The sequence below is a fragment of the Jatrophihabitans cynanchi genome (assembly GCF_027247405.1).
Classification (GTDB): domain Bacteria; phylum Actinomycetota; class Actinomycetes; order Mycobacteriales; family Jatrophihabitantaceae; genus Jatrophihabitans_B; species Jatrophihabitans_B cynanchi.
Map to the genome: position 1 here is coordinate 3,798,248 of NZ_CP097463.1, position 56,453 is coordinate 3,854,700.

Below are 56,453 nucleotides of genomic sequence, written 5' to 3' on the forward strand. Positions count from 1 at the left end.
TGGACGCGTCCCGGCTGCGGGTGCGGGCGTGCGCGGCGGCAGCGGCCGAGGCGGCCGGGCTGGACGCCGTCGAGCGCGAGGCACTGATCGTCCTGCCCGACGCCGAGTTACGCACGCGGCTGAGCCGGATCGCCGCCGCGCTGCAGGCCGAGCAGGAGTACAGCGCGGGGCAGCGCGTCGAGCGGGACGCGGCACTCGACGCCGCCCGGCGCGAGCACGCCGAGTCGATCGCGCTGGCCGAGCGGGCCGACCGGTTGGTTGCCGCACGGGCCGCGCTGGCCGAGCACCGGCGCGGCAGGGCCGAGCACGAACGCCGCGTCCAGGCCCTCGCGGCGGCCCGGCGCGCCGAACCGGTGCGCGCGCTGCTCGAGGCGCTCGCCGACGCAGACGCCGACGCCGCGCGGGCGCGCGCCGCCGTCCTCGAGGTCGACCCGCACGTGTCCGGCGAGGTTCTCGCCGGCGCCGGCGGCGCGGCGTACGCACAGCTGGCCGCCGAGGCCGCGCGGGAGGCGGCCGAGCTGCAGCACCTCGTCGCCCGCGAGGCCGACGCGGAGGCAGCCCAGGCGGCGGTGGCCGCCGAGCTGGCCGCGTTCGAGCGGACCGGGCACGAGCTGGAGTCGAGGCAGGCCCGGGTGGCCGAGCTGCCCACTCGGGTAGCCGGCGCGTCACGACAGCTCGCCGCAGCGCGCGCGCGTTCGGACCGGGCCGGCTCGCTGCGGGCGTCGTGCGCCGAGTTGCAGGCGCGCCTGGACGCGACGCGGCAGCTGGCCGAGCTGGCGCCGCGGATCGAGCGTGCCCGGCGGGCCGACGACCGCGCACTCGCCGCCTACCGGACCGGACTGGCCGAGCACGTGCGGCTGCTGGAGGCGCGCGCGGCGGGGATTGCCGCCGAGCTCGCCGCCGGGCTGGTCGCCGGTGAGCCGTGTGCGGTGTGCGGGTCCCGTGAGCACCCGGCCGCTGCCACGGGGACCTCGCAGCCGGTCCGAGCCGAGGACGTCGCGGTAGCCGCCGCGGTGGCCGAGCGGGCCGGGAAGCAGCGGGAGAGCTGCGCCGCGACGCTCGCCCGGCTCGAACGCGACCAGGCCGCGGTCGCCGCGCTGGCCGGCACCGAGACCGCGGCGGAGCTCGCCGACCAGCTCGCGGCCGCGCAGGCGGCGCTGGCCGACGCCGAGTGCGCCGACGCCGAGGTCCAGCCGGGCGCCGAAGCTCTCGCCGCGCTCGAGGCCGAACAGTCCCGCTGCGCCGAGGAGCTCAGCGCGGCCGTGGCCCGGCACAGCGCCGCGGCGAGCCGCCTGCAGGCCGCGCAGAGCCGGCTGGCCGAGCAGACCGAGACCTTGGCCGCCGCCGCCGGGAGTTCGGCCAGCGTCGCCGACAAGCAGCGCGAGCTGGTCGAACTCGGCCGGCGCGGCGCGGCGCTCGCGGCGGCCGCTGACACGCTCGCCGCCGCGCTGGCCACCGCGCGGGCGGCCCGCACGCGCGCGGAGCACGAGTCGGCCGCCGGCGGGTTCGCCACCCTGGAGGCGGCAGCCGCCGCGGTCCGGACCACCACGCAGGCCGAAGAGCTGGCCGAGCACGTCGCGCGGTGGACGGCCGAGCAGGAGCGGCTTCAGGCGCGACTTGCCGAATGCGGCGATCTCGGCGGCGCCGACCCGGCCGAGGTCGCGGCACGTGCCCAGGCCGGTGGCCGGGCGCTCGAGGCCGCCCGGTCGGCGGCCGCGGCCGCAGCCGATCGTGCCGAGGTGGCGCGGCACGCGTGCGAGCGGTTCAGCTCCGCGCTGCGCGACGTCGAGCAGGCGCAGGACGAACTGCTCGCGCGAGATGAGCAGGCGGCGCCGGTGCTGTACCTGGCCAAGCTCACCAAGGGCATGACCGGGCAGCGCCGGGTAGCGCTCACCACCTACGTGCTGCGGCACTGGTTCGAGCGCGTGGTGCAGGCGGCCAACCAGCGGCTGGGCAGCATGTCCAGCGGGCGGTACGAGCTGGTCCGCGTCGACGAGGGCACGTCCAAGGGCGAGCGCACCGGCCTCACCCTGTGCGTGCTCGACCGGCACACCGGGGAGCGGCGCAGCACGCGTTCACTGTCCGGCGGCGAGACGTTCTACGCCTCGCTCGCGCTGGCGCTCGGGCTGGCCGACGTGGTGCGTGCCGAGGCCGGCGGCATCGACCTGGACACGCTGTTCATCGACGAGGGGTTCGGCACGCTCGACGCCGACACCCTGGAGGAGGTGATGTCGGTGATCGACGAGTTGCGTGACCGCGGCCGGGTCGTCGGCATCGTCAGCCACGTCGCCGAGCTGAAGGACCGCATCGCCGAGCGGGTCGAGGTGCGGCGCCGCCCCGACGGCAGCAGCTGGCTACGGGTCGTCGCCTGATTGTCGTCGCCTGATTGTCGTCGGCTGATTGTCGTCGGCTGATTGTCGTCGCGTCGCCGCGCGCCGGGCCGCCGCCCTCCGGGACCGAGCGACCAAGTCTCGACCTCTAGTCCAGGTCGTACCTGTCCTCATCCTCGTCGTCCGGCAGCTCCTGCTTCTGCTCCAGGACGTCGCCGTCCTCGGCCTCGAACGGAGCGGGGCGGTCGAAGTCGTCGACCAGATCGGCCTCGGCCTCGGCCAGGTCGGCGGGCCGGGTGGAAACGGTGTCCTCGGGGTCGGTCATCTCGTGCCTCCTGGCGGCAGTCGGGCTACCGGTTCCCACCGTACGAATCGGAATGCGCCGCGGCAATCGCGGCCAGCAGCGGTGCGGCGAGCTCACGCCTGCAGATGAGCAGATCGGGCAGGTACGGATGCGCGCTGTTGTAGACCAGCGGTGAGCCGTCGACGCGGCTCGCGTGCAGCCCGGCCGCCGCCGCGACGCCGACGGGGGCGGCCGAGTCCCATTCCCACTGGCCCCCCGCGTGCAGGTAGGCGGCCGCCTCGCCGCGCACGACGGCCATCGCCTTGGCGCCGGCCGAACCCATCGGCCGCAGTTCGGCACCGACCGCGGACGCGACGGCCGGTGCGAACTGCGGCGGCCGGCTGTCGCTGACCAGGATCACCGCGCGTTCCGCGGCGGGCCCGGCGTGGACGTCGTCGCTCGCGTAGACGGCCTCGAGCGCGGGCTGCGCGACGGCCGCATCGGTGATCTCGCCGGACCCACCGGAGCCGCGCTGCCAGAGCGCGACGTGCACCGCCCAGTCGGTCCTGCCGGTCAGGCCGTACTCGCGGGTGCCGTCGAGCGGGTCGATGATCCAGACCCGGTCGTGCGAGAGCCGGGCGGGGGAGTCCGCAGACTCCTCGGACAGGACGGCGTCGTCCGGTCGCTGCGCCGCGAGTTCGCGTAGCAGCAGCGCGTTCGACTCGCTGTCGCCGCGCTTGCCGAGTTCCTTACCGGTCAGCCCGCTGTCGGCCTGCAGCCTGAGCAGCAACTGCCCGGCCTGCTCGGCCAGCGTAGCCGCCAGCCGCGCGTCGCTGGTCACTGCCCGAGGCGTTCGACGCGGTCCAGGACGATGCCGGCGAGCGCGGCCGTGTCACCGTCGGCGGGGCGCAGCAGCAGGTCGGGGCTCTGCGGCGCCTCGTACGGGTCGTCGATGCCGGTGAAGCCGGTGATCTCCCCGGCTCGAGCCTTGGCGTACATGCCCTTCGGGTCGCGCTGCTCGCACACCTCCAGCGGGGTGTCCATGAACACCTCGAGGAACGGCAGCCCGGCCTGCTCGTGCGCGGCGCGCGCGGCGTCGCGGTCGGCGCGGTACGGCGAGACGAGTGAGACCAGCGCGACGACACCGGCGTCGGCGAGCAGTTGCGCGACGGCGGCGACGCGGCGCACGTTCTCGGCGCGATCCGCTGCGCTGAAGCCGAGGTCGCTGTTGAGCCCGTGCCGCAGGTTGTCACCGTCGAGCAGGTAGGCCGGCCGCCCGGACGCGACCAGCCGCCGCTCGAGTTCGACCGCGACACTGGACTTGCCGGAGCCGGACAGGCCGGTGATCCAGACGGTCAGGCCCTTGGTCGGGCGCTGCTCGCGGGTGACCGCGCCGCCGTGCCAGACCACGTTCGCCTCGCTCTGGCTCGGCCCGGTGATCATTCCAGCAGCGACGGTGTTGTTGGTCGCCTCGTCGATCAGGATGAAGCTGCCGGTGTCGCGATTGCGCCGGTACGAGTCGAACAGCAGCGGCTGCTGGGTGCGCAGCCGGACGCGCCCGATCTCGTTGAGGCTCAGCTGCTCGGCGTCCTCGTCCCGGTGCAGCGTGTTGACGTCCAGCCGGTAGTCAAGCTGCTTGACGCTCGCCCGGGTGCTGCGGGTGGTGTGCATGATCGTGTACGTGGCGCCCTCGGTGAGCGCGCTCGCCGAGGTGAACCAGCAGACCATCGCGTCGATGTCCTGCCCGACGTGCGGACGGTTCGCCGGCCTGGCGATCAGGTCGCCACGGGTGATGTCGATGTCGTCGGTGAGTTCGATCGTCACCGCCTGGCCGGCGAAGGCCTCGGTCACGGTCGTCCCGCCGGGGCCCCAGACCTTGGCGACCCGGCTGTGGAACCCGGACGGCAGCACCGCGACCTCGTCACCGGCCTTGAACGTGCCGCCGGCGACGGTGCCCGCGTAGCCGCGGAAGTCATGCAGTGTCGCGTGGCTGGACTGGTGCGGCCGGATCACGTACTGCACCGGGAATCGCGCGTCGATCAGGTTGCGGTCGCTCGCGACGTGCAGGTCCTCCAGGTGCCGCAGCAGGCCGGTGCCCTCGTACCACGGCATGTTCTCGCTGCGGGTCACCACGTTGTCACCGACCAGGGCCGACACCGGGATGAAGGTGAGGTCGGAAACCGCGAGCTTGGTGGCGAACGCGCGGAAGTCGGCGCGGATCTCCTCGAAGCGCTCCTGGCTGTAGCCGACCAGGTCCATCTTGTTGATGCAGAGGACGAGGTGCGGGATGCCGAGAAGGGACGCGAGGAAGGCGTGCCGGCGGGACTGCTCCAGCACCCCGTTGCGCGCGTCGATCAGGATCAGCGCGACGTCGGCGGTCGAGGCGCCGGTGACCATGTTGCGCGTGTACTGGATGTGCCCGGGGGTGTCGGCGATGATGAACTTGCGCTTGGGCGTGGCGAAGTAGCGGTAGGCGACGTCGATCGTGATGCCCTGCTCCCGCTCGGCGCGCAGCCCGTCGGTGAGCAGCGCCAGGTCCGGAGCGTCCTGGCCGCGGGCGTGGCTGGTGCGCTCGACCGAGCTGAGCTGGTCCTCGAAGATCGCCTTCGAGTCGTACAGCAGCCTGCCGATCAGGGTCGACTTGCCGTCGTCCACGCTGCCGGCGGTGGCGATGCGCAGCAGTTGCGAGGCCATCTAGAAGTACCCCTCCTTCTTGCGGTCTTCCATCCCGGCCTCGCTGATCCGGTCGTCGGCACGCGTGGCGCCGCGCTCGGTGATGCGCGCCGCGGCGACCTCGGTCACCACCTCGGCGGCCGTCGCGGCGGTCGACTCCACGCAGCCGGTGCAGGTCGCGTCGCCGATGGTGCGGAACCGCACCATCGCCTCGAACGGCGCTTCCCCCTCGATGCGCTGCAGGAACCTGGTGTCGGCCAGCAGCATCCCGTCCCGCTCGATCACCGGGCGCTTGTGCGCGTAGTACAGCGGCGGCAGTGCGATGTTCTCGCGCAGGATGTAGTTCCAGATGTCCAGCTCGGTCCAGTTCGACAGCGGGAACACCCGGATGTTCTCGCCCCTGCGGTGCCGCCCGTTGTACAGGCTCCACAGCTCCGGACGCTGGTTGCGCGGGTCCCAGGCGCCGAACTCGTCGCGGAAGGAGAACACCCGCTCCTTCGCGCGGGCCTTCTCCTCGTCGCGGCGCGCCCCGCCGAACACGGCGCCGAACTGGTTCTCCCGGATGCCGCGCAGCAGCGTGACGGTCTGCAGCCGGTTCCGCGACGCCCGCGGCCCGGTGTCCTCGACCACGCGGCCGGCGTCGATGTCGTCCTGCACGCTGGCCACGACCAGCCGCACGCCGAGCTGGTCGGCCACCCGGTCGCGGAACGCGATCACCTCGTCGAAGTTGTGCCCGGTGTCCACGTGCATCACCGGAAACGGCACCGGAGCCGGCCAGAACGCCTTGGCCGCGACGTGCAGCATCACGACCGAGTCCTTGCCGCCGGAGAACAGCAGGCCGGGGCGCTCGATCGTCGCCGCCACCTCGCGGAAGATGTGCACCGCCTCGGCCTCGAGCTTGTCGAGATCGGTCAACTCATAGGTCGCCGTCATGCTGCCCCCCTTGCGCCGAGAGCATGATTCTCGGCGCTACTTCACCTGATTCGACTATTTCGACAAGTCTGCCTTGTCGAGACATCGGCATCTACGGCGGGTTCTAAAGCCGCCGTTGTGCGGCCGGTGCGGCCAGCTGGATTGACGGCCGTTAGAACAAGTTCTAGTTTGAGGGCCATGCTCACCGGGGTTCTCGCGGACGCGATCGTCGAGGCGGAGAAGCTGATCGAGTCGGCACCGCACGTGCGCACCGAGCAGGATCTGCGCGAGGGCTACGACTACCTGGCCGGGATGGTGCGCCAGGCGATCGCCTCGGCGTGGTCGCGCGATCACGAGTTCCCGCACTTCGTCCGGTCCGCCACGCCGTACACCAAGGTCGGTCTCGACAACCCGGACACGCTGTACTTCAGCGCGCGGATCCGCGACGACGCCGAGTACGTGGTGACCGGGCGGCGCGGGACGACGGCGGACCTGAGCTTTCAGGTGCTCAACGGCGACTACACGCCGGCCGAGGTGCCGCAGAGCCTGTCGGCGTTCGACGACCGCGAGCTCGAGATTGCGGCCGACGGGACCTTCCAGCTGCGCTTCGGGCCGGCCGGTGCGGATGCAGGCGCCAACTACTTCGTGCTGGGGCCGGGCGCGGCGATGCTGCTGGTGCGCGAGGTGTTCAGCGACTGGACGAGCCGCGCCGGGTCGATCCGGATCCAACGCACCGACCGCATCGGGCGCGCGCCGGCGACTCCGCCGGAAGGGCTGTACGACAAGCGGTTCGCCGCAGCCGCGAAGACACTGGTGGCGCAGCTGAAGACCTTCCTGGCCTTCCCCGAGTGGTTCTACCTGAAGCTGCCGGCCAACACGATGACCGAGCCGCGGCTGACGCCGGGCGGACTGGCCACCCAGTACTCGTCGGTCGGTCACTACGAACTGGCCGACGACCGCGCGCTGGTGATCACGGTGCCGGTGTCCGACGCCCCGTACCAGGGCTTCCAACTCGGCTCGATGTGGTACCTGTCGATGGACTTCGCCAACCACCAGACCTCGCTGACCGCGCAGCAGGCGCGGCACGACCCGGACGCGATGATCCGCTTCGTCGTCAGCGAGCGTGACCCGGGACTGGCCAACTGGCTCGAGTGCACCGGCCATCCGCGTGGCTACCTGCAGCTCCGGTGGCAGCGCACGTCGCGCGAGTTCACCGCCGCCGACGGGCCGATCGTGCAGGAGGTCGCGTTCGACGAACTGGCGAGCGTGCTGCCGCACCACCCGCACGGACGGATCTCGCCGGGCGAGTGGCGCGAGCGCATCGCCGCCCGCCAGGCCTCCGTCGCTGACCGGATGCTGGGTTAGCCCACGTGTCGGGGAGCGTGCTCGCGAGCCGGATCGTCGTGATCTCCGGTGTCGGTCCCGGGCTGGGCCGCGCGATCGCCGAGCAGTGCGCGCGGGCCGGTGCCGACCTCGTCCTCGCCTCCCGCACCGAGCCCCGGCTGCAAGAGGTGGCCGCCGGTGTCCGCGCGCTCGGCCGCCGCGCACTCGTGGTGCCCACCGACATCAACGACGACGCCGCGGCGCAGCACCTGCTCGACGCGGCGGTCGGGGAGTACGGACAGGTCGACGCGCTGGTCAGCAACGCGTTCGCGGTGCCGCCGCTCGGGCCGCTGCAGACGGTCGACTTCAACGCCGCGCGCGCCGGGTTCGAGACGAACGTGTTCGCGGCGTTGCGCCTGTCGCGGCTGTTCCTGCCCACCCTGGCCGCGTCGCGCGGCAACATCGTCATGATCAACTCCTCGGTGCTGCGTCACTCCAGCCAGCCCTACGGCGCGTACAAGATGACCAAGGCCGCGCTGCTGGCGCTGGCGCAGTGCCTGGCAAGCGAGTTCGGGCCGCGCGGGGTCCGGGTGAACTCGGTCGCGCCGGGCTGGATCTGGGCCGAGACGCTGCAGAACTACTTCGGCTACCTCGCCGGCAAGCGCGGGGTCGACGCGCAGGTCGTCCACGACGAGATCGCCGCGACGATCGACCTGCGCCGGTTGCCCGTTCCGGACGAGATTGCCGATGCGGTGGTGTTCATGGCCTCCGACCTCGCCCGCGGCATCACCGGGCACTGCCTCGACGTCAACTGCGGCGAGTATCACCACTAGACCCCACGAAAGGCTTGTCGCACAGAACGCTCCGACCTTTCCGCGGGGGCCCCGAATGACCGAAAGAATTTCCGTTGGAACCATTGCGGATCTGCAGGCGTCGGCGGCGCAGCTGACCGGGCTGTCCGACTTCGGCGACGTGAGCTACCGCACCGGCCTGACCACCCTGCTCGACTCGTACGCCGAGGACGAGGAGCTCACCCCGCTCGGCTGCAAGATCAAGCGCGCGGAGTTGCGTGGCGCGCTGGTCGCGCGGCTGCTGAGCGAGGCGGCGTGGACGCAGTATCCGGCGTCGGCCGACGTCCCGATCGAGCGGCCGATCTTCGTCACCGGGCTGCCACGCACCGGCACGACCGCACTGCACCGGCTGCTGTGCGCCGACCCTGCCGCGCAGGGCCTGGAGCAGTGGCTGTGCGAGGTGCCCCAGCCGCGGCCGCCGCGCGATAGCTGGCCGGACAACCCGATCTTCCAGCACATCCAGCACGGGTTCGAGCAGTTCCACGCCGCCAACCCGGAGTTCGCCGGCGTGCACTACATCGCCGCGGACACGGTGGAGGAGTGCTGGCAACTGCTGCGCCAGTCGGCGATGTCGATCTCGTACGAATCGCTCGCGCACGTGCCCGGCTACTCCGCCTGGCTGGCCCGGCAGAACTGGACGCCAGCCTACGCGCGGCACCGGCGAAACCTGCAGCTGATCGGCCTGAACGACGCCGGGAAGCGCTGGGTGCTGAAGAACCCGAGCCACCTGTTCGCGCTGGACGCCTTGCTCGCGGTGTACCCGGACGCGCTGATCGTGCAGACTCATCGCGACCCGCGCGTGGCGGTTGCGTCCAGCTGCAGCCTGTCCGCGCTGGCCACCCGCGGGCACTCGACCCGGTTCGTCGGCGGCACGCTCGGAGCGGACCAGCTGGACCTGCTGGCCCGGGGCGCAGCGCTGTTCGCAGCGAGCCGCGCCCGGCACGACCCGGACCGGTTCGTCGACGTGCAGTACGAGGACCTGGTGGGTGACCCGGTCGGCACGGTCGCGGGCGTGTACGCGGCGTTCGGCCTGCCGTTCGACGAGCAGGTCCGTGCGGCCGTTACCGCCGAGGACGCCGCGTCCCGGGCCGGGGCACGCGCGCCGGCGCATCGGTACACCCTTGCCGACTTCGGGTTGACCGGCGCCGACGTCGACGCCCGGTTCGCCGACTACGTCGCCACCCACCGGCCGGCGCCGGGCACCATGGACGGGTGAGTGTTGCGACCGAGACGCTGACCCCGCTGCGGGAGCTCGTGCAACGGGGGCGCGTGGTGGTGCTCAGCGGCGCGGGGCTGTCGACCGAGTCGGGCATCCCGGACTACCGCGGCCCGAGCGGCGCGCTGCGGCGGCACGCCCCGATGACCTACCAGGCGTTCGTCGGCGACGCGGCGGCGCGGCACCGCTACTGGGCGCGCAGCTACCTCGGTTGGCGGCAGATCAGCGGCGCCGAACCGAACCGCGGGCACCGTGCCGTCGCCGCGCTGCAGCGCAGCGGACGGGTCGAGGCGATCATCACCCAGAACGTGGACGGACTGCACCAGCGGGCCGGAGCGCGGGACGTCGTGGAGCTGCACGGTGGCCTGGACCGCACCGTGTGCCTGGCGTGCCACGACCGCGCGCCGCGCGCCGAGCTCGACGCGCGGCTGCGCGCGGCCAATCCGGAGTTCGACGCCGAGGTCGCCGCGGTCAACCCGGACGGTGACGCCGAGCTCGCCGACGACCAGCTCGCCGGGTTCGTGATGCTCGACTGCGCCGCGTGCGGCGGCGGACCGCTCAAGCCGGACGTCGTGTTCTTCGGTGAGAACGTTCCGCGGCCGCGCGTGGACCGCTGTTTCCAGGCCGTCGAGGAAGCCGCCGCCCTGCTCGTGCTCGGATCGTCACTGACCGTGCTGTCCGGGTTCCGCTTCGTCCGGCACGCCGCCCGGCGCGCGACGCCGATCGCGATCGTGAACCAGGGCGCGACGCGTGGCGACGACTTGGCGACGGTGCGTGTCGACGGCGCGCTCGGCGAGGTGCTCAGCGCGCTGGCCGACTGACCGCCTCACTCGAGCACGTGCCGCACGATCACCAGCCGGTCACCCGGCTGCACGGTGATCGCCTCGCTCTCGCCCTGCGTCCCCAGCCTGCCACCGCGCACCACCCCGAGCAGCGTCTCGTCGGCCGGCGCGAGCACACGGCCGGTGTCGGCCGGCCCGGCATCGCGTTCGATCAACTCGAGGCCGGTGGCCGAGTCGAGCAGATCGGTGATCAGGTCCGCGGTCGCCGGCGAGTTGGCCGACATCCCGAGCAGCCGGCCGGCGGCCTCGGCGGACACCACGACCGCGTCCACGCCTGCCGAACGAAGCAGCGCGGCGTTCTCCGAGTGCCGGACCGCGGCGACCACCGTCGCCGACGCGGTGAGCTGGCGGACGGTGAGTGCGACCAGCACGCTGGTGTCGTCCCGGTCGGTCGCGATGATGACCCGCGCGGCCCGTTCGGCCGCGACCTGGTGCAGCACCGCGGTGCGCGTGGCGTCGCCGCAGATCGCGGTCGCCCCGTCGTCGGCGGCCTGTGCGACGCCGGCCGGGTCGAGGTCGATGACCGCGATCTGCTCGATCGTGCAGCCGGCGTCGACGAGCGCGGTCGCGGCGGCGCGCCCCTTCGTCCCGTATCCCACGATCACTGCGTGGTCCTTCACGGCAGCCCTCCAACGGCGAGCGCGAGCGCGGTGGCTGACGGTCGCGGTCAGCACCTCGATGGTCGTGCCGACCAGCACGATCAGGAACAGCAGCCGCAGCGGGGTGATCACCACGACGTTCACCACGCGTGCGGACGTGGAGATCGGGGTGATGTCGCCGTAGCCGGTCGTCGAGAGCGACACCGTCGCGTAGTAGAGCGAGTCGATGACCCCGAGCGACCTGCCGCGGACGTCGTGATAGCCGCCGCGCTGCAGGAACACCGTGACGGTCGAGATCAGCAGCACCGACAGTGCGATCAGCAGCCGGCGCGCGAGGATCCGCCCGGGCCCGGTGTCGTTCCTCGGCAGGACGAGGTTCAGCGCGGAGACGTTCAGCGCCTCGCGCAGCCGCGATCTCCTGCTCACGCCTACTTTCTACAGGTCGGCGAAGGCCACCGCGGGATCCGACAGGCGCGCCGGGTCGACCGCCCGGCCCTCGGCGATCAGCGGCTTCACCGCGTCCGGCACGTCCCACACGTTGACGTTCATCGCCGCCTTGATCCGGTTCTCGCCGTCGAGCCAGAACGCGACGAACTCGCGGGAGCCGAGGTCGCCGCGCACGACGACCTGCGCGTACGAGCCGCGCGGCGCGTAACCGACGTACTCCATGCCCAGGTCGTACTGGTCGCTGAAGAAGTACGGCAGGTTGGTGTACTGCACGTCCTCGCCGAGCATCGCCCGCGCGGCGGTGGCCGGCTGGTTGAGAGCGGTGGACCAGTGCTCGACACGCACCCGGGTGCCCAGGACGGGGTGGTCGTGGTTCGCGATGTCGCCGACGGCGTAGACGTCCGGGTCGCTGCTGCGCAGGGCGGCGTCGACCTCGACGCCGTTGTTCAGCGTCAGGCCCGCGGCACCGGCGAGGGCCACGTTCGGCAGGATGCCGACGCCGACCACGACCGCGACCGCCGGAACCGTGTCGCCGTCGCCGAGCCGCACGCCGGTCGCCGTGCCGTTGTCGTCGACCGTGATCTCCTCCAAGGTGGCGCCGAGGCGCAGGTCGACACCGTGGTCGCGATGCAGGTCCGCGAACACCTGCGCCACCTCGGGCCCGAGCACGCCGAGCAGCGGCAGGTCCGCCATCTCGACCAGGGTGACCTCCGTTCCGGCATCGCGCGTGGCCGCGGCCACCTCGAGCCCGATCCAGCCGCCACCGACGATCGCGATCCGCCGGCCCGGGCCGAAGATCGAGCGGATCGCGTCGGAGTCCTCGCGGGTGCGCAGGTAGTGCACGTTCGCGGCGGCGGCGCCCGGCAGGTCCAGGCGCCGCGGGAGCGCGCCGGTCGCGAGCAGCAGCTTGTCGTACGGCAGCCTGGCTCCGTCGCCGAGCGTCACCTCGTGGGCAGCGAGGTCGAGCGAGGTCGCGTGGCAGTGCAGGCGCAGGTCGACGTGCTGCTCGTCGTACCACTCGCGCGGGTGGACCACGGCGTCCTCGAACGCGCTCTTGCCCGCCAGATAGCTCTTGGACAGCGGCGGCCGCTCATAGGGCAGGTGCGCCTCGTCGCCCACCAGCGTCAGCGAGCCGGTGAACCCGGCGGCGCGCAGTGCCTCGACGGCCTTGCCGCCCGCCAGCCCTCCGCCGACGACGACGATGTTCTGCGGTGCGCTCATCTGCCTGTCCCTTCCGCGTTCACACTCGGTGCTCGGTCAATGCGAAGAACTCCTGGCGGCTACGTGCATCATCGCGCAGGGTGCCGAGCAGGGTCGAGGTCACCGTGGACGATCCGGCAGCGCGCACGCCGCGCAGTGTCATGCAGGTGTGCTCGGCCTCGATCACGACGCCGACGCCCTTGGGTGCGAGCTCTGCCTGGAGCAGGGCCGCGATCTGCTTGGTGAGCCGTTCCTGCACCTGCGGCCGGGAGGCGAAGTGGGTGACCACGCGGGCCAGCTTGGACAACCCGACGATGCGGGCGCCCGGCAGGTACCCGACGTGGGCGACCCCGACGAACGGCAGCAGGTGGTGTTCGCAGACCGAGCGAAGCGGGATGTCCCGAGCCAACACCAGCTCGTCGTAGCCCTCGTCGTTGTCGAAGGTGGTCAGGTCGAACGCGGGCGGGGTGAACAGTTCGGCGTACGCGCGGGCCATCCGGCCGGGCGTGCCGCGCAGGCTCTCGGTGTCGGTGCTGATCCCGAGCGCGTGCAGCAGGTCGGCGGCGGCGTGCTCGGCGGCCGCCAGGTCGACCTGGCTGGCGGGGGCGGGGACGTGCAGCGGCCGCACGTTCGTCGCGGCGGCCTCCCGGTCGGTCAGTACGGGCTGGCTCGTCATCGTCGCCTCCTTGGCCATCGCGTGCCTATTTAGATAACCAATCTTTCCGTAATTGCCATGCGCCCGTCAAGGGTTTGCTTCGACACTGTTTCACTAGCGGTCGTAGGTCTTATGCTGGCAGCGTGGATGTCCGGTCCGTCGCCGCGATCGCGGCGCTCGACGATCCGGTGCGCGCTGCCTTGTTCACCTTCGTCCGGGACGCGGGCGCGCCGGTCAGCCGGGAGTCCGCCGCCGCCGCGGTGGGCATCAGCCGCAAGCTCGCCGCCTTTCACCTGGACAAGCTCGTCGCCGTCGGGCTGGTCACCTCGCGCATCGGCACCGGATCCGGCCGCGTCGGCCGGGCACCGCGGCTCTACGAGCCGTCCGGGCAGGACGTGCAGGTGTGCGTGCCGGCGCGTGAGCACGGCACGCTCGCCGAGATCCTGCTCGCCGCGGTGCTCGACGAGCAGCCGGACGAGCGGGCCGAGCAGAGCGTGCTGCGGGTGGCGCGGGACTGCGGCACCCGGATGGGCCGTGACGAGCGCGACAGGGTACGTCCCGGCCGGATGGGCGCCGAGCGGGCGCTGGGCCTGGCCGCGGCGCTGCTCGAGCGGCACGGATTCTCGCCCGCCCGTGAGGGGCAGCAGGTGATCTTGCGCAACTGCCCGTTCCACCCGTTCGCGCAGGCGGCGCCGGAGTTGGTGTGCGGGCTGAACCACGCGTTCCTGTCCGGCGTGCTCGAGGGGCTGCAGGCCGACGCCGTCAAGGCCGTGCTCGCCCCGTGCGAGGGGCAGTGCTGCGTCCGCCTGTCGAGCGATCCGGAGCGCCGGATCGCCCCGGCGGCGCGCGCGGCGACGTAATATCGACGCGTGCTCGTCGCCGTCGCCGCCTTCACGCTGGCCGCCGTCCTGATCGTGCTGCTCCCCGGGCCGGACACCCTCGTCGTGGTACGCGGCATCATGCGCGGCGGACGCCGGCAAGGACTGGTCACCGCGCTCGGCAACCTGTGCGGCCTCGCCGTCTGGGTCGCGGCGGCGGCCCTCGGGTTGGCCGCGTTGCTGCGCGCCAGCGAGGTGGGCTACGAGGTGCTGCGCGTCGTGGGCGCCGCCTATCTGGTGTGGCTCGGCGTGCAGGCGTGGCGCACGCGCGGGCGCACCGAGCAGGCGCACGGCCGCGGTGGAGTGCTCGGCACCGGCTACCTGGCCGGGCTGCTGACCAACCTGCTGAACCCGAAGGTCGGCGTCTTCTTCGTGACCTTCCTGCCCGGGTTCGTGCCGCGCGGCTACCCGGTCGGGGCCACGTCACTGCTGTTCGGGGCCATCTTCGTGGTGCTCACCGCGCTGTACTGGGTCGTCCTGCTCGGCGTGGCCGCCAAGGTCACGGCGTGGATGAGCACGCCGCGGGTGCGCCGCCGGCTCGACGCGCTCACCGCGGCCATCCTCGTCGGCTTCGGCGTCCGGCTGGTCACCGAGTCCTGAGCGTTGTCGGTCGTGCCGCGCAGAAGGCATGATCGGGCGATGGCACACGAGGTTCGCGGGGTCGTCAGCATCGCCAAGGGCGAGCCGGTTCGGCTGGAGACGGTGCTGGTGCCCGACCCCGGGCCCGGCGAGGCGCTGGTGCGCGTGCAGGCCTGCGGCGTCTGCCACACCGATCTGCACTACCGCGAGGGCGGCATCTCCGACGACTTCCCGTTCCTGCTCGGCCATGAGGCCTCCGGTGTCGTCGAGTCCGTGGGCGACGGCGTCAGTGCCGTCGCCCCCGGTGACTTCGTGATCCTGAACTGGCGCGCGGTCTGCGGCAACTGCCGGGCCTGCCGGCGCGGCCGCCCTTGGTACTGCTTCAACACGTTCAACGCGAGCCGGCCGATGACGCTCGCGGACGGCACGCCGCTGTCGCCCGCACTCGGCATCGGCGCGTTCGCGGAACTGACCCTCGTGCACGCGGGCCAGTGCACCAAGGTCGACCCGTCGGTGCGTCCCGAGGTCGCCGGGCTGCTGGGCTGCGGCGTGATGGCCGGGCTCGGGGCCGCCATCAACACCGGCGCGGTCGGCCGGGGCGACTCGGTCGCGGTGATCGGCTGCGGCGGCGTGGGCGGCGCTGCCGTAGCCGGTGCGCGACTGGCGGGCGCCTCGCGGATCATCGCTGTCGACGTGGACGAACGAAAGCTCGCCACCGCGCGTGAACTCGGCGCGACCGACACCGTGAACTCCCGTGACGCCGACCCGATCGAGGCGATCCGCGCGCTGACCGGTGGCCACGGTGCCGACGTCGTGATCGACGCGGTCGGCCGTCCAGAGACGTACCGGACCGCGTTCTACGCTCGTGACCTCGCCGGCACGGTTGTGCTCGTCGGCGTCCCCACGCCGGAGCTGCAGTTGGAGCTGCCGCTGCTGGACTTGTTCGCCCGCGGCGGCGCGCTCAAGTCCTCCTGGTACGGCGACTGCCTGCCCTCGCGCGACTTCCCGCTCCTGGTCGACCTGCACCTGCAGGGCCGGCTGCCGCTGGAGCGCTTCGTCAGCGAGACGATCGGCCTGGGCGACGTCGAGGCGGCGTTCGCCGCGATGTCGCGCGGCGACGTGTTGCGCAGCGTTGTCGTGTTCTGATCGGAACGGACGACGCTTCGTCGTAGTTGGTCCCGGTTTTCGCTGCGCTCGTGTGACCGAACTGGTCCGGCCGGTCATGGTCGGCCTACCGTCGGACCCTCACAGGTCGGCACGGTGGGGGGTGTCAGCTATGCGCGGTTCTCGGCTGCTCAGGCTGCTGGTGAGTGTCTCGTTCGCGGCCTCGGCGGGCGTCAGCGTGCAAGCGCTCACCGCCGCGCCGGCCGCAGCGGCCACCGCGGCGGTCCCGCGTCCGGACCACGTGGTGATCGTGGTCGAGGAGAACCGCGGCTTCGGCACCGTTCTCGGCAGCCCGAACGCCCCGTTCATCAACTCACTCGCCGCCGCGGGAGCCGACTTCACCCAGTCGTTCGCCGAGACGCATCCCAGCCAGCCGAACTACCTCGCGCTGTTCTCCGGCTCGACGCAGGGCCTCACCGACGACAGTTGCCCGCACACCTACACCGCCGGCGACCTCGGCTCGCAACTTATCGCGGCCGGATTCGGCTTCGCGGGTTACTCCGAGTCGCTGCCGAGCGTCGGCTACACCGGCTGTGGCTCGGGCAAGTACGCGCGCAAGCACGCGCCGTGGGTGAACTTCAGCAACCTGGCTGCGTCGACCAACCAGCCGTTCACTGCCTTTCCGACCGACTACTCGTTGCTGCCCGAGGTCTCGTTCGTCATCCCGAACCTGGACAACGACATGCACGACGGGACGGTGGCGCAGGGCGATCAATGGCTGCAGAACAACCTCGGCGGGTACATCACATGGGCGCAGACACACAACAGCGTGTTCGTGCTGACCTTCGACGAGGACGAGGGGACGTCGCCGAACCAGATCCCGACGATCATCACCGGCCAGGGCGTCGTGCCCGGCAGTTACGTCGAGACGATCAACCACTACAACCTGCTGCGCACCCTCGAGGACGCGTACGGGCTCGCGCCGCTGGGAGCGGCCGCGAGCGCCGCACCGATCGTGGACATCTGGGCGCCGCCGTCCGGCAATCAGCCGCCGGTTGCCGCGTTCACGTCCTCGTGTGATCAACTCGGGTGCTCGTTCGACGGGTCGGGTTCAGCTGATCCGGACGGCTCGATCTCCTCGTATGCCTGGGATTTCGGTGATGGTGCGACGGGGTCGGGGGTGGCGCCGACGCATTCCTATGCTGCTGGCGGCACGAACCAGGTGACCTTGACGGTGACCGACGGCGGTGGCGCGACGGGCGCGGTGACGCACGCGGTGACCGTTTCGGCGCCGGCTGGTTCGGCGGTTGCGGCGGATGGGTTCGGGCGGTCGGTGTCCGGTGGGTGGGGCACGGCTGATGTGGGTGGCGTGTGGTCGCGGGTCGGGTCCTCGAGTCTGTTCTCGGTGGGGGCCGGGGTGGGGCAGATCCGGGTGCCGTCGGCGGGGTCGGGTCCGACTGTGTTGTTGGGGTCGGTGTCGGCTGCGGATGTGGATCTGTTGGTCGATGTGGGCGTGGACAAGGTGGCGACCGGTAGCGGTGACACGGTGGTGTTGATGGCTCGTCGTTCGGGGTCCTCGGATTACCGGTTGAAGCTGCGGTTGCTGTCCGGTGGGGTGGTGCATCTGGCGTGGTCGCGGGTGGTTGCCGGTGCGGAGCGGACGTTGGGGGAGGTGCTGGTGAAGGGTTTGACGTACTCGCCGGGTCAGCTGTTGCGGGTGCGTTTTGATGTGTCCGGTGCGGGTGTGACGGCGGTGTCCGGGTCGGTGTGGCCGGTGGGTTCGGTGGAGCCGGTGGCGCCGGTGATCTCGGGTACTGATTCCGAGCCGTCGTTGCAGGGTGCTGGTTCGATCGGTATCCAGGCCGGGTTGGCGTCGACGGTGACGAACGCGCCGGTCAGCTTCAGCTTCGACAACCTCGCGGTCACCGACACGTCGGGTCCGGGTCAGCCGCCGGCGAACGAGCCGCCGACCGCCGCCTTCGTCTCGTCCTGCACGGGGTTGGCGTGCACGTTCGACGGATCGGGTTCAGCTGATCCGGACGGCTCGATCTCCTCGTATGCCTGGGACTTCGGTGATGGTGCGACCGGCTCGGGGGCGGCGCCCACGCACGCCTACGCTGCTGGCGGCTCGAACCAGGTGACCTTGACGGTGACCGACGGCGGCGGCGCGACGGGCGCGGTCACGCACGCGGTGACCGTATCGGCGCCGGCCAATCAGCCGCCGGTTGCCGCGTTCACGTCCTCGTGTGATCAACTCGGGTGCTCGTTCGACGGGTCGGGTTCAGCTGATCCGGACGGCTCGATCTCCTCGTATGCCTGGGATTTCGGTGATGGTGCGACGGGGTCGGGGGTGGCGCCGACGCATTCCTATGCTGCTGGCGGCACGAACCAGGTGACCTTGACGGTGACCGACGGCGGTGGCGCGACGGGCGCGGTGACGCACGCGGTGACCGTTTCGGCGCCGGCTGGTTCGGCGGTTGCGGCGGATGGGTTCGGGCGGTCGGTGTCCGGTGGGTGGGGCACGGCTGATGTGGGTGGCGTGTGGTCGCGGGTCGGGTCCTCGAGTCTGTTCTCGGTGGGGGCCGGGGTGGGGCAGATCCGGGTGCCGTCGGCGGGGTCGGGTCCGACTGTGTTGTTGGGGTCGGTGTCGGCTGCGGATGTGGATCTGTTGGTCGATGTGGGCGTGGACAAGGTGGCGACCGGTAGCGGTGACACGGTGGTGTTGATGGCTCGTCGTTCGGGGTCCTCGGATTACCGGTTGAAGCTGCGGTTGCTGTCCGGTGGGGTGGTGCATCTGGCGTGGTCGCGGGTGGTTGCCGGTGCGGAGCGGACGTTGGGGGAGGTGCTGGTGAAGGGTTTGACGTACTCGCCGGGTCAGCTGTTGCGGGTGCGTTTTGATGTGTCCGGTGCGGGTGTGACGGCGGTGTCCGGGTCGGTGTGGCCGGTGGGTTCGGTGGAGCCGGTGGCGCCGGTGATCTCGGGTACTGATTCCGAGCCGTCGTTGCAGGGTGCTGGTTCGATCGGTATCCAGGCCGGGTTGGCGTCGACGGTGACGAACGCGCCGGTCAGCTTCAGCTTCGACAACCTCGCGGTCACCGACCGCTCCGCGGGAGTCTGAGTCGAAGAACTGGCGCAACAGCGGCCACATGGGTCACAATGACCGCGTACGCATCTCGTGACCTGGGACGGACCGCTGGGGAAGGCGTCGCCGTCGAGTCGGAGGTGTGTGATGTCGAATGCCCGCACTGGGGTGCCTGGCCGGGCCATGCCCGCGACCCGCGGCGTGGTCTACCTGCACTGTGTCCCGTCGGCGATCGCGCCGCACGTGGAGTGGGCGCTGGCCGGCGTGCTCGGCCGGCCCGCGCGGCTGGAGTGGACCGGACAGCCGGCCGCCCCGCAGCACCTGCGCGCCGAGGCGGCCTGGACCGGTGCGATCGGCACCGGCGCGCGGCTGGCCGCATCGCTGCGCGCCTGGCCGATGCTGGTCTTCGAGGTGACCGAGGACGCGACCTGGGCCAGCGACGGCGAGCGGCTCGCCTACGTTCCCGGCCGGGGCTTTCACCGCTCGATGATCTCGGCGAACGGCGACGTCGTGGTCGGTGAGGAGCGGCTGCGCGGCCTGCTCTCGCGCGCCAAGAACGCCGACGACTACCGGCACGGGCTGGAGGAGCTACTCGGTTCGGCTTGGGACGCCGAACTTGAGCCGTACCGCTTCGGTGGTGACGGCGCCCCGGTGACCCTGCTGCACCAGGTGGTGTAGGGCCGCTACCGGCGGGTGACGATGCCGCGGACGAAGGCGGCCTGCCCGACGTGCTGCAGATCGTCGCTGATGACGCTGACCAGCCGCACTGCCAGCGTGACCGGCGGATCCCACGCGGTGTCCACGAAGCGGTCCAGGTCCGAGTCGCTCAGTTGTCGCACGTAGTCGATCGTCTGCCGGTGCGCCGCGTCGAAGTAGCCGGTCAGCAGGTCGGCGGACTCGACGCGCACCTGGCCCACCTCCTCGGACGACTGCCCGTAGCCGACGGTGTGCACGTCGAACGGCAGGCCGAACCGGTCCGACCAGCCCTGCCCGAGCCAGACCTGCTCGGTGCCTGCGACCTCGGCGACGTGATCGTCCTGCACGCGGCTCAGGTGCCAGACCAGCCAGCCGATCGAGTTCGCCTCGCGGTCGACGCGGAACGCGAGTTGCTCGGCGTCCAGTCCGTCGACCGCGCGATGCACGCTGTCGCTGATCCGGGTGAAGCCGTCTATCAACAGCTGCGCTGTCGTCGCCATGGTTCCACGCTATCCCGGGCGGACAATCCCGCCGCGACCACACCCCGATGTGACGGGTCCGGGAACGATCACGGGACCGTGGCCGGGCCGGGACGCGCTCAGAGCGGGATGTTGCCGTGCGCGCCGCGCCCGGTGGGAGCCGCGGCGAGTGCCTCGGCGAGCGCGGCCCGGGTCCGCGACGGGTCGAGCAGTTCGTCCACGACGCCGAGTTCCATCGCCCGCCCGACACCGCCCGCGATCCGCTCGTGCTCCTCGGCCAGTTGCGCGTGCAACGCCTCGCGCTCGCCGGGCTGCGCCGCCGCCAGCTTCTTGCGGTGCAAGATTCCTACCGCCGCCGAGGCGCCCATCACGGCGACCTCCGCGCCGGGCCACGCGAACACCCGGCTCGCGCCGAGTGATCGCGAGTTCATCGCGATGTAGGCGCCGCCGTACGTCTTGCGGGTCACCAGCGTGACGCGTGGGACGACCGCCTCGCCGAACGCGTGCAGCAGCTTGGCGCCGCGTCGCACGATGCCGTCCCACTCCTGGCCCACGCCGGGCAGGTAGCCGGGGACGTCGACCAGCACGAGCAGCGGGATGCCGAACGCGTCGCACATGCGCACGAACCGCGCCGCCTTCTCCGCCGATGGCGAGTCCAGGCAACCGCCCAGGCGCAGCGGGTTGTTCGCGATCACCCCGACCGTCCGGCCGGTCAGCCGGCCGAGGCCGGTGACGATGTTGGGCGCCCATTTCGCGTGCAGCTCGAGGAACGACGCGTCGTCGAGGACGGCACCGACCAGCGGGTGCACGTCGTAGGCCCGCTTCGGGTTGTCGGGCAGCATGGCCCGTAGGTCGGTGTCCGGGCCGACCTGCGAGAGGTCGAAGCCGCCCTGTTGCGCGAACAGCGTGCTCGCCTCGCGGGCCGCGGCGATCGCCTCCGCCTCGGTGTCGGTGACGATGTGCACCACGCCGCTGCGCCTGCCGTGCGTGTCGGCGCCGCCGAGTGATTCCATGTCGACGTTCTCGCCGGTCACCGAGCGCACCACGTCGGGTCCGGTCACGAAAACCCGGCCGCTCTGCGACATGATCACCAGGTCGGTGAGCGCCGGACCGTACGCCGCGCCACCGGCGGCAGCGCCGAGCACGACCGAGAGCTGCGGCACCCGGCCGGACGCGCGGATCATCGCCTGGAACACCAGGCCGACCGCGTTCAGGGCGAGCACGCCCTCGGCGAGCCGTGCGCCACCGGAGTGCCAGAGCCCGAGCACCGGCACCCGCTCGCGCACCGCCAGGTCGATCGCGTCCACGATGTGCGCGCAGCCCTCGGCACCCATCGCGCCGCCCATGACCGTCGCGTCGGTGCAGAACGCGATGGCCGGCGCGCCGTTGATCAGGCCGCGCCCCGCGCTCGCACCGCTGTCATCGCGCGGGCGCAGCAACTCGAGCGTCCCGGCGTCGAACAGGGCGCCCAGGCGCAGTTCGGGGTCGCGCGGATCGACTGCGGCCGGCGACTCGGCGAGCGCGGTCACGGCCTGCAGTTCCTCAGGCCTTGCAGAACAGCAGTGACGCGTTGTGGCCGCCGAACCCGAACGAGTCGTTGATCGCCGCCGTCACGGTCACCTTGCGGGGCTCGCGCGGGACGTCGACGCGCAGTTCGTCGTCGGGGTCGTCCAGGTTGATCGTCGGCGGGACGAGGTCCTCACGCACCGCGAGCACGGTGGCGATCGCCTCGATCGCGCCGGCCGCGCCGAGCAGGTGACCGGTCATCGACTTGGTGCTGGTGACCACGGTGTCCTCGCCGAACAGTTCGGCGAGCGCGGACGCCTCGCCCATGTCGCCGACCGGTGTGGACGTGGCGTGCGCGTTGACGTGCACCACCTCGTCGTAGGACAGCCCGGACCGCTCCACCGTCGCGCGCAGGGCACGCACCTGCCCGGCCTTGTCCGGAGCCACGATGTCCTTCGCGTCCGACGTGATGCCGGCGCCGGCGAGCACCGCGTACGGCGTGCGTCCGCGTGCCGCGGCCGAGGAGGCGCGCTCGATCACCAGCACGCCGGCGCCCTCGCCCAGCACGAACCCGTCACGCGCCTTGTCCCAGGGGCGGGACGCACGCTGCGGTTCGTCGTTGCGGCGGGACATCGCCTGCATCTTCGCGAAGCCGGCGATGTTCAGCGGGTGGATGCACGCCTCGGTGCCGCCGACGACGACGACGTCGGCGCGGTCCAGGTGGATCAGGTCGAGGCCGTGCGCGATCGCCTCGGACCCGGACGCACACGCCGAGACCGTCGTGTGCACGCCGGCCTGCGCGCCGACGTCCAGACCGACGTAGGCGGCCGGGCCGTTCGGCATGTTCATCGGGATCAGCAACGGCGACACCCGGTCCGGGCCCCTGTCGAGCAGGATGTCGTACTGGGCGAGCAGCGACGTCACCCCGCCGATGCCGGTGCCGATCACGACCGCGACCCGGGTCGGGTCCAGCCCCGCCTCGGCGGCCTTGCCCTCGAATCCGGCGTCGGCCCAGGCCTGGCGTGCGGCGACCATCGCGGCCTGCTCGCTGCGGTCCAGCCGGCGTGCCTGCACCCGCGGCAGCACCTCGGCCGGGTCGACGGCCATCGGCGCGCCGATGCGCACGGACAGGTCGGCGTAGCGATCGCCGGTCAGTGCCACGACGCCGGACCGGCCTGCGAGCAGGCCGGCCCAGAACGTCGCAACATCGCCCCCGATCGGCGTGGTGGCACCCAACCCGGTGACGACAACTGCTTCATGGCGAGCACTCATTGGATCTCCTTCCCCCCGCTGGCGCGGGGGGTCGTCGCGCCAAGCGCCTGACGGCGCAGCGAGTGCCTACCCAGCTCGCGCCGGGGATACCGCCCGCTTGCGGGGGAGCTCATCGCGTGTGGGTCGCCCTCAGTGGCTTTCGATGTACTTGACCGCGTCGCCGACGGTCTTGAGCTTGGGCAGCTCGTCGTCCGGGATCTTCACGCCGAACTGCTCCTCGGCGGCCATCGCGACCTCGACCATGGACAGCGAGTCGACGTCCAGGTCATCGGTGAAGCTCTTCTCGTCGGACACGTCCTCGGGCGAGACGTCGGCGACCTCCTGCAGGATGGAGGCGAGTCCGGTTCGGATCTCGTCGGCACTGGCCACGTGATTTCCCTTTCTGGTGGGGTACTGCGATGGGGGCGCGCCGGCCACAGCGGACGGCGCGCTAGCAAGCCTACGGAGCGAGGACGACCTGGGCTGCGTACGCCAGGCCGGAGCCGAAGCCGAGCAGCAGGATCGGGGCGCCGGACGGGATCTCACCGCGCTCGACCATGCGCGAGAGCGCCAGCGGGATCGTCGCGGCGGAGGTGTTGCCGGACGTCACGATGTCCTTGGCCACGATCGTGTCCGGGATGTCCAGCCGCCGCGCGATGGCGTCGATGATGCGCAGGTTCGCCTGGTGCGGGACGAACGCGGCGAGCTCGCGCGGCTCGATGCCGGCGCGGTGGCACGCCTCGATCGCGATCGGCGCCATGGACCCGGTCGCCCAGCGGTAGACGGCCTGCCCCTCCTGGCGGAAGAACCGGCTCTCGGCGTCGATGGCGACCGAGTCGAACTGGGCGCCGTCGCTGCCCCACACGATCGGGCCGATCCCGCGCTGCTCCGAGCCGCCGATCACGGCGGCGCCGGCGCCGTCGGCGAGGATCACGCAGGTGCTGCGGTCGTTCATGTCCAGCCACCCGGAGAACCGCTCGGAGGCGACGAGCAGCACGTTGCGGGCCTGGCCGGCGCGGATCGCGGCGTCGGCTGCCGCCAGCCCGTACTCGAAGCCGGAGCAGCCCGAACTCAGGTCGTACGCGCCGGGCGCGACGATGCCGAGCCGGCTGGCCAGCTGCGGTGCCGCGGCCGGGATCGGCTCGGGCATCGTGCAGGTGGCGACGAGCACGAGGTCGACCTCGCCGGTGGCCACGCCGCTGGTGGCCAGCGCCTTGCTCGCCGCGGCCTCGGCCATGTCGATGACGGTCTCGCCCGGGTCGGCCCAGCGCCGCTCGGCGATGCCGACGCGGGACTTGATCCACTCGTCGTCGGTGTCGACACCGCGGGCGATCAGGTCGTGGTTGGTGACGACGTTGGCCGGCCGGTAGTGGCCCAGCCCGAGGATCCGGGAGCCGGACGGGCCGCTGGTGCCCTTGAGTGTCGTGGTTCCCCTGAGCGTCGTGGCCATCAGAGGTCCGCCCCGCTGTGGATGCGGGCGACGGGTAGCCCGGCCGGCACGATGTCGCCGCTGGCACGCAGCCACTCGGTCAGCACGCCCGCCTGCGGCGCGAGGATCTCGTGCTGCTCGCGGTTGGTGGCGATGGTGCCGAGCGTGGCGCCGCGCGCGACGTCGCGGCCCTCGTCCAGACCGTCGGCGCGGGTGAACACGCCCTTGGCCGGCGTGACCACGATGCGAAAGTCCGGGACGTGCTCGCCCTGCGCGTACTGCCCGTGGTTCTCGATCAGCTGGCGGGCGCGGTCCAGGTCGTCGGGGGACTTGATCGCGAGCAGTTCGACCCCGGTGAGTTCGCGCTTGGCGATGCCGGTGAGGGTGCCGGCGGGGGCCAGCTCGATGGCGGCACCGACGCCCAGGTCGCGGCAGGTGCGCAGGCACAGGTCCCAGCGCACCGGCAGGGTCACCTGGCGCACCAGCCGGGCGATCAGTTCGGCGCCGGTGACCACCGCGGCGCCGTCGGCGTTGGACAGCAGGATCGGCCGCGGGTCGGCGATGCGCAGCGTGGCGGCGAACTCGGCGAGCGCCGTCTCGGCCGGTGCCATGTAGTGCGTGTGGAACGCCCCGGCAACGGCGAGCGGGCGGACGCGGGCACCGGCCGGTGGCGCCGCCGCAAGCTGGGCCAGCTTGTCCAGGGCGCCGGCGGCGACGATCTGGCCGGCGCCGTTGCGGTTGGCGGGGACGAGACCGGCTGCCTCGATGCCCGCGGCCACCTCGTCCGGGTCACCTCCCAGCAGCGCGGACATCCCGGTCGGGGTGAGCGCACACGCCGCGGCCATCTCGCTGCCGCGGCGGGCCGCGAGGCCGACCGCCTCGGCGCCGGTGAGCGCGCCGGACACGGCGGCCGCGGTCAGCTCGCCCACACTGTGGCCCGCGACCACGCGTTCGGCGTCGGACTCCAGCCCCAGCCGTTCGGCCACGATCACGCCCAGCGCGACGATCAGCGGCTGGGTGACCGCGGTGTCCTTGATCTCCTCGGCGGTGGCGGTCGTGCCGAGCCGCAGCAGGTCCAGTCCGGCGGCCTCGGACAGCTCGGCGACCTGCTCCGGGACTCCCGGCAGCTCCAGCCACGGCGCCAGCATCCCGGGACTCTGCGCACCCTGGCCCGGTGCGAAAACGGCGATCACGGCATCCACCATCTCGTGCGGCGGGTCGGCACCGCGACGGCGACACGGACAGCGTTTGACCGCGCCGGTTTGTAGGATAGCTCCAAATCTGAAGGGGAACTGTGCGCGACTGGCCGGTAACCATTGTGGGGTCGTCCCAAACGGAACGCCTCAGCCGGTCTCGTCCAGCCGGCCCAGCGTGAGCGCCAGGCGCAGCGTGAACGCACCGCGCGGATCGGTCGGGCTCTCGCCGCACACGTCGGTGACCCGGCGCAGCCGGTAGCGCACGGTGTTGGCGTGCACGAACAGCGCTCGCGCGGTCGCCTCGAGGGCACCCCCCGACTCCAGGAACGTGCTCACCGTCCGGACCAGGACCTCGCCGGCGGCCACCAGCGGGCGGTACACGGCCTCCAGCAGCGCCTCGCGCGCCAGCTCGTCGCCGGCCAGCGTCCGCTCCGGCAGCAGCGCGTCGGCCGCCACCGGCCGCGGTGCCGCCGGCCACGCCACGACGGCACGCAGCCCGCTCAGCGCGGCCCGGGTCACGGTGCTGGCCGCGGTCACCTCGCTCGCCTCCGGGCTGATCACGATCGGGCCCTCGCCGAACAGCGGCACCAGTTGCGCGGCGGCCGCCGCGGGGTCGGCGGCGCCGGCGAAGACGATCACCAGCCGGTTGCCGTGTACGCCGGCGAGCGCGTCCAGGCCCAACCGGCGGGTCAGCTCGTGCACCTCGTCCAGGGCATCGCGCGAGGACCGGCCGCCGTCGGGCTGCGTGCCGGCGATCGCGGTGATCGGCCCGGAGGCCCGCCAGCCCAGGGCGGCCAGCTGGCTCGGCAGCGGATCGCCGATGTCGGTGCCGCGCACCAGGCTGTCGATCACCAGGGCCTCGAGCCGGTCGTCCCACGAGCCGCGTGACTCGGCGGCCGTCGCGTACACCCGGGCCGAGGCGAACGCGATCTCGCGGCTGAACCGCAGCAGCTCCTCGCTGACGATCTCGGCCTCGTCCGGGCCGGCGAGCAGCGGCAGTTGCTCCTCGGCGACGAGGATCGACTCGCGGACCAGCTCGACGGTCTGCTGCAGGGTGACCGAGCGCGCCATCGCCTGCGGGGCGGCCGCGAACACCTCGCCGGTCAGCCGCAGCACGTCGTCAGGAGACCGCAGCCAGTCGACGTAGGACTGCAGCCCGGCCTGCACCACGAGCGTCACCCAGGACCGCTGGTCGGCGGGCAGCTCGCGGAACCAGACGAGCTCGTCGTCCATTCGGGCCACGCTCTGCGTGGCGAGCCGGCCGGTCGCCTGCTCGATGCGGCGGATCGTGTCCTCGCGCAGACCGGATCTCACCGGAGCAGCCTCCCACGCAGGCGCATCGCTACGGTGATGACCGTGGCCGATCCCCGCGATCCCGTCGCCGACCTGAAGCAGATCGCCTTCCTGCTCGAGCGCGCGCTCGAACCCAGCTACCGGGTGAAGGCGTTCCGGCGCGCGGCCGGCACGATCGCGGCGCTGCCGGCGGCCGAACTCGCCCAGCGCACCGCGGCGGGCACGCTCACCGAGCTGGCCGGCGTCGGCGACGTCACCGCCCGCTGCGTGACCGAGTCGTCGGCCGGCGAGGAGCCGGTCTATCTGCGCCGGCTGCTGGCCACCGAGGACACCCCGCTGGACGAGTCGACGGCGGCGATCCGGGCCGCGCTGCGCGGTGACTGCCACGCGCACTCGGACTGGTCCGACGGCGGCTCGCCGATCGAGGAGATGGCGCGCACCGCTCGCGGTCTCGGTCACGAGTACCTCGTCCTCACCGACCACTCGCCGCGGCTGACGGTCGCCCACGGGCTGACCGCCGAGCGGCTCGAGCAGCAGTTGGACGTCGTGGCCGAGCTCAACGCGACGTTCGCTGCCGAGGCCGCCGCCGGCGCGGCCGAGCCGTTCCGGATCCTCACCGGCATCGAGGTGGACATCAACGAGGACGGCACGCTGGACCAGAAGCCGTCGCTGCTCGGCCGGCTCGACCTGGTGGTCGCCAGCGTGCATTCCAAGCTGCGGATGCCGGCGCGGGAGATGACGCCGCGGATGGTTGCGGCGATCTCGAACCCGCACACCGACGTGCTGGGCCACTGCACCGGGCGGCTGGTGACCGGGGGACGCGGTAAGCGGCCGGAGTCCGAGTTCGACGCCGAGCTCGTCTTCGCCGCCTGCGCGCAGTTCGGGGTCGCGGTCGAGATCAACTCGCGGCCGGAGCGGCTCGACCCGCCGAAGCGGCTGCTGCGGCTGGCCGTGGAGGCCGGCTGCCTGTTCTCGATCGACACCGACGCTCACGCGCCCGGCCAGCTCGACTGGCAGCGCAACGGCTGCGAGCGTGCCGCCCGGTGCGGGGTCGACGTCTCGCAGGTGGTGAACAGCTGGGCGATTGCCGACCTGCTGGCCTGGACCGCCGGCCGGAGCGTCCCCGCACGCTGACCTGGATCCGGTCCGCGACCCGTCGTCCGCCTGGCACGATGGGTCGATGCAGCGGTTCGGCGGGCTCACCGTGTTGCGCGCGGGGGAGCGGTACCGCACCGACCTGCCCGGCGTGCGCTCGTGGCACTGCTTCTCGGCCGGCTCGCACTACGACCCGGACAACCTCTCGTTCGGGTCGGTGCTCGGCGTCGACGAGCACCTGGTCGAACCGGGCGCCGGTTTCGACTGGCACGCGCACCGCGGCGTCGAGATCGTCTCGTTCGTGCTGGACGGGGTACTGCGGCACGAGAGCGATACGGACGAGCGGCTGGTGTCGCAGGGCGAACTGCTGCGGCAGGACGCGTCCGACGGGTTGCGGCACCGGGAGACGAACGGCGGGGACACGCCGTTGCGGTTCGTGCAGACGACCTGGCTGGCCGGTGCCGGAACGTCCCTCGACCTCGTGCACGGCGCCGCCCGGGTGAGCGCGCCGCGAGCGCACCTGTTCGTGGCACGCGGCGCGTTCGGCTGCAACAGCGGGCCGGCGGACGACGGCGTGGCGTTGCGCGCCGGCGACAGCGTGCGGGCGGACGGGCTGGTGACCCTCAGCGGCTCGGGCGCGGTGCTCGTCGTGCGCTTGGCCCGGTAGCAGGGCGACACGCCGGCCGGCGCCCTGCTACCGGGCCAAGCCAGATCAGCTGTCGCCGCCGATCGTGCCGGTGCCCGCCGCGTTCACGTCGAGCAGCCGGTAGCGGTCGAACGCCTCCTGCGGCGCCTCGGCCTTGACCTCGCCGCGCTTGGCGAGCTGCTCCAGCACGCCGACCACGATCGACTGGGCGTCGACGTGGAAGAAGCGCCGGGCAGCCCCCCGGGTGTCCGCGAAGCCGAACCCGTCGGTGCCCAGCGAGTTGTACTCACCTGGCACCCAGCGCGAGATCTGGTCCGGGACGGCCCGCATGTAGTCCGACACCGCGAGGAACGGGCCCTCCGCGTCGGCCAGCTTGGCGCTCACGTACGGCGTGCGCGGCTCCTCCGCCGGGGCGAGCAGGTTGGCGCGCTCGCACTCGATCGCCTCGCGACGCAGCTCGTTCCAGGACGTCACCGACCAGACGTCGGCGTCGACGCCCCACTCGTCGGCCAGCTCGCGCTGCGCGTCCAGCGCCCACGGCATCGCCACACCGGACGCGAGCACCTGCGCCCGCGGGCGGTTGTTCGGATTGTCGTTGGCGGGCGCATACCGGTAGATCCCCTTCAGCAGTCCCTCGACGTCCAGGTCGTCGGGCTGCGCCGGCTGGTTGATCGGCTCGTTGTAGATCGTCAGGTAGTAGAAGACGTCGTGCTCGCTCACCTCGGCGGTGTCGTAGGAGCCGATGCCGTACATCCGCTTGAGCGCGTCCTGCACGATGTAGGACACCTCGAAGGCGTAGGCCGGGTCGTAGGCGACGCACGCCGGGTTCGTCGAGGCCAGCAGCAGCGAATGGCCGTCGGCGTGCTGCAGCCCCTCACCGGTCAGCGTGGTGCGACCGGCCGTGGCGCCGAGCACGAAGCCCCGGCCGAGCTGGTCCGACAGCGCCCAGAACTGGTCGCCCGTGCGCTGGAACCCGAACATCGAGTAGAAGATGTAGAACGGGATCATCGGCGTGCCGTGCGTCGAGTAGGACGTGGCAGCGGCGGTGAACGAGGCGAGCGCGCCGGCCTCGCTGATCCCCTCGTGCAGGATCTGGCCGGTCTTGGACTCCTTGTACGACAGCAGCAGATCGCGGTCGACCGCGTCGTACTGCTGGCCGTGCACCGAATAGATCTTGGCCGTCGGGAAGATCGCGTCCAGGCCGAACGTGCGCGCCTCGTCCGGGATGATCGGCACGAAGCGCGAGCCGATCTCCTTGTCCTTGATCAGGTCCTTGAACAGCCGCACCGTGGCCATCGTGGTCGCGATCTGCTGCTTGCCCGAGCCCGCGCGCAGCTCGGCGTAGGCGGACTCGCCAGGCAGCGTGAGCGGCTTGGACCGCACGATCCGCTTCGGCGACGCACCACCGAGCGCCGCGCGGCGCTCCTTCATGTACTGGATCTCGTCGGACTTCTCGCCCGGGTGGTAGTACGGCGGCAGGTCGGCCTCGAGCGCCTCGTCCGAGATGGGCAGGTACAGCCGGTCGCGGAAGGCCTTCAGATCGGCCTTGGTCAGCTTCTTCATCTGGTGCGTGGCGTTGCGTCCCTCGAACGACTCCAGGGTCCAGCCCTTGATCGTCTTGGCCAGGATCACGGTCGGCTGCCCGACGTGGTTGCGTGCCGCCTCGAACGCCGCGTACACCTTGCGGTAGTCGTGGCCGCCGCGGGACAGCTTGCGCAGGTCGTCGTCGCTGAGGTCCTCGACCATCCGGCGCAGCCGCGGGTCGCCGCCGAAGAAGTGCTCGCGGATGTAGGCGCCGGTCTCGACGGTGTATGTCTGGTACTGCCCGTCCGGCGTGGTGTTCATCTGGTTCACCAGCACGCCGTCGCCGTCCTTGGCCAGCAGCGGATCCCAGTCCCGTCCCCAGATCACCTTGATCACGTTCCAGCCGGCGCCGCGGAAGTAGGACTCCAGCTCCTGGATGATCTTTCCGTTGCCGCGGACCGGACCGTCCAGCCGCTGCAGGTTGCAGTTGATGACGAAGGTCAGGTTGTCCAGCTCTTCGCGGGCCGCCACGCCGATCGCGCCGAGCGACTCGATCTCGTCCATCTCGCCGTCGCCGAGGAAGGCCCATACGTGCGAGTTCGACGTGTCGGCCAGCCCGCGCGCGTGCAGGTAGCGGTTGAACCGCGCCTGGTACACGGCGCTGATCGGGCCGATGCCCATCGAGACGGTGGGGAACTCCCAGAACTCGGGCATCAGCCGCGGGTGCGGGTAGGAGGACAGGCCGTACGGGGCGTGCGACTTCTCCTGGCGGAACCCGTCCAGATGCCGCTCGGTGAGCCGGCCCTCGAGGAACGCGCGCGCGTAGATGCCGGGGGAGGCGTGCCCCTGGAAGTAGACCTGGTCGCCGGTGCCGGTGGCGAGGTCCTTGCCGCGGAAGAAGTGGTTGTAGCCGACCTCGTAGAGCGAGGCTGCGCTGGCGTAGGTGGCGATGTGGCCGCCGACGCCGACCAGCTTGTTCGCCCGGGAGACCATGATCGCCGCGTTCCAGCGGATGTACGCGCGGATGCGGCGCTCGATGTCCTCATCGCCCGGGAACCACGGCTCGCGCTCGGGCGGGATGGTGTTGATGTAGTCGGTGCTGCGCAGCGCGGGGACGCCCACCTGGCGCTCTCGCGCGCGCTCGAGCAACTTGAGCATCAGGAACCTGGCGCGTTGCCGGCCGTCGGTGTCGATGGCGGCGTCGAAGGACTCGAGCCATTCGCGCGTCTCGTCCGGATCGATGTCCGGAAGCTGGCTGGGCAGACCGTCAGTGATGATGCTGAACCTGTCGCGTGTCACCCCTCCAGTGTGCTCTACTGCGGGCCACTAAGGTCAGCAGGTGGGTTACCGCTTGGTAGCGCAGCGCAGTCGACGTAGGAGGGTGGCACCGTGAGCAGCAACCCCGCCGGGGGTCCAGCGGCCGTGAGTGGGCCGGGCACCGCCGAGCGGATGGGGATCAAGCCCCAGATGATCGTGATGGAGTTCGGCAGCGACGAGGACATCGACCAGGAGCTGCGCACTGCGATCGAGCAACTCACGGGCGAGGAGATCGTCGGCGAGGACTCCGACGAGGTCGTGGACGTGGTGCTGCTCTGGTACCGCGACGGTGACGGCGACCTGGCCGACCTGCTGGTGGACGCGATCGCGCCGCTGGCCGACGACGGGTTCATCTGGCTGCTGACGCCCAAGCGTGGTCGCGACGACTACGTCGAGCCCTCCGACGTCACCGAGGCCGCGGCGATCGCCGGCCTGTCGCAGACTTCCATCACGACGGCCGGGCCGCACTGGTCCGCCGCACGGCTGGTCGGGCGCAAGGCGCGGGGGAGCAAGCGATGACGGTCGCGGCCGGGGAGCAGGCCCCGGACTTCACGCTGCGGGACCAGAACAACGAGGAGTTCACCCTGTCGGCGTACCGCGGCAAGCAGGCGGTACTGATCATCTTCTACCCGCTCGCGTTCACCGGCATCTGCACCGGCGAGCTGTGCTCGGTGCGCGATGACCTGCACACCTTCCAGAACGACGCGGTGCAGGTGGTGAGCGTCAGCGTCGACTCGGTCTACTCGCACAAGATCTTCAGCGAGCGCGAGGGGTACCAGTTCCCGCTGCTGGCGGACTTCTGGCCGCACGGTGCCGTCGCCCAGCTGTACGGCGTGTTCAACGAGGACGCGGGCTTCGCCAACCGCGGCACGTTCCTGGTCGACAGGACCGGGGTCGTGCGGTTCGCCGAGCTGAACGGCCCCGGTGAGGGACGTGACGCGCAGACCTGGCGGGACGCCATCGCCGCTCTCTAGGCGCTGCAGCCCTCGCTAGGCGGGGCGATGGGCGCGCAGCAGCGTGTCGATCGCGGGGCGCGGCGCGCCGTCGACCGGGCGCAGCACCTGCTCGGCCTTGTCGATCCCGAGCCCCGTGCCGTCCAGGTCCTCGACGAGGTCCTCGGCGCTGTACAGCACGGTCGCGTCCTGCGGGCCGCCGGTTCCCGCGGTCAGGTTCAGCGAGTGATGGGCCACCACGAGCAGGACGCCGCCCGCGGTCAGGCTCTGGGCGGCGGTTCGCACGACGGCCCGGCGTTCTGCCGCGATCACCTGCAGGTAGCTGATCAGGACGAGGTCGACGGGCTGCCGATGCCGGTAGCGCGTCACGTCCGCGCAGATCCACTCGATCGGGTGCCCGACGGCGGTGCGCAGTTCGGCCGCGCCGCCTTTCTGCAGGCCGACCGCGGAGAAGTCGACCGCGCTGACCCGCCAGCCGAGTTCGGCCAGCCACAGTGCGTTGCGGCCCTCGCCGCAGGCCAGGTCCAGGACGGTGCCGGGGTCCAGCGCGGCGCACTCCTGCTCCACCCAGCGGTTGGGCGCGGCTCCCCAGACCAGCTCGCTCGCCGCGTACCGCTCGTCCCAGGTGTCGGCGTTCACCGCACCACCCGGCCGTAACGGTCGGCGAGCCGGGCCGCGCGTGCCTGCTCGGGCGTCTGCTGGTCGGGTATCACGACGTCGTCGACCTCTCGGTCGTCGTCGCGGTGGCTGCGGGTTTCCGCGCGGGCGACCACGAACGGGGCAGCGAGGGCGAGCAGCGCGAACAGGTACCACTGGATGATGTAGGCCACGTGCTGCGGTTCGATCGCGCCACCTGCCGGGTTGGACAGGTCGGGGGCGGGGATGGCGGTGAGGCCGGCGGTGCCGGGTTGTCCGGCGTGCAGCTCGACGTAGCCGGCGTACACGGGCGTGCCGAGCCGGACGGCCTGCAACCGCGGGTTGATCGCCTCCAACTGCTTTCCGCCCAACTGCGTGGCGCGGTCGTTTCGCGTCTCGGCGGGTTGCACGCGGGCGGTCACGCTGACCTGGCCGGTCGGCGCTGCGGGGACGGTGGGCAGGCTGCCGCTCCGGGCCGCGGTGCCGGAGATGAAGCCGCGGACGACGAGCAACGTGCCCTGCGAGGTGCGCAGCGGGGTGAGCACGAGATAGCCGGTGTCTCCGTCGACGGTGCGCTGGCGGACCAGCGCCTGCCCGGCGGGCTGGTATGTCCCGGTCGCGGTGACCGTGCGGTACTGGATCGAGTCCGCCGACGGCGTGCCCTTGCCGACGAGCGGCAGTACGTCGCCCACCGCAGTCGTGGCCGCGTGGGCGTTGTTGCGCAGCGCGTCGTTCTCGGTGACCTTGCCGGACAGCCGGGAGATCTGCCACGTCCCGGCGAGGACGCAGATCGCCGCCACGATCAGCATGAGCACCGACAACGCCGCGTAACGCGGCTCGCGCAACGTCCTCAGCACGACTCAACGGTACGGCGCGCCCGGCCGCCGCGGGCCGGTACCCTGATCCGAGCCCGCGGACCGCGGGTGACAGGGCGCTTAGCTCAGCGGGAGAGCACTCGGCTTACACCCGAGCGGTCACTGGTTCGATCCCAGTAGCGCCCACCACCTACAAATCCGGATTTCGGGGCTCTTCGGATCTCAGCGGGGTCGCTGAGTGTCGTTGGGTTGGAAGTGGGACGAAGGCGCTTCAGCTTGAGGTGTGAGCCAACAAGTTCGAAGCACCTTCGTCGTGTCCGAGCCTAGCGAGATCGTCCAGGCCTTGGTCGGGCTGAAGGATGTTCGGGTCCTGCGCTATGCCCGTCGTGGTCCCGAGGTCGAGCTAGTCATCGAGCAGGTCGTCGTCGACCCGCGCTGCCCGGCCTGCGGTGGCCCGGCGCGGGTCAAGGAGCGGCCGTTGGTCCGTTACGTCGATCTGCCGGTCTATGGCACGCCGATGCGGTTGGGGTGGCGTAAGCATCGGATGCGCTGCCCGGGCTCCGGCGTGCCCGACACGGACCTGGGTGCTCGGCGATCACCGGATCGCGGCGAAGTCCTGCACGACCGCGATCGGGTTGGACGAGACCAGCTTCGTGCGCCTGGCCCATGCCCGCACCAGCTACGCGACCACGGTCTGCGACGTGGCGCATCATCAGATCATCGACATCCAGTTCCGCAAGTTCCACAACTACCGAATCCGAGCCCTGCTCTACGCCGGCAAACCCAACTGGCGCGTCCTCGGATCCATCGTCGTACAGTGACAGCCCACCCCGCCAGAATCCGATGAGCCGATTTCGGCCGGATGTGTGACACGGGTCAGCAACATTCACAGTCAGCAGTCTTCGAGCGGGCTCTGGTGTCAGGTGGCGTTGGTGAGGCGGCTGCGTTCGGCGGCGGCGTGATACTGCGCCGGATCTCCGGGCAGGATGTCGAGGTGGACGATACGGTCGGGGTCTTCGCCGACAATGTCGATCACCAGCGCGTACGCGGGCTCCTCGTCGGCGCCGGCGACGACGATCTCGCCGGGGACGATGACCGCGGGATCGCGGGCGTCGTCGAGAAACGTCCAGACATAGCCGGTGTCATCGATCTGCTGGACGTCGCACACGATGTCGACTGCACTCATCGTTCCTCCTTCCACGCCCGATGGTAGGGGTTCTGCACCACGTCCCGCAGCGCCAATTCCAGCAATCGTTCGAGGCTGGCTTCGGGAGCACGTTCGGCCACGATCGTCTGGTGTGGCGCCGAGAAGGTCGGCAACACGAGGAAACCGCCTGCGAGCGTGTCCGACACGCTGATGCAGGCGACGAACGACCTGGTCCGGACCCGTCCCTCTCGGAGCAGGTGGTCGACGTCGTCGCCGTCTGCTGCCAGCTCGGCGCTGATGCCGCGGCAGGGCGTCCCGGCGAAGGTGAACGCCCGCGCTGTTCGCGCCGCGTCGTGCTCGATCTGGTCGAGGGTCAATGGCGAACCACGCAACAGCAGACTGCTGCCGAGCAGATCCTCGTCGCGTCGGTATGTGCTGCTCGATCGGCTTGACCGCCATGATCGCGATCGTCCCAGCACCCACCGACAGATTCGGATCCGTCCTACCAGCCGAGGACCGGGCCGGCGGCCAACACCCGGTTCGCATGAGGGAAAGTAAGGCCCACCGCCTACAGCCCCCGGATTCCGGCCGGATGTGTGACAGCTCAGGGTCGACATACAACGATTCACATGTGGCATACAATCAAGGCCATGACCGCTGACCGTGTCATGACGATCTCTCGTAACGGCCAGGTCTCCATCCCTGCCGATACGCGTGCGCGGTGGAACACCCGGCACGTGATCGTGGTCGACCTCGGCGACCGAGTCGTGCTACGTCCCGCAGCGGCGGCTCCTGTCGCGGAACTCCAAGGCAAGTACCGCGGGCGTGGGCCGTCTTCCGACGCAATGCGCCAAGAGGAGCGTCGACGGGCCCGCGTGCGTTGACCGTCTTGGACGCGTATGCGGTTCTCGCGTTCCTGCGTGACGAGCCAACTGCGGCCGAGGTCCGCCCACTACTGGAGGCCGGTGATGCGCTGCTCACCGCGGTCGGGCTAGGAGAAGTCCTCGACCACCTTGTCAGGCTCACCGGTGTCGACGAGGAAGTAGCCGTGCTCGACCTGGCCGAGTTGGGATTGATCGATGCTGTCGCTGTAGACGCTAGGACGGGCGCCGCGAGCGGACGATTGAGGGCCCGGCACTACCACCGCCTGCGATGCGCAGTGAGCATGGCCGACTGTGTCGCGGCAGAGATCGCCCGGGCCAGGAGCGACGTGCTTGCTACCTCCGATCCGCACCTGCTGGATGTATGTGCCCGCGAGTCCGTCGACGTCGTCGTCCTGCCCGGATCTGACGGGACACGGTGGACAGCCCCGACCTGAGCGGTTGGGTCGCGGTGCACCGCGACCAGTTCGGCGAAGGTGCGTTGAGTGCGTTCGAGCATCTGCTGGCGCTGTTGGGCAGTCTTGCTGGTCACGCTTGGATAGTTTGATCCAACGGAGGCTCTTGACTCCGATCTTGGCGAAGGTGCCCCGTTGCTGGTAATCCAAGACCCGTGGGTCGATCGCGCGCGCCTGCCGCCAAGAAAGCAGGTCATCGCGTGTCATCGCGCGTTGGAAACCGTCCGCGGCGAGGTCGATCAAATCGACCTCGTGCCCGCCTAGCCTCGCGCCGCGGATCGCCGCAGCGGCGACCGCCGCTGCGGCAGGAACTCGACGAGACCGGGAACACGGCTACAGCCGGACGGGCCAGCCAGCGACTACCAGGTGCCGGTTCGTAGGTGGGTGGGTAAGGCCCACCCCTGCTTGCGCCTCGGCCATTGCCGCTCGCTCACGGCGGCCAGCACCTGAGGGTCAGCGCAGCCACGAGTAAACGATCGCGTCCCATCGGTTCAGGCGTCGCGCAGCCGCAGGGCGGCGGTGGCGGCGAGCAGGGCCGCGCCGGCCCAGGCCGCCAGGACGCCGAGCCCGGCCCACGGTCCGATCGGGAGGTCGCTGACGTCGCGGGTGTGCTGGATGGCCAGTCCGGCGTCCATCGGACCGATCTGCGTCAGGTGCCGCCGCCAGGTCGGGTTGCCCACGGCGGCGGCGATGATGGGGAACAGGTAGAGCAGCGCGAGCACGATGCCGACTGCGACAGCCGAGTCGCGCACGGCCGTCGCGATCCCGAGGCTGAGCAGCGCGATCAGGACGAGGTAGAGCACCGAGCCGCCGGCGGCGCGCAGGGTCGGGCCGTCGCCGAGCGACACGAGCGCATAGCCGTGCGCGGCGGTGAAGCCGTTGCCGGGCAGCAGGAGCCGGGCGGCGAGCAGCGAGCAGAGGACGGCAGCGGTGCCGGCGGCAAGGGCAACGGCGACCACGACGGCGGCCTTGGCGGCGAGCATGCTGACGCGCCGGGGTATCGCGGTGAGCGTAGCCGCGATCATGCCGGTGCCGTACTCGGCACTGATGGCCGACACGGCGAGGATGGCGATCATGGCCTGGCCGAGGTCGATCCCGGTGAGGCCGGTCCTGGCGAGGTCCTGCTGGCCGCCGGTGCGGTACTCGGCCGCTGCGGCGGACGCGGCGCTGAGCCCGGCGGTCAGGATGATCGCGGCCAGCGCGAGCCAGGCCGCGGCCGGGGTGGTGCGCAGCTTGGTCCATTCGGCGTGCAGTGCGTGGCTGAAGTCGATCCGCGTGGCCCGACCGGTTCTCATGCGTCCCGCCGGCGCAGCAGGACCGCTGCCGCGCCCAGCGCGAGCGCGGTGTAGCCGGCCAGCACCGCGAGCCCGGCCCACGCCGGCAGCGGGTAGTAGCCGTTGCTCGGGGTGTAGTCACCGGCCACCTGCGGGTACTGGATCAGGGTTTGCTGGACGGCGAACGACGCGGCCGGGGTGAGCCGCAGCAGCCACTGGCCGGCGCCGACCGGTAGCAGCGAGGCGACGGCCAGGACGTAGGGCAGCACGATGGCCACGATGACGGCAGTGACCGCGCCGGCGCCGCGACGCACGATGACACCCATGGCGAGCGCGGCGACGGCGGCCAGGGCCAGCAGCGCGCCTGTGCCCAGAACGATCCGTAGCCACGCGGCCGTGCTGAGCGGGTAGAGGAAGTTGCCGTTGCTGTGCAGCAGGTTCCGGGCGAGCGGCACGGTGATCGCCGCGGCGACCAACCCGGTGACGAACGCGGCGGCGCCGATGACGACGGCCTTGGCGGCCAAGACGCGGTGCCGGCGCGGGCTCGCGGTCAGCGTCGTGTGGATGAGACCACGCCGGTACTCGGAGGTGACGAACAGGCCGGCCACCACGATCAGCGCGATCAGCCCGGCGAAGGTGCCGATGAGCACGCGGTCCGGGTCCAGCCCGGGGCCGGTCCCGGGCACGACCGGCCCGATGTCGCCGGAGCCGGTCACTCCGATCGCGTCACCGGACCCGCTGAAGCTGCCACGGTGGATTGCCGGGCCTTGATTGTTGCCGCCGAGCTCGGTGCCCGTCCACGCCGCGCTGGGCCAGCCGCCCTGCAGGCTGAGCCGATCGAAGCGGGCGCTCGCCTGGGTGGGGTCGCCGTGCGCGCTCTCCCCGCCGCCGATCGGGTTGCTGATTCGCACATGGTCCGGCGAGGCGGCGAACAGCCCGGCCGGGACGGTCGAGGGCAGCCCGGTGAGGCGGGCGCTGCCGACCTTGCTCCAGCGCGTGCCGTCGAGCGAGTCGTAGCCGGTCACCGTGTCGCCGTGGCGGGCCAGTCGCAGCCAGCGCGGCGAGGCCGCGGAGGGAGTGCCGGGTGTTCCCGCTGCGTCGTGCGTGTAGTCGTACTGGAACCGCACCCCGTGCGCACCGGTGATCATGATCGCCGCGTACGCCGAGCCGGGGGCCGTGCTCGCTCTGATGATCAGCCCGGCCTTCGACCACGGTTGCACACCGGGCTTGGCGTCGGCGAACGGCCGGTCCGGTGCGGCGTCGCTGGAGGCGATGAGGCCGGTGAGCGAGTCCGCCCGAACGGTGATGCTGCCGTCAGCGGTCAGCGGTCGGTTCACGAAGTAGAACTCGTCGTTCACCGGCTCACCGCCCGGGCCGGTCAACGGCGCGGGGGCGCTGCCGCACACCGGCGTGGACTGTCCCGGGCCCGGGCGGCAGACGGAGCTGTTACCGAGCGAGCTGAACACGCCTAGCGACACGATCAGCAGGGCCGCCACGACCAGGCCGATCAGCCAGCCGCGGACGGTGCGTAGCTTGGTCCACTCCGCGTGCAGCAGCTGGGCGAACCCGTCGCGGCCGGCCGGCGTGGGCGAGCGGTAGCCGGGCATCGTGGCGGCGCTCACCGGCTCGGCTCCTCTGCCGCCGTGGCTCGGAACTCGACCTGATCGCGAGTCAGCTCCATGTACGCCTCCTCCAGCGTGGCCCGATGGGCGGAGATCTCGGTGAACGGGATAGCCGCCTCGTTCAGCATCGCCACGACCTCCCCCGTGCCGAGGCCGGCTACGGTCAGCGCGTCGCGGTCGCTCATCGTCACGGTGGCGCCGGAGTGCGCGAGCACTCTCATCGCGTCTGAGCGCGCCGCCGTGCGCAGCGTGACTCGCCCCCCCGATGCGGCGGCGATCAACTCCGCCACGCCGGCATCGGCGACCAGCTGCCCCCGGCCGATCACCACCAGGTGAGTGGCGGTGTCCTGCAGTTCGCTCATCAGGTGGCTGGATACCAGCACCGCGCGCCCCTCGGCCGCCAGCGCGCGCAGGAAGCCGCGCATCCAGACGATGCCCTCCGGGTCCAGGCCGTTGAACGGCTCGTCGAGCATCAGTACCGCGGGGTCGCCGAGCAGTGCGGCCGCGAGGCCCAGCCGCTGCCGCATTCCGAGGGAGTACCCGCCGGCCTTACGCCGGGCCGCGCTCTGCAAGCCCGCTTGCTCGATCACGTCATCGACCCGCTTGGCGCCGAGGCCTTGCGAGTGGGCCAGCCACAGCAGGTGGTTGCGGCCGCTGCGACTCGGCTGCAGCGCGGCGGCGTCCAGCAGCGTCCCGAGATGGCTGAGCGGGTGGCGCAGGCTTGCGTACGGGCGCCCCCCGATCGTCGCGCTGCCCTCGTCGGCCGCGTCCAGGCCCACGATCACCCGCATGGTGGTTGACTTGCCCGCGCCGTTCGGGCCGACGAATCCGGTGACCTGCCCAGCGGTGACGGTGAATGACAACCCGTCCAGCGCTACGGTCGCGCCGAACCGCTTGCGCAGTCCGGCGACCTCGATGCTTGCGTCCATGGCGTCGACGCTAGGCAGCCGCACCCGGCAGGTCGTCACTCTCAGGAGCCATCTTCAACGTCCCTCGTAGGAGGGACGACGAGCTGGCGGGTGGGCGGCGACAATGATCAGCGTGCACCACATGAGGTCGCGGGTCGGTGGCTGGGTGGAGACCGGACGCCGGCTCGCCGCCGCCCGGTCGGCCCCGGCCGTCACGGTCCTCGTGCTCGCGCTGGCCGCGGCGAGTGAGGCGACCGGGCGTGCGCTGGTCACCGGTCTGGACGCACAGGCGACCATCGTGCTCGGCGTGCTCGCCCTGGCCGGCACGCTGCCACCGGCCGTCCTGGGCGTGACCGGGTCCGCGATCGCGGTCAGCGCGGTCAGCGTGACGTCGCTGGCGGCGTTCCACGCCCTCACCGTCGCCGGCGCGATCATGCAACTCGGGGTCCTGTTCCGGCTCGGACGCAGCGGCGAATGGCGCCACGCGGCGGGCCTGCTCGCGCCGGCGCTCGCCGTCCCGTTCCTGGCGCTCGCCCTGGCCGGCTCCCGCCCGAGCGCCTCCGAGGCCGGGATCCTGACCGTCCTGCTCGCTGCCCTGGCGCCGGCAGCCGCGTGGTCCGGCCGCGCCTACCGGGCGCGCAGCGAAGCGATCGCGCATGACGCCGCCCGGCGGGTCGTCGCCGACACCCTGCTCGAACACACCGCTCGCGGCGAGCGGGCGCGCATCGCCCGCGAGTTGCACGATGTGGTCGCGCACCACATCTCCATGATCGCGGTGCAAGCCGAGACCGCGCGGCTCACCACTGCGGGCCTGACACCTGCCGGCGCACGCAGGCTGGCCGCGATCGGCGACACCGCGCGCGCCGGGCTCTTTGAGATGCGCCGGTTACTGGGCGTGCTTCGTGACGACACCGGCGAGCCCGCCGCGCGGGCGCCGCTACCTGGTCTGGCGCAGCTTGCCGAGCTGGTCGACGAAGCCCGGGACATCGCCGGCGCGGCCACCCGCCTGATCCTGCACGGAGCTCCCGCGCCGCTGGATCCCGGTGTCGAACTCGCCGCCTACCGCATCGTCCAGGAAGCCCTCACCAATGCGCGCCGCCACGCCCCCGGAGCGGCCGTCGACGTGGAGTTGCACTTCACCGGCGACACGCTGCAGCTGCGCGTCCGCGACAACGGCCCCGGCCCACCCCTTGCGCCGCGCACCGACTCGGACCCGGCCGGACACGGCCTGCTCGGCATGCGCGAGCGCGCCATCGCGGTCGACGGCCGGCTGCAGACCGGCCCGGCCCCCGGCGGGGGCTTCCTCATCACCGCTGTGCTGCCCGCCGGGGCCGGGGCCGGCGCATGACCACGACCGCGCTCTCACCCATTCGCGTCGTCGTCGCCGACGACCACCAGGTGGTCCGCGCCGGGTTCGCCGAGCTGCTCGACACCCAGCCGGACTTCCGCGTCGTCGGCACCGCCGCCGACGGCGCCGACGCCGTGCGCACCTGCCGTGAACTGAACCCGGACGTCGTGCTGATGGACGTGCGAATGCCCGGCATGGACGGCATCGAGGCCACCCGGCAACTCACTGCCGCCGGCGACGGCCCGCGCGTGCTCATCCTCACCACCTTCGACCTGGACGAATACGTGTACGACGCACTGCGCGCCGGTGCCAGCGGCTTCCTGCTCAAGGACGCCACCGCCGAACGGCTCTTCGACGCCGTCCGGGTGATCGCCGCCGGTCAGGCGCTGCTCGCGCCGGCCGTCACCCGCCGCCTCATCACCGAGTTCGCGCACCAACGCCCCGTCGCCGACAGTCCCGCTACCGTGCTGCTCGCAGCACTGACCGCTCGCGAGACCGAGGTCCTGCGCCTGCTCGCCGAAGGCCTGACGAACCTCGAGATCGCCGAACGCCTCGTCGTCACCGAACAGACCGTCAAGACCCACGTGAGCCGCCTGCTTGCCAAACTGGGGCTGCGCGATCGCACGCAGGCCGTCATCACCGCGTACGAAACCGGGCTGGTCCGCGCACGCAACGGCCGACCGGAGAGCGGACCGAGCTGACACCGGCCGGTGTGGAAACGGCAGACCGGGCAGTATGGGGGCATGGGCCTGGCAGAGATCGCCGACCGGCTGTACGGGGTGCACCCCGGCGAGTTCACGCACAGCCGCGACGACGAGGTGCGCGCGGCCAAAGCAGCCGGTGACTCGGCGCTCGCGGCCCGGGTGAAGCTGCTGCGCCGCCCTTCGACCAGCGCGTGGCTGGTGAACACGCTGGTGCGGCAGGCCCCGGACCAGCTGGACGAACTGCTGCAGCTGGGCGAGGAGTTGCGTGCGGCCCAGCTCAACTTCGGCGGGCCGCAGCTACGCCGGCTGGTGGAACGGCGCCGGTCGGCGATCAGTGAACTGACCGTCACCGCGGTGCGGCTGTCGGTCGCCGCCGGGCATCAGGTGGGCGATCCGGCCATCCGCGAGGTCGCCGCAACGCTCGACGCCGCCGTGATCGACGAGGCTGCCGCGGAGGCGGTGCGCTCGGGACGGCTGCTGCGCCGGTTGGACGCCGCAGGGTTCGACGCGGTCGACGTGGAGGGCGCGGTGGCGGTGCCGGATGCCGACGGCGGCGCCGGGTCCAACGGACGGGCCCGGCCGGCGTTGCGCGCGGTTCGGACGCCGCCACGCGAGCTGCCCGCGCGCCCCAGCGCTCAGCAGCAGGCCGCGGACGCCGCCCGAGAGAGGGCGGCGGTCGCCGAGCGGGCGCTGGTGCGCGCCGAGGCCGCCCTCGGCTCCGCCGCCGAGGCGTTCGAGCGGGCGTGCCGTCACGTCGAACACATCGAGCAGGAACTCGCCGACGCGCGCAAGGCGCTGGCCGACTCCCGGCACGCCGCCGCGTCGGCGCGGCAGGACCGCGACGCAGCCAAGCGCGCCCGCGACTCGGCCCAGGCCGTACTGACGCGCGCCGACGCGGCGCTGGGGTCGTGACGTGCAGGAGCTGACAAGGCGGCGATTGCGCCGGGTGGGTGAGTTCGTGCTGCGCTGGGCGCTGCGGATCGCGCTGCCGTTGGCGGGGGCGTCGGCCATGCTGCACCTGTTCCCGTACCACGCGATCGCCGGCGGCGTCCGGTTCAAGGTCGCGGCGACCCTGTTCACCCGGTCCGGCATCACCGCCGACACCACCTTCGGCAGCTGGATCTTCGGCAACGTCGACGGGTTGCCGATCGGGATCCACCTGAGCCCGCAGAACGTGGACGTGGTGAAGATGGCGTCGGCCGCCACCGCGGACCCGCAGGCCTACGTCGACTCGCTGCGCGAGGACTTCTCCGCGCAGGTGCCGAAGATCGTGGCCTGGTTGGCGGGTGAGGCGCTGCTCGGGGTGTTGCTCGGCCTGCTGGTGTCCGCGGCAGTGAACCTGGCGGTGCGGCAACTGCGTGGCCTGCCGCGGCGTGAACGCGAACTGCGGCTGCGCGGACGCCAACTGGCAGCGTCGTTCGCGGTCCTCGTCGTGGTAGCCGCGTACGGCGCCGCGAGCTACAACCCGGACTGGACGAAACAGTCGCGGCTGACAGGCACGCTCGGGGCGCTGCAGCTGTTCCCGGGCCAGTTGCGCGCGTACTACCAGCAGCGCGCGACCGCGTTCGACGTCGTCAGCGGCATCGCCAGCATCCAGGCGCAGTTGCAGCAGCGCATCGAGCAGAAGTCCACGCCGCCGACCTCGTTCAACATCATGTACATCTCCGACATGCACCTGGCCGGTACCTATCCGCTGGTGCAGCAGTACGCGCAGAACTTCGACGTCTCGCTGATCATCAACACCGGCGACGAGTCGCAGTTCGGGACGGCGGCGGAGTTGTCACCCGGGTACGTCGCGCAGATCACGTCGCTGACCAAGGTGGCGCCGATGATCTGGCTGGCAGGCAACCACGACTCGCCGACGACGGCTCAGATCATGGCGAAGATCCCGGGGGTCACGGTGCTCGGTGGCAAGACCACGGACGCCTCCGGCGGGTTCGCCGTCACCGCCCAGCAACTTCAGGCGTTCGGGCTGCACATCGCAGCCATCCCCGACCCGAGGGTGTACGGCGCGGCCGGTGTCTACGGCGCGGACGACGACAAGCTCACCGACCCGCTGGAGCGGGGCGCGATGGACCACGCGCTGCAGAAGGTGTCCGAGGACGACCGGTTCGACATCTTCGCCACGCACGAACCGGTCGCGGCCGACGAGATCGCCAAGGTGCTGGACGGACGGGTGCGTCAGACGAACAGCGGCCACACCCACAAGCAGAACGCCGACAGCGAGGTGCAGGGCGGCAAGACGATCAAGCTGGTCGAGGGTTCGACCGGCGCGGGCGGGTTGAAGGAGGTCGGGCTCGAGGTCAAGCCGTCGCCGGTCGCGTTCAGCATCGAGTCGGTCGCGCAGGACTGCCAGTTCACCAAGGTGGTGCGCTTCCAGGTGAACGGGGCCGCGCCGACGAGCACGGACCTCAGCACGGCCGACGCGCAGAACGTCACGGCGTCGACGCTGTATCTCAAGCCGCAGGACGTGGCCGACGGTCGCACCTGCTCGACTACTCAGGGCATCAGCACGGCGGCGCAGCTCAGCTGACCGGTCCGGCCGGCGGCTCGTCCTCGTGCGGCTCGGCCCGGCGGGCCCGGCGGCGCTGTTCCTCGGCGCGGGCGCGCAGGCCGGCGAGGAACTCCTCGTCGTCGTCCGGGTTGGTCGCGACCGGGCGGCGGTCGGCCGGGCGGCGCGCGGCGGGCGCGCGCTTCGATCCGGCGGCCGCGGCGTCCCACGGGCGGCCGGCGAACAGCCAGACGATCGAACCGACGAAGGTGAGCAGCAGGACGATCAGCACCCACACGACCTTGGGCAGGTTGCGGCAGCGGTCCTCGGGGGTGGTGATGACGTCGATGATGCAGAAGATCCAGAGGCCGAGCAGGGCTAGGCCGAACACTCCGTCGAACATCAGCATGTCGTGGCCTCCTGCCGTTGACGTCCAGTATGCGCGGTAGGTTCGCGACGTGCCGACGTTAGCCGACATCATCACCGTGCTGGACGGCTGGTTCGACCCGGTTTGGGCCGAGTCGTGGGACGCGGTGGGCCTGGTGTGCGGAGATCCGGTGGAGCCGGTCGAGCGGATGGTGCTCGCCGTCGACGCGGTGCCGGCCACCGTTGCCGAGACGCTCGCGACCCGCTCGCAACTGCTCTTCACGCATCACCCGTTGCTGTTGTCCGGCGTGCACGGTGTGCCGGCGGACGATCCGAAGGGCGCTCTCGTGCATCGCCTGGTCACCGGCGCGGCCGCGTTGTTCGTGGCCCACACCAACGCCGATGTCGCCGAGCCCGGCGTCTCGGACGCCTTGGCCGGTCGGCTCGGCCTGACCGGGTTGCGGCCGCTGCAGGCGTTGCCCGGCGAGCCGCTCGACAAGCTCGTGGTGTTCGTCCCGCGGGTCGATGCGCAGCGGCTGATCGACGCGCTGGCCGGCGCCGGCGCGGGGGCGCTCGGTGACTACGACCGGTGCGCGTGGACCACGGAGGGCACCGGGACGTTCCGTCCGCTGACCGGTGCGACGCCGGCGATCGGAAAGGTCGGTCGGGTCGAGCAGGTCGCCGAAACGCGGGTCGAGATGGTGGTGCCGCCGTCCCGGCGCGCCGCCGTGCTGGCCGCCCTGCGGGCAGCGCATCCGTACGAGGAGCCGGCCTTCGACCTGCTCGCGGGTGTGCCGTTGCCGAGTGGCCGCGGGACGGGCCGGATCGGCGAACTCGCCGAGCCGATGACGTTGCGCGGGTTCACCGCGCGAGCGGCGGCGCAACTGCCCGGCACCACGTGGGGTGTCCGCGCGGCCGGGGATCCCGATCGGCAGGTGCGCACTGTCGCCGTCTGTGGCGGGTCCGGCGGGTCGCTGGCCGAGCGGGCGCGCCGGGCGGGCGCGGACGTCTACCTGACCGCCGACCTGAAGCACCATGCCGCCGTCGAAGCGGTGACCGAGCGCGGCGCCGGCGCGATGGCGCTGGTGGACGTGGCGCACTGGGCGAGCGAGGCGCCGTGGCTGGATGAGGTGGCGGATCGTCTGCGCAGCCAGTTCGGCACTACGGTGGAGGTGCGAGTCTCCCGTCGCGTCACCGATCCGTGGACGCTGCACACCCCGTCACCCGAAACGAGTCCGAAGCGCACGTGAACGCAGACCACGCCGTCCAGCTCCGCCTGCTCGATCTGCAGGCCGCTGACACCGTCCTCGCCCAGCTCGCGCACCGGCGCACCAACCTGCCCGAACTCGCCGCGATCGCCGAACGCGGCAAGCACGGTGTCGACCTGCATAACGACGCCATCGACGCTGAGACGCGACTGGCCGACATCGCCGAGGATCAGCGGCGGCTGGAGAACGAGGTCGACACCGTCCGGTCCCGGCAGGCACGCGATGAGCAACGCCTGCAGTCCGGTGGGCTGCCGGCCAAGGAGCTGGAGGGCTTGCAGCACGAGCTGGTCAGCCTGAAGCGGCGGCAGGCGACGCTCGAGGACGAGCTGCTCGAGATCATGGAGGTGCGCGAGGATGCGGACAGCTCCGTCGCCGAGATCGGCGCGAAACGTGCGGCGCTCGCGGCCGAGCTGGCCGAGCTCGAAGCGGCGCGGGACGCCGCGTTCGAGGAGATCGACGCGGCTGTCGCGTTGCGCCGCGCCGAGCGTGACTCGATCGTCGCGGAGATCCCGGCCGATCTGCTGGCTCTCTACGAGCGGGCCCGCGAGCACGGCGGCGGTGTCGGCGCCGCGATGTTGCGGCACCGACGTTGCGAGGGTTGCCACATCGAATTGTCCGGTAGCGAACTGACCGCGGTGCGCTCCGCCGCACCGGATGCCGTGGTGCGGTGCGAGGAGTGCCGCCGGATCCTGGTGCGCACGGCCGAATCCGGCCTGTGAGCCGGTGCGGCGGTCGTCAGAACGGCGGCGGCTCGTCGTCGAGGTCCGGGCCGGCAGGGGTGGCGGGTGCCGTCGGGGGCAGCAAAGGCGAACCCACCGGCACTGAGTCGCTCCGCTGCCTCACACGCCCACGAGGCGCACGCCGAGCCAGAGCCCGGCTGTCGCGACGGCGACGATCAGCGGCACGCTAAGCAGCCCGAAGGCGTGGAACTCGCGCACCCGCGGCCGTTCCTCCGCAGGCAGCATCCGCCGCCACAGCAGTGTCGCGAGTGAGCCGCCGAAGGTCGCGTTCGGCCCGACGTTCACGCCGACCAGCATCGCGAGTACCGCCGCCGGGTTTGCCGCAACCAGCGGCAGCAGCACGAGCGTGGCCGGCAGGTTGTTCACGACGTTCGCCAGCAGCGCGGCCAGGAACGCGATGCCGAGCAGTGCGGCGAGGGAACTGCCCGACGGGACCAGTTGTGCCAGCGCCGACCCGAGGCCGTGCCGCGCGACGGCGTCGACCACGACCGCGAGCGCGAGCACGAACGCGCAGAAGCCGAGACTGGCCTCGTCCAGCAGACGTCGCGGCGAGATGTCGCGCCGGGCGAACCGTGGTGCGAGCAGCAGGAGGCATCCGGCGCCGGCCGCCCACGCGACCGGAACGTCGAGCGAGGACAGCAGCACGAACCCGCACACGGTGACGACGAGCACGGCCAGCGCGTAGCGCGGCGCCGCCGGCTGCGCGAGTTCCGGTGCCTCGCCGGCATTGGGCAGGTCGCGCCGGAAGTACGTGCGCACCCCCAGCCATTCGCCGGAGCAAGCGAGCAGCCACGGCAGCAGCATCAGGGCGGCGAAGCGCCCGAAGGACAGATCGGTGGTGGAGAACGCGAGCAGGTTGGTGAGGTTGGAGACCGGCAGCAGTAGTGAGCCGCTGTTGGCCAGTCGTACGCACGCATATGCATAGGGGCGAACCGCGACTGCTGATCGTCGCGTCACCGCCAGCACGACCGGCGTCAACAGCACGACTGTCGCATCCAGCGTGAGCACTGCCGTCACGGCGGCGGCGAGCACCACGACCAGCACCAGCAGGCGTCGTGGTCGCGTGCGGGCGGCGCGGGCGGCGCTCGCGCCGAGATAGGCGAACACGCCCGCCTCGTCGCACAGATGCCCGAAGACGAGCACCCCGGCGAGGAAGCCCACCGTCGGTGCCAGTTCGCGCAGCGTGCGTCCGGCCGCGTCTGCCGGAACGATTCCGAGCAGGACGACCAGTCCGGCAGCCGGTACTGCGACGACGGCCTCGCTGACCCCACGAGGCCGAAACACCGCCACCGCGAGACTGAATGCGAGTAGTGCGACGGCAACGACTTCTGCGGGGGCGCCGTGCACCTGGGCAGGCTACCCGGGCCGGCCGGACCCTCACGTCGCGTAGCATGTGCGTCGCGACGGACGAGTCGACCGGGCGACCGCGTCGGGGTTCTCACCAGAACTCCGCCGAGGAAAGTCCGGGCTCCACAGGGCAGGGTGGTTGCTAACGGCAACCCGGGGTGACCCGCGGGACAGTGCCACAGAAAACAGACCGCCAGCGGGTCCGCCCGCTGGTAAGGGTGAAACGGCGGTGTAAGAGACCACCAGCGGTGCGAGTGATCGTGCCGGCTAGGTAAACCCCACCCGGAGCAAGGTCAAAAGGCCCGGCCGGGAAACCGGTCGGGCTGCGCAGGCGTTCGAGGGCGGCCCGCCCGAGCCTGCGGGTAGACCGCTGGAGCCTGCCGGCAACGGTAGGCCGAGATGGATGGTCGCCTCGGCGCGCGAGCGCCGGACAGGACCCGGCTTACAGGTTGACTCGTCCGTCGCCTCGCGCTGTCAGGGAGTGCCCGTCGGGGCGGGTGATGACGCTTCGGTGGGCGACGGCGTCGGCGGCACCGAGGTGTTCGTCGCGGTCGCCGGGCCCGAGGACGCCGGGGACCCAGAGGTCGTGCTCGACGGCGCAGGCGGTGCGGTCGGCCTGCTGGGCGCAGCCGACGTGGGGTGGCGCGTCGGCTGCTTGCTCGGCACGTGCGTGGGCGTCGATGTGGGAGCCGGCCGGTTCGGCTGGTACTGACCACCGGTGCCGGTCTCGGGTGCCGGCGCGGGACGAACCGCGAAGTAGAGGACGAGCACCCCGACGAACAGCGCGCAGAGAATCACCGTCGAGCGCCGCAGGGTCCGGGCACGCAACACGAACGCGCGCGTGCGTTGCCACAGCCCGCGGGTGCGCGATGGACCGGGTGTCGCTGCCATCAGTCGCGCTCCTCGCGGTCGTCACTCGTCGGTGGGGCCGAGTCGACGGTCGTCGACACGTTCAGGCCGGTCGCGGCGAAGGCGTTGGTGATGCGCGCGCGCAGTGCGCGACCTACCTCGAACTGCCGACCGGGCAGCGTGCGCGCGATCACCCGCACGTTGAAGCTGTCGACGTCGATCGACTCGACGCCCATGACCGACGGTGCGTCCAGCAGCAGCGGACGCAACCGCTCGTCGCGGTAGGCCTGCTCACCGACCCGCTTGAGTACCTCGTTCGCGCGGTCCACGCCGACGGTGGCAGGCAACGGGACGTCGACCACCGCGCGTGCCCAGTCGCGTGACAGGTTCGTCACCTGCACGATCTGGCCGTTCGAGGTGATGATGACCTCCCCGTCGAGCGAGCGGATCTGCGTGATGCGCAGCGTGACCTCCTCGACGGTGCCGGTCACCGGGGTGCCGACACCGAGCACGTTGATGCGGATGACGTCACCGAAGCCGTACTGCCGCTCGGAGATCAGGAAGAAGCCCGCCAGGATGTCCTGCACGATGCGTTGCGCGCCGAAGCCGAGTGCAACGCCCGCCACGGTCGCCGGCGCGACGATGCCGGAGAGCGGGATTCCGAACCGCTGCACGACGAGCACCGCGGCGAGGCAGTAGATGACGACCAGGCTGACCCAGGTGATGACCTGAGCGAGCGCATGCCGATGCTTCGCCGCTTCGGAGCGGACTAGTACGTCCTCGCCGCTGTTGAGCTCGTCGATGTGGCTCGTGATCCGTGCGCCCGACCAGTTCGCGAAGCGGGTCAACAGGATCGCGCCGAGCACGATCAGGATGATCTGCAGGCCGTTGGTGCGTGCCCACAGACCGACGTCGGTGAGCGGTGTCAACGACAGATGTCGTACCGATGCGGTGGTCACTTATGCAGCCATGACGGTGTCGCGGAGAACAGATGCACGGCATCCTCTACCCCGTTCACCGCACCGCTCAAACGAGAGCGAGGGTGCAGCTCAGATGGTGCTCAACTGCGGACTGCGACACGATGGTCGCATGACCAGTCGTGAACTCGCGGGCGAGTTCTGGTTCTGCATGAAGCACCGTCGCGTCGAGAAGTTGGAAGACACCGACAGCGCGAATCGCATCGGACCGTTCCCGACCGAAGAACAAGCCGCGCACGCTCTCGAGACGATCCACGAGCGAGAAAAGGCTTATGACGCCGAGGATTCCGCGTGGGAGGACGGCGACTAGCTCGGCAACTGCACGATGCACTCGCAACTGCGCGCGTACAACGCATCGGCGTGTTGCGTTGACGCTGGTAGGTACGGCATCGTCCACTTGATCGCAACGAATACAGATTCGTTGATGGCTGCCTAGGAGGCAACGCATGACCGCACCGAGAAAGGCCGCGAAGAAGACCGCGGCCAAGAAGGCTCCGGCCAAGAAGGCCGCGGCGAAGAAGGCGCCGGCCAGGAAGGCGGCGGCCAAGAAGGCTCCGGCCAAGCGCGCTGCTGCGAAGAAGACCGCGGCGAAGAAGGCTCCGGCCAAGAAGGCTGCCGCGAAGAAGACCGCGGCCAAGAAGGCTCCGGCCAAGCGCGCTGCCGCGAAGAAGACCGCAGCCAAGAAGACCGCAGCCAAGAAGACCGCGGCGAAGAAGGCTCCGGCCAAGAAGGCTGCTGCCAAGAAGACCGCGGCCAAGAAGACCGCGGCGAAGAAGGCTCCGGCCAAGCGCGCTGCCGCGAAGAAGACCGCAGCCAAGAAGGCTCCGGCCAAGAAAGCTGCCGCGAAGCGGGCTCCCGCCAAGCGCGCACGCTGAACCATTCGACACAGCGCAACCAGCTTCGTGGGTTCGCATCGAGTCGCCGGCGCACCTGTCGACTTCGCTGCACTTCGCAGCGAGCTTCAGGTCGCCGGCGATTTCGCGCCCGAGGTGAGTGCCGAAGCCGAACGTGCCGCGACGCACCTCGACCTTCCCGATGCCGACGCCACCGACATCGCGTTCGTCACCGTCGACCCCGCCGGCAGCCGCGATCTGGACCAGGCCGTGCACATCGCCCGCAACGGCGACGGCTACCTCGTCAGCTACGCGATCGCCGATGTGGCGTCGTTCGTGTCACCCGACTCCGCGCTCGACGAGGCCACCCACCGCCGCGGGGAGACGCTCTACTTCCCCGACGCACGCGTCCCGCTGCATCCGCCGGTGCTCAGTGAAGGCGCAGCCAGCCTGTTGCCCGGCCAGGTACGCCCCGCGGTGCTGTGGCAGTTCACGCTCGATCACGCCGGCGAGGTGTCCGAGGTACAGGTACGCCGCGCGCGCGTACGCAGCACCGCGCAGCTCGACTACGACGGACTGCAGGCGGCGCTGGCCGACCGCACCGCACCTGACGCGGTGTCGCTGCTTGCCGAGGTCGGCGAACTGCGTCTGGCGCTCGCGCGGCGGCGGCACGCGATCAACTTGGATCTGCCCGAACAGGTCGTGGCCCGCGACGGTATGACTGGCTGGACGCTGAGGTTGCGCGTTCCGTTGCCGGTCGAGTCGTACAACGCAGAGATCTCGTTGCTCACCGGCATGTGCGCCGCGCGGATCATGCTCGACGGCGGCTACGGCATCCTGCGCACCGTGCCGCCGCCTGCACCCGGTGCGGTCGACGCGCTGCGAAGGGCCGCGCGTGCGCTCGGCGTGCAGTGGCCCCACGGGGCGCAGCCGGGCGACGTGCTCGCCGCCGTGGACCGGTCCAGTGGCAGACAGGTCGCCTTCATCGAGCACGCGGTCGCGTTGCTGCGCGGTGCGGGCTACACCACCGTTGACACGAGGCCTCCCGAGCAACCGCTGCACGCGGGCATCGGCGCGCCGTACGCCCATGTCACGGCACCGCTGCGCCGCCTGGTCGATCGCTACGGCAGCGAGATCTGCCTGGCGCTGCACGCCGGCGAACCGGTCCCGACCTGGGTGCGGGACCGGTTGCCGCAACTGCCCGAGGAGATGGCCGAGGCCGACCGGCGGGCGCACGAGATCGATCGAGCGGTCGTCGATGCGACCGAGGCCTGGCTACTGCGCGGACGCGTCGGCACGGTCTTCGCGGCTACCGTGATCGACGCGAACGAACACTCCGGCACGATCGTCATCGACGAACCGGCGGTGCGAGCGCCGTGCGACGGTCAGCACCTGCCCGTCGGCGAACGCGTCTCCGCACGACTCGTCGAGGCCGACGTCGTCAAGCACCGCGTCCGGTTCGAGCGGGCCTGAGCCCTACTGGTATTCGTGTTCCGCGGCGGGGTAGCTGCCTGCGCGGACCTCGTCGCCGTACCGGGTCGCGGCATCGCGCAGCACGCCGGCGACGTCGGCGAACTCCTTGACGAACTTGGCCGGCTTGCCCGCACCGCGCAGCCCGGCCATGTCCTGCCAGACGAGCACCTGCGCGTCGCACGACGGGCCGGCACCGATACCGATGGTGGGGATGTGCAGCGCCTTGGTCACCTGCGCGGCGACGTCCGACGGCACGACCTCCATGACGACCGCGAACGCGCCGGCGTGCTGCAGCGCCTTCGCGTCCTGCAACAGCCGGTGCGAGGCCTCATCGCCGCGGCCCTGAACCCGGTAGCCGCCGAACGCGTTCACCGACTGCGGGGTGAGCCCGATGTGCGCCATCACCGGAATGCCGGCGGCGACGAGCGCCTCGACCTGCGGGACCACTCGCTGGCCGCCCTCGAGCTTGACCGCCTGCGCGCCGCCGTCCTTCATGAACCGCGCCGCGCTGTCCAGCGCCTGCGCCGCAGAGCTCTGGTAGCTGCCGAACGGAAGGTCGGCGACGACGAGCGCGCGCTTGGTGCCGCGTACCACGCCCCGCACGAGCGGTAGCAGCTCCTCGACGGTCACCGGCACGGTCGTGTCGTAGCCGTAGACGACGTTCGCGGCCGAGTCGCCGACGAGCAGCACCGGGATGCCGGCCTCGTCGAACACGCGCGCGGTCGAGTAGTCGTACGCCGTGAGCATCGGCCAGCGTTCGCCGCGCTCCTTGGCCGCTTGCAGGTCGCGGATGGTGATCCGCCGGGTGGACACGCCGCCGTACAGGCTGGGCTGGGTCATGTGGTGCCTCACTTCTCTCCTCGGGGCCGGCTCTCCGGTCCCCGGGCACGTCAGGTGGACAAGGCCAATCGTGCGCTCATCCGCGACGTTTGTCTGCCCCGAGTCACGAGATGATGGTCACTGACCGCCGGTCTGCTCGTCCCGCCAGCGGTTGGTGATGGGCAGCCGCCGGTCCTTGCCGAAGGACTTGAAGCTGATCTTCGGCCCCGGCGGGTACTGCCGCCGCTTCCATTCGGCGCGGTCGACGAGCGCGGCGACCCGGACGACGAGCTCCGCGTCGAACCCTGCGGCGACGATCTCGGCGACGCCCTGATCGCCGTCCACGTAGCGTTCGAGCACCGCGTCGAGGATCGCGTAGTCCGGCAGCGAGTCGGTGTCCAGCTGTCCGGGCCGCAGTTCGGCCGACGGTGGCTTGCCGATCGAGTTCTCCGGGATCGGCGGTCGCCGGCCGGTGTCTGACGCGTGCTCGTTGCGCCAGCGAGCCAGTTCCCACACGAGGGTCTTGGGCACGTCCTTGATCGGCGCGAATCCGCCGACCGCGTCGCCGTAGATCGTCGAGTAGCCGACCGCCAGCTCACTCTTGTTCCCTGTCGCCAGAACCAGGTGCCCCTCGGCGTTGGAGATCGCCATCAGCGTGGTCCCGCGCACGCGGGCCTGCACGTTCTCCTCGGCGAGCCCGCTCAAGGCCAATGCCGACACGAACGCGTCGACCATCGGGGCGATCGGCACGACGCGATAGCTCGCGCCGAGGCGTTCGGCCAGGTCGGCAGCGTCCGTCTTGGAGTGCTCGGAGGAGTACGAACTGGGCAGCGAGACACCGTGCACGTTCTCGCCGCCTATCGCGTCGGCGGCGATGGCCGCGACGACGGCGGAGTCGATTCCGCCGGAGAGCCCGAGCGTCACCGAGCGGAAGCCGTTCTTGCGGACGTAATCACGCAGCCCGGTGACGAGGGCGCCCCAGACCTCGGCGCAGTCCGGGGTCCGCGGCGCCACCTGCGCGGCGATCGGCGTCACCGCGTCGCGAGCGGTGGGCAAGGCCGACGGGGCCTGGGTGGCGAACCGCTGCACGGTCATCGCCGCGCCGACGGACAGCGGCGGGTCGGCCGGTGCCGCGGCCAGGTCGATGTCGGCGTAGTACACGTCCTCGACGTACTGCGGCGCGCGCAGCGCCACCTCGCCGTTCGGCCGGACGAGCATCGAATCACCGTCGAACACCAGCTCGTCCTGCGCGCCGACGGTGTTCACGTACAGCACCGGCGCACCGGCCTCTGCCGCGCGCCGCTGCAGCAGCGGCAGCCGGCTGTCGTCCTTGTCGCGCTCGTACGGCGAGCCGTTGATGTTGACGACCAGCCCCACGCCCGCCGCGCCGGCCACCGCGAACGGGCCGCCGTCCTGCCAGACGTCCTCGCAGATCGTGAGCGCGATGTCCACGCCCAGGTGCCGGACCACGACGAACGTCGAGCCCGAGGTGAAGTAGCGACGCTCGTCGAAGACGCCGTAGTTCGGCAGGTGGTGCTTGAAGTACCGGGCCACGACCGTGCCGCGGTGCACGAATGCGAGCGCGTTGCGCGCGGCGCCGTCGTCGTCGAGGTAGCCGACCAGGACCGCGGTCTCGCCCAGGCCGGCCGCCTGCAGGTCGGCCGCCAGCGTCCGCAGCGCCTGCTGCGAGGCGCGCCGGAAGGACGCCCGCAGCACCAGGTCCTCGGGCGGATAGCCGGTGAGCGTCATCTCCGGGAAGGCGATCAGGTGCGCTCCTGCGGCGGCCGCCGCCTTGGTCCGTTCGAGCACCATCGCGGCGTTACCGGCGAGGTCGCCGACGGTGTAGTTGACCTGCGCCAGAGCGAGCCGTAGAGAGGGCACCTGATCAGTGTGGCGCATCGCTGTGATCACGCTGCGAACCCCTCAGGCGCTGTCGGTGGCTTAGGGCACACTGAGCCCGCGGATCCGGGTCGTGCGGCGGATCGGCAACGTTTCGGGACGGTACCGCGTCATTGTTGTGAGTCGATCGTGACGTGTTATTCGCCCGGCGGGCGGCCTCGGTCGGTGATACTTGGACAGACCGGGCGGAGTACCAGCCGCACGGGCGGAGCTAGCAGCAGGAGTTCGCGTGGGAGTGGCCGGGCCGTTCGGGACCTCGACGATCAAGGCGCGCGTGGTGCGGCGTCCGCGCCGGGCCGGCCTGCTGGCCGCTGCCGGACTGCTCGCCGCGCTGACCGCGCTCTCCTCGTGCACCACCGGCGGTGCCACCGCCGCCGAGAACTCCAGCGCCGCGCAGCACACCACGGCGCCGGGCACGAGTGCCCCGGCCGATCCCGGCACCGCCGGCTCGTCCAGCTCGCGGCAGGACGGTGCGCCGCTGGCCGTCATCACCACCGCGTCCCTGGGCAAGGCAGTCAACCCGGTCACGCCGGTCACCGTCACCGCCACCGGCGGCACCCTCACCGCGGTCACCCTGCGCAACGCCGAAGGCAAGCGGGTGAGCGGCGTGATCGCCCCCGACGGCAGCAGCTGGAAGAACACCGAGGTCCTCGGCTACAGCAAGAGCTACTCGCTGTCGGCCACCGCGGTGAACGCCAGCGGCACCAAGACGGTCAAGCGGGCCTCGTTCACCACCCTCACTCCGGGCAACATGACGATGCCCTACCTGAACACCATCTACGGCTCCAGCCTCGAGAACGGGGCGACGTACGGCGTGGGCATGATCGCTGTCGTCAACTTCGACGAGCCGATCCCGAACCGCGCCGCGGCCGAGCGGGCGCTGCAGGTCACCACCACCCCGCACGTCGACGGCGCGTGGACGTGGCTGGACGACCACACCGCGCACTGGCGGCCGGAGAAGTACTACCCGCCCGGCACCACGGTCACCGTCAACGCGAAGGTCTACGGCGTCGAGGTCGGGCCCGGGCTGTACGGGCAGGCCGACCAGAAGGTGTCGTTCAAGATCGGCGCCAAGCAGATCGCGATCGCCAACGCCAAGACGCACAAGGTGCACGTGTACTTCAGCAACAAGCTGGTGCGCACGATGGACACGTCGATGGGCCAGGGCGGCTGGGTCGACGGCAAGAACGGCAAGATCTCGCTCTGGACGATGCCGGGCACGTACACCGTGATCGGCCACGA

The 56,453-nt window shown here is 71.4% G+C and carries 55 protein-coding genes, 1 tRNA gene and 1 other RNA gene (2 of these 57 running past the window's edge); 30 read left to right on the forward strand and 27 right to left on the reverse strand.

Annotated elements, in window-relative coordinates; genetic code table 11:
• On the forward strand, positions 1-2,372 hold the 3' portion of the coding sequence (locus tag M6B22_RS18490) for an AAA family ATPase (RefSeq protein ID WP_269443046.1). Its footprint begins 601 nt before the window's first position; only the last 2,372 of its 2,973 coding nucleotides appear in the window; its start codon lies beyond the left edge, outside the window; its stop codon occupies positions 2,370-2,372.
• Between the two features lie 106 nt (positions 2,373-2,478).
• On the opposite strand, the gene M6B22_RS18495 is transcribed toward M6B22_RS18490, so the two are convergent.
• Genes M6B22_RS18495 through cysD form a run of 4 tightly spaced genes read right to left on the reverse strand, consistent with a single transcriptional unit; the run spans position 2,479 to position 6,219 of the window.
• On the reverse strand, positions 2,479-2,655 hold the full coding sequence (locus M6B22_RS18495) for a hypothetical protein (protein ID WP_269443047.1): 177 nt from the start codon (positions 2,653-2,655) through the stop codon (positions 2,479-2,481).
• A gap of 25 nt (positions 2,656-2,680) precedes the next feature.
• Complete coding sequence (locus M6B22_RS18500) at positions 2,681-3,454, reverse strand: 3'(2'),5'-bisphosphate nucleotidase CysQ (RefSeq protein WP_269443048.1); 774 nt, start codon at positions 3,452-3,454, stop codon at positions 2,681-2,683.
• Positions 3,451-5,307, reverse strand: a complete 1,857-nt coding sequence (gene cysN / locus M6B22_RS18505; RefSeq protein WP_269443049.1) for a sulfate adenylyltransferase subunit CysN — start codon at positions 5,305-5,307, stop codon at positions 3,451-3,453. The genes M6B22_RS18500 and cysN overlap by 4 nt, the downstream gene beginning before the upstream one ends.
• Complete coding sequence (cysD, locus tag M6B22_RS18510; RefSeq protein ID WP_269443050.1) at positions 5,308-6,219, reverse strand: sulfate adenylyltransferase subunit CysD; 912 nt, start codon at positions 6,217-6,219, stop codon at positions 5,308-5,310.
• A gap of 177 nt (positions 6,220-6,396) precedes the next feature.
• Here cysD and M6B22_RS18515 point away from each other — a divergent pair, with 177 nt between their 5' ends.
• From M6B22_RS18515 to M6B22_RS18530, 4 genes are read left to right on the forward strand one after another with little or no spacing between them, the layout of a single operon-like run.
• Complete coding sequence (locus M6B22_RS18515) at positions 6,397-7,563, forward strand: hypothetical protein (protein ID WP_269443051.1); 1,167 nt, start codon at positions 6,397-6,399, stop codon at positions 7,561-7,563.
• A 5-nt stretch (positions 7,564-7,568) separates the two neighbouring features.
• A complete protein-coding gene (locus M6B22_RS18520) occupies positions 7,569-8,354 on the forward strand; it encodes an SDR family oxidoreductase (protein WP_269443052.1) in 786 nt (261 codons plus the stop codon).
• A 55-nt stretch (positions 8,355-8,409) separates the two neighbouring features.
• Entirely contained in the window at positions 8,410-9,588 is a 1,179-nt protein-coding gene (locus tag M6B22_RS18525; RefSeq protein ID WP_269443053.1) for a sulfotransferase family protein, read from the forward strand.
• Positions 9,585-10,409 carry an NAD-dependent protein deacetylase gene (locus M6B22_RS18530; protein WP_269443054.1) on the forward strand — a complete coding sequence of 275 codons (825 nt, stop codon included), beginning with the start codon at positions 9,585-9,587 and terminating at the stop codon, positions 10,407-10,409. Before M6B22_RS18525 ends, M6B22_RS18530 begins: the two co-directional genes overlap by 4 nt.
• A gap of 5 nt (positions 10,410-10,414) precedes the next feature.
• Here the strand turns inward: M6B22_RS18530 and M6B22_RS18535 are convergent, their stop codons facing one another.
• Genes M6B22_RS18535 through folE form a run of 3 tightly spaced genes read right to left on the reverse strand, consistent with a single transcriptional unit; the run spans position 10,415 to position 13,352 of the window.
• Positions 10,415-11,455: a potassium channel family protein gene (locus M6B22_RS18535; RefSeq protein ID WP_269443055.1), complete on the reverse strand. Its 1,041-nt coding sequence runs from the start codon at positions 11,453-11,455 to the stop codon at positions 10,415-10,417.
• A 9-nt stretch (positions 11,456-11,464) separates the two neighbouring features.
• Positions 11,465-12,697, reverse strand: a complete 1,233-nt coding sequence (locus tag M6B22_RS18540) for an NAD(P)/FAD-dependent oxidoreductase (RefSeq protein ID WP_269443056.1) — start codon at positions 12,695-12,697, stop codon at positions 11,465-11,467.
• 19 nt (positions 12,698-12,716) lie between these two features.
• Positions 12,717-13,352 (reverse strand): GTP cyclohydrolase I FolE, encoded by a 636-nt coding sequence (gene folE, locus M6B22_RS18545; protein ID WP_269443057.1) that lies wholly within the window; start codon positions 13,350-13,352, stop codon positions 12,717-12,719.
• A gap of 122 nt (positions 13,353-13,474) precedes the next feature.
• On the opposite strand from folE, the gene M6B22_RS18550 reads away from it, so the two are divergent.
• From M6B22_RS18550 to M6B22_RS18570, 5 genes are all read left to right on the forward strand, one after another.
• Positions 13,475-14,191: a helix-turn-helix transcriptional regulator gene (locus tag M6B22_RS18550; protein ID WP_269443058.1), complete on the forward strand. Its 717-nt coding sequence runs from the start codon at positions 13,475-13,477 to the stop codon at positions 14,189-14,191.
• 9 nt (positions 14,192-14,200) lie between these two features.
• On the forward strand, positions 14,201-14,809 hold the full coding sequence (locus tag M6B22_RS18555; RefSeq protein ID WP_269443059.1) for a LysE family translocator: 609 nt from the start codon (positions 14,201-14,203) through the stop codon (positions 14,807-14,809).
• A gap of 39 nt (positions 14,810-14,848) precedes the next feature.
• Complete coding sequence (locus M6B22_RS18560) at positions 14,849-15,934, forward strand: S-(hydroxymethyl)mycothiol dehydrogenase (protein ID WP_269443060.1); 1,086 nt, start codon at positions 14,849-14,851, stop codon at positions 15,932-15,934.
• A gap of 130 nt (positions 15,935-16,064) precedes the next feature.
• The gene (locus tag M6B22_RS18565; protein WP_269443061.1) at positions 16,065-19,010 is read left to right on the forward strand and encodes a PKD domain-containing protein; all 2,946 of its coding nucleotides are present in this window, start codon (positions 16,065-16,067) and stop codon (positions 19,008-19,010) included.
• Positions 19,011-19,157: 147 nt separating this feature from the next.
• A complete protein-coding gene (locus tag M6B22_RS18570) occupies positions 19,158-19,652 on the forward strand; it encodes a DUF3145 domain-containing protein (RefSeq protein WP_269443062.1) in 495 nt (164 codons plus the stop codon).
• A gap of 5 nt (positions 19,653-19,657) precedes the next feature.
• Here M6B22_RS18570 and M6B22_RS18575 read toward each other — a convergent pair whose 3' ends face one another.
• From M6B22_RS18575 to M6B22_RS18605, 7 genes are all read right to left on the reverse strand, one after another.
• Positions 19,658-20,170, reverse strand: a complete 513-nt coding sequence (locus tag M6B22_RS18575) for a mycothiol transferase (protein ID WP_269443063.1) — start codon at positions 20,168-20,170, stop codon at positions 19,658-19,660.
• A 98-nt stretch (positions 20,171-20,268) separates the two neighbouring features.
• Entirely contained in the window at positions 20,269-21,678 is a 1,410-nt protein-coding gene (locus M6B22_RS18580) for an acyl-CoA carboxylase subunit beta (protein ID WP_269443064.1), read from the reverse strand.
• Between the two features lie 13 nt (positions 21,679-21,691).
• Positions 21,692-22,927, reverse strand: a complete 1,236-nt coding sequence (locus tag M6B22_RS18585) for a beta-ketoacyl-[acyl-carrier-protein] synthase family protein (protein WP_269443065.1) — start codon at positions 22,925-22,927, stop codon at positions 21,692-21,694.
• A 129-nt stretch (positions 22,928-23,056) separates the two neighbouring features.
• A complete protein-coding gene (locus tag M6B22_RS18590) occupies positions 23,057-23,296 on the reverse strand; it encodes an acyl carrier protein (protein ID WP_269443066.1) in 240 nt (79 codons plus the stop codon).
• Between the two features lie 70 nt (positions 23,297-23,366).
• Positions 23,367-24,356, reverse strand: a complete 990-nt coding sequence (locus M6B22_RS18595) for a beta-ketoacyl-ACP synthase III (protein ID WP_269443067.1) — start codon at positions 24,354-24,356, stop codon at positions 23,367-23,369.
• The gene (locus tag M6B22_RS18600; protein WP_269443068.1) at positions 24,356-25,528 is read right to left on the reverse strand and encodes an acyltransferase domain-containing protein; all 1,173 of its coding nucleotides are present in this window, start codon (positions 25,526-25,528) and stop codon (positions 24,356-24,358) included. Before M6B22_RS18600 ends, M6B22_RS18595 begins: the two co-directional genes overlap by 1 nt.
• 150 nt (positions 25,529-25,678) lie before the next feature.
• Positions 25,679-26,845 (reverse strand): PucR family transcriptional regulator, encoded by a 1,167-nt coding sequence (locus M6B22_RS18605; RefSeq protein WP_269443069.1) that lies wholly within the window; start codon positions 26,843-26,845, stop codon positions 25,679-25,681.
• A 36-nt stretch (positions 26,846-26,881) separates the two neighbouring features.
• Between M6B22_RS18605 and M6B22_RS18610 the strand changes: the two genes are divergently transcribed.
• Complete coding sequence (locus M6B22_RS18610; RefSeq protein ID WP_407935548.1) at positions 26,882-27,958, forward strand: PHP domain-containing protein; 1,077 nt, start codon at positions 26,882-26,884, stop codon at positions 27,956-27,958.
• A 46-nt stretch (positions 27,959-28,004) separates the two neighbouring features.
• Positions 28,005-28,586, forward strand: a complete 582-nt coding sequence (locus M6B22_RS18615) for a pirin family protein (protein ID WP_269443071.1) — start codon at positions 28,005-28,007, stop codon at positions 28,584-28,586.
• Positions 28,587-28,631: 45 nt separating this feature from the next.
• Here M6B22_RS18615 and aceE read toward each other — a convergent pair whose 3' ends face one another.
• The gene (gene aceE / locus M6B22_RS18620; protein ID WP_269443072.1) at positions 28,632-31,388 is read right to left on the reverse strand and encodes a pyruvate dehydrogenase (acetyl-transferring), homodimeric type; all 2,757 of its coding nucleotides are present in this window, start codon (positions 31,386-31,388) and stop codon (positions 28,632-28,634) included.
• A 150-nt stretch (positions 31,389-31,538) separates the two neighbouring features.
• Here aceE and M6B22_RS18625 point away from each other — a divergent pair, with 150 nt between their 5' ends.
• Together M6B22_RS18625 and M6B22_RS18630 are read left to right on the forward strand one after the other, a co-directional pair.
• Positions 31,539-31,925, forward strand: a complete 387-nt coding sequence (locus M6B22_RS18625) for a DUF3052 domain-containing protein (RefSeq protein ID WP_407935738.1) — start codon at positions 31,539-31,541, stop codon at positions 31,923-31,925.
• Positions 31,922-32,380: a peroxiredoxin gene (locus M6B22_RS18630; RefSeq protein ID WP_269443074.1), complete on the forward strand. Its 459-nt coding sequence runs from the start codon at positions 31,922-31,924 to the stop codon at positions 32,378-32,380. The genes M6B22_RS18625 and M6B22_RS18630 overlap by 4 nt, the downstream gene beginning before the upstream one ends.
• Before the next feature lie 15 nt (positions 32,381-32,395).
• On the opposite strand, the gene M6B22_RS18635 is transcribed toward M6B22_RS18630, so the two are convergent.
• Entirely contained in the window at positions 32,396-32,998 is a 603-nt protein-coding gene (locus M6B22_RS18635) for a class I SAM-dependent methyltransferase (RefSeq protein ID WP_269443075.1), read from the reverse strand.
• Entirely contained in the window at positions 32,995-33,852 is an 858-nt protein-coding gene (locus M6B22_RS18640) for an SURF1 family protein (RefSeq protein ID WP_269443076.1), read from the reverse strand. Before M6B22_RS18640 ends, M6B22_RS18635 begins: the two co-directional genes overlap by 4 nt.
• A gap of 72 nt (positions 33,853-33,924) precedes the next feature.
• Here M6B22_RS18640 and M6B22_RS18645 point away from each other — a divergent pair.
• Together M6B22_RS18645 and M6B22_RS18650 are read left to right on the forward strand one after the other, a co-directional pair.
• A tRNA-Val gene (locus M6B22_RS18645) sits at positions 33,925-33,999 on the forward strand.
• Positions 34,000-34,394: 395 nt separating this feature from the next.
• Complete coding sequence (locus tag M6B22_RS18650) at positions 34,395-34,631, forward strand: hypothetical protein (RefSeq protein WP_269443077.1); 237 nt, start codon at positions 34,395-34,397, stop codon at positions 34,629-34,631.
• A gap of 98 nt (positions 34,632-34,729) precedes the next feature.
• Here the strand turns inward: M6B22_RS18650 and M6B22_RS18655 are convergent, their stop codons facing one another.
• On the reverse strand, positions 34,730-34,996 hold the full coding sequence (locus M6B22_RS18655; protein ID WP_269443078.1) for a hypothetical protein: 267 nt from the start codon (positions 34,994-34,996) through the stop codon (positions 34,730-34,732).
• Positions 34,993-35,334 (reverse strand): hypothetical protein, encoded by a 342-nt coding sequence (locus M6B22_RS18660; protein ID WP_269443079.1) that lies wholly within the window; start codon positions 35,332-35,334, stop codon positions 34,993-34,995. The genes M6B22_RS18655 and M6B22_RS18660 overlap by 4 nt, the downstream gene beginning before the upstream one ends.
• A gap of 273 nt (positions 35,335-35,607) precedes the next feature.
• Between M6B22_RS18660 and M6B22_RS18665 the strand changes: the two genes are divergently transcribed.
• Both M6B22_RS18665 and M6B22_RS18670 read left to right on the forward strand, forming a co-directional pair.
• On the forward strand, positions 35,608-35,841 hold the full coding sequence (locus M6B22_RS18665) for an AbrB/MazE/SpoVT family DNA-binding domain-containing protein (RefSeq protein WP_269443080.1): 234 nt from the start codon (positions 35,608-35,610) through the stop codon (positions 35,839-35,841).
• The gene (locus tag M6B22_RS18670) at positions 35,838-36,275 is read left to right on the forward strand and encodes a PIN domain-containing protein (RefSeq protein ID WP_269443081.1); all 438 of its coding nucleotides are present in this window, start codon (positions 35,838-35,840) and stop codon (positions 36,273-36,275) included. Before M6B22_RS18665 ends, M6B22_RS18670 begins: the two co-directional genes overlap by 4 nt.
• A gap of 509 nt (positions 36,276-36,784) precedes the next feature.
• Here the strand turns inward: M6B22_RS18670 and M6B22_RS18675 are convergent.
• Genes M6B22_RS18675 through M6B22_RS18685 form a run of 3 tightly spaced genes read right to left on the reverse strand, consistent with a single transcriptional unit; the run spans position 36,785 to position 40,118 of the window.
• Positions 36,785-37,588: an ABC transporter permease gene (locus M6B22_RS18675; RefSeq protein WP_269443082.1), complete on the reverse strand. Its 804-nt coding sequence runs from the start codon at positions 37,586-37,588 to the stop codon at positions 36,785-36,787.
• Positions 37,585-39,189 (reverse strand): ABC transporter permease subunit, encoded by a 1,605-nt coding sequence (locus M6B22_RS18680; RefSeq protein WP_269443083.1) that lies wholly within the window; start codon positions 39,187-39,189, stop codon positions 37,585-37,587. The genes M6B22_RS18675 and M6B22_RS18680 overlap by 4 nt, the downstream gene beginning before the upstream one ends.
• On the reverse strand, positions 39,186-40,118 hold the full coding sequence (locus M6B22_RS18685) for an ABC transporter ATP-binding protein (RefSeq protein ID WP_269443084.1): 933 nt from the start codon (positions 40,116-40,118) through the stop codon (positions 39,186-39,188). Before M6B22_RS18685 ends, M6B22_RS18680 begins: the two co-directional genes overlap by 4 nt.
• Before the next feature lie 121 nt (positions 40,119-40,239).
• Between M6B22_RS18685 and M6B22_RS18690 the strand changes: the two genes are divergently transcribed.
• Genes M6B22_RS18690 through M6B22_RS18705 form a run of 4 tightly spaced genes read left to right on the forward strand, consistent with a single transcriptional unit; the run spans position 40,240 to position 44,682 of the window.
• Positions 40,240-41,445, forward strand: coding sequence for a sensor histidine kinase (locus tag M6B22_RS18690; RefSeq protein ID WP_269443085.1), 1,206 nt, complete (start codon positions 40,240-40,242; stop codon positions 41,443-41,445).
• Entirely contained in the window at positions 41,442-42,146 is a 705-nt protein-coding gene (locus tag M6B22_RS18695) for a response regulator (protein WP_269443086.1), read from the forward strand. The genes M6B22_RS18690 and M6B22_RS18695 overlap by 4 nt, the downstream gene beginning before the upstream one ends.
• 42 nt (positions 42,147-42,188) lie before the next feature.
• Positions 42,189-43,061 carry a hypothetical protein gene (locus M6B22_RS18700; RefSeq protein ID WP_269443087.1) on the forward strand — a complete coding sequence of 291 codons (873 nt, stop codon included), beginning with the start codon at positions 42,189-42,191 and terminating at the stop codon, positions 43,059-43,061.
• Between the two features lies 1 nt (position 43,062).
• Positions 43,063-44,682 (forward strand): metallophosphoesterase family protein, encoded by a 1,620-nt coding sequence (locus M6B22_RS18705; RefSeq protein ID WP_269443088.1) that lies wholly within the window; start codon positions 43,063-43,065, stop codon positions 44,680-44,682.
• Here the strand turns inward: M6B22_RS18705 and M6B22_RS18710 are convergent.
• Entirely contained in the window at positions 44,675-45,049 is a 375-nt protein-coding gene (locus M6B22_RS18710; protein ID WP_269443089.1) for a PLDc N-terminal domain-containing protein, read from the reverse strand. The genes M6B22_RS18705 and M6B22_RS18710 overlap by 8 nt on opposite strands.
• Positions 45,050-45,098: 49 nt before the next feature.
• Between M6B22_RS18710 and M6B22_RS18715 the strand changes: the two genes are divergently transcribed.
• The gene (locus M6B22_RS18715; protein ID WP_269443090.1) at positions 45,099-46,256 is read left to right on the forward strand and encodes a Nif3-like dinuclear metal center hexameric protein; all 1,158 of its coding nucleotides are present in this window, start codon (positions 45,099-45,101) and stop codon (positions 46,254-46,256) included.
• Entirely contained in the window at positions 46,253-46,993 is a 741-nt protein-coding gene (locus tag M6B22_RS18720) for a zinc ribbon domain-containing protein (RefSeq protein ID WP_269443091.1), read from the forward strand. The genes M6B22_RS18715 and M6B22_RS18720 overlap by 4 nt, the downstream gene beginning before the upstream one ends.
• A gap of 120 nt (positions 46,994-47,113) precedes the next feature.
• On the opposite strand, the gene M6B22_RS18725 is transcribed toward M6B22_RS18720, so the two are convergent.
• Positions 47,114-48,361, reverse strand: a complete 1,248-nt coding sequence (locus tag M6B22_RS18725; RefSeq protein ID WP_269443092.1) for an SLC13 family permease — start codon at positions 48,359-48,361, stop codon at positions 47,114-47,116.
• A 61-nt stretch (positions 48,362-48,422) separates the two neighbouring features.
• Here M6B22_RS18725 and rnpB point away from each other — a divergent pair.
• Positions 48,423-48,822, forward strand: an RNA gene (rnpB, locus tag M6B22_RS18730) — RNase P RNA component class A.
• 50 nt (positions 48,823-48,872) lie between these two features.
• Positions 48,873-49,073, forward strand: a complete 201-nt coding sequence (locus tag M6B22_RS18735; protein WP_269443093.1) for a hypothetical protein — start codon at positions 48,873-48,875, stop codon at positions 49,071-49,073.
• A 178-nt stretch (positions 49,074-49,251) separates the two neighbouring features.
• On the opposite strand, the gene M6B22_RS18740 is transcribed toward M6B22_RS18735, so the two are convergent.
• Complete coding sequence (locus tag M6B22_RS18740; RefSeq protein ID WP_269443094.1) at positions 49,252-50,169, reverse strand: mechanosensitive ion channel family protein; 918 nt, start codon at positions 50,167-50,169, stop codon at positions 49,252-49,254.
• A 130-nt stretch (positions 50,170-50,299) separates the two neighbouring features.
• On the opposite strand from M6B22_RS18740, the gene M6B22_RS18745 reads away from it, so the two are divergent.
• The 3 genes from M6B22_RS18745 (at position 50,300) to M6B22_RS18755 (ending at position 52,493) form a co-directional block, all read left to right on the forward strand.
• Positions 50,300-50,497, forward strand: a complete 198-nt coding sequence (locus M6B22_RS18745) for a hypothetical protein (protein WP_269443095.1) — start codon at positions 50,300-50,302, stop codon at positions 50,495-50,497.
• A gap of 136 nt (positions 50,498-50,633) precedes the next feature.
• Positions 50,634-51,062, forward strand: coding sequence for a histone H1-like repetitive region-containing protein (locus M6B22_RS18750; protein WP_269443096.1), 429 nt, complete (start codon positions 50,634-50,636; stop codon positions 51,060-51,062).
• A 27-nt stretch (positions 51,063-51,089) separates the two neighbouring features.
• A complete protein-coding gene (locus M6B22_RS18755; RefSeq protein WP_269443097.1) occupies positions 51,090-52,493 on the forward strand; it encodes an RNB domain-containing ribonuclease in 1,404 nt (467 codons plus the stop codon).
• 3 nt (positions 52,494-52,496) lie between these two features.
• On the opposite strand, the gene panB is transcribed toward M6B22_RS18755, so the two are convergent.
• The gene (gene panB, locus M6B22_RS18760; RefSeq protein WP_407935549.1) at positions 52,497-53,345 is read right to left on the reverse strand and encodes a 3-methyl-2-oxobutanoate hydroxymethyltransferase; all 849 of its coding nucleotides are present in this window, start codon (positions 53,343-53,345) and stop codon (positions 52,497-52,499) included.
• Between the two features lie 105 nt (positions 53,346-53,450).
• A complete protein-coding gene (locus M6B22_RS18765) occupies positions 53,451-55,193 on the reverse strand; it encodes an NAD+ synthase (protein ID WP_269443099.1) in 1,743 nt (580 codons plus the stop codon).
• Positions 55,194-55,440: 247 nt separating this feature from the next.
• On the opposite strand from M6B22_RS18765, the gene M6B22_RS18770 reads away from it, so the two are divergent.
• A protein-coding gene (locus M6B22_RS18770; protein ID WP_269443100.1) for a L,D-transpeptidase crosses the window boundary here: on the forward strand, positions 55,441-56,453 show its 5' portion. 334 nt of this gene lie beyond the right edge of the window; the window shows 1,013 of its 1,347 coding nt (coding positions 1-1,013); its start codon is at positions 55,441-55,443; its stop codon lies beyond the right edge, outside the window.

Excerpts from the sequence above, each read along its gene's own strand:
- M6B22_RS18630 (WP_269443074.1), top strand. The coding sequence starts at position 31,922 with ATGACGGTCGCGGCCGGGGAGCAGGCCCCGGACTTCACGCTGCGGGAC.
- M6B22_RS18525 (WP_269443053.1), top strand. The coding sequence starts at position 8,410 with ATGACCGAAAGAATTTCCGTTGGAACCATTGCGGATCTGCAGGCGTCG.
- M6B22_RS18615 (WP_269443071.1), top strand. The coding sequence starts at position 28,005 with ATGCAGCGGTTCGGCGGGCTCACCGTGTTGCGCGCGGGGGAGCGGTAC.
- M6B22_RS18560 (WP_269443060.1), top strand. The coding sequence starts at position 14,849 with ATGGCACACGAGGTTCGCGGGGTCGTCAGCATCGCCAAGGGCGAGCCG.
- folE (WP_269443057.1), bottom strand. The coding sequence starts at position 13,352 with ATGACGAGCCAGCCCGTACTGACCGACCGGGAGGCCGCCGCGACGAAC.
- M6B22_RS18700 (WP_269443087.1), top strand. The coding sequence starts at position 42,189 with ATGGGCCTGGCAGAGATCGCCGACCGGCTGTACGGGGTGCACCCCGGC.
- cysD (WP_269443050.1), bottom strand. The coding sequence starts at position 6,219 with ATGACGGCGACCTATGAGTTGACCGATCTCGACAAGCTCGAGGCCGAG.
- M6B22_RS18575 (WP_269443063.1), bottom strand. The coding sequence starts at position 20,170 with ATGGCGACGACAGCGCAGCTGTTGATAGACGGCTTCACCCGGATCAGC.
- M6B22_RS18570 (WP_269443062.1), top strand. The coding sequence starts at position 19,158 with ATGCCCGCGACCCGCGGCGTGGTCTACCTGCACTGTGTCCCGTCGGCG.
- cysN (WP_269443049.1), bottom strand. The coding sequence starts at position 5,307 with ATGGCCTCGCAACTGCTGCGCATCGCCACCGCCGGCAGCGTGGACGAC.
- M6B22_RS18625 (WP_407935738.1), top strand. The coding sequence starts at position 31,539 with ATGGGGATCAAGCCCCAGATGATCGTGATGGAGTTCGGCAGCGACGAG.
- M6B22_RS18685 (WP_269443084.1), bottom strand. The coding sequence starts at position 40,118 with ATGGACGCAAGCATCGAGGTCGCCGGACTGCGCAAGCGGTTCGGCGCG.
- M6B22_RS18610 (WP_407935548.1), top strand. The coding sequence starts at position 26,882 with ATGACCGTGGCCGATCCCCGCGATCCCGTCGCCGACCTGAAGCAGATC.
- M6B22_RS18540 (WP_269443056.1), bottom strand. The coding sequence starts at position 12,697 with ATGAGCGCACCGCAGAACATCGTCGTCGTCGGCGGAGGGCTGGCGGGC.
- M6B22_RS18565 (WP_269443061.1), top strand. The coding sequence starts at position 16,065 with ATGCGCGGTTCTCGGCTGCTCAGGCTGCTGGTGAGTGTCTCGTTCGCG.
- M6B22_RS18665 (WP_269443080.1), top strand. The coding sequence starts at position 35,608 with ATGACCGCTGACCGTGTCATGACGATCTCTCGTAACGGCCAGGTCTCC.
- M6B22_RS18745 (WP_269443095.1), top strand. The coding sequence starts at position 50,300 with ATGACCAGTCGTGAACTCGCGGGCGAGTTCTGGTTCTGCATGAAGCAC.
- M6B22_RS18595 (WP_269443067.1), bottom strand. The coding sequence starts at position 24,356 with ATGGCCACGACGCTCAGGGGAACCACGACACTCAAGGGCACCAGCGGC.
- M6B22_RS18675 (WP_269443082.1), bottom strand. The coding sequence starts at position 37,588 with ATGAGAACCGGTCGGGCCACGCGGATCGACTTCAGCCACGCACTGCAC.
- M6B22_RS18655 (WP_269443078.1), bottom strand. The coding sequence starts at position 34,996 with ATGAGTGCAGTCGACATCGTGTGCGACGTCCAGCAGATCGATGACACC.
- M6B22_RS18585 (WP_269443065.1), bottom strand. The coding sequence starts at position 22,927 with ATGAGTGCTCGCCATGAAGCAGTTGTCGTCACCGGGTTGGGTGCCACC.
- M6B22_RS18695 (WP_269443086.1), top strand. The coding sequence starts at position 41,442 with ATGACCACGACCGCGCTCTCACCCATTCGCGTCGTCGTCGCCGACGAC.
- M6B22_RS18710 (WP_269443089.1), bottom strand. The coding sequence starts at position 45,049 with ATGCTGATGTTCGACGGAGTGTTCGGCCTAGCCCTGCTCGGCCTCTGG.
- M6B22_RS18495 (WP_269443047.1), bottom strand. The coding sequence starts at position 2,655 with ATGACCGACCCCGAGGACACCGTTTCCACCCGGCCCGCCGACCTGGCC.
- M6B22_RS18750 (WP_269443096.1), top strand. The coding sequence starts at position 50,634 with ATGACCGCACCGAGAAAGGCCGCGAAGAAGACCGCGGCCAAGAAGGCT.
- M6B22_RS18515 (WP_269443051.1), top strand. The coding sequence starts at position 6,397 with ATGCTCACCGGGGTTCTCGCGGACGCGATCGTCGAGGCGGAGAAGCTG.
- M6B22_RS18690 (WP_269443085.1), top strand. The coding sequence starts at position 40,240 with ATGAGGTCGCGGGTCGGTGGCTGGGTGGAGACCGGACGCCGGCTCGCC.